The organism is Serratia sp. HMSC15F11 (assembly GCF_001808215.1).
Classification (GTDB): domain Bacteria; phylum Pseudomonadota; class Gammaproteobacteria; order Enterobacterales; family Enterobacteriaceae; genus Serratia; species Serratia nevei.
On record NZ_KV792392.1, the window covers coordinates 57,672 to 115,342 of the forward strand.

Sequence of the window (57,671 nt, forward strand, 5' to 3'; positions counted from 1 at the left end):
ACCGGCACGCTGACCGCCAACGGACGGCCGGCGCGATCGCTGATCATGCCGCGCGCGGTCGGCACTTCCTGCACGCGCAGCGAACGCATGTCGCCTTCTTTCACCAGACGATCGGGATTGATAACCTGCAGGTACGCAACGCGCAGCATCAGGCCGACCATCGCCAGCAAAATGCAGCCGCACAGCAACGCAAAACGCCAGCTGACAAAGCTGGCCTGATCTTCCTGGCGTCTCAACTTACCGGGGCGCGCTGCTTTCATGCGTTTCCTTTCTACTCCGTGTCATTATTCCGGTTAAACCATTCATTGTTTAACGATGATATTTTCCTGCGATGGATCAACGTGTTGCATCTGCAGTTTTTCTGTCGCGATACGTTCAACCCGGCTGTGATCGCCGAGGGCGTTCTCTTCTAAAATCAGGTTGCGCCACTCGATATCCAGCGCATCGCGCTCCAGAACCAGCTGTTCGCGCTCGGCGGTCAGCAGGCGGGTGCGGTGCGCGGTGGTCACCACGAAAATCGCGGAGACCAGTGACGCAATCAGTAAAATCATGGGGATCTTGGCGTTGCGCAGCAGATCGCCGCCAATCACCCCGACCAGGCCGTGACGTTCGTTGCCAATCACGCGGGCATCCTCTCAGCAATGCGCAGCACCGAACTGCGCGCACGCGGGTTGTCCGCCACTTCCGCTTCCGACGGCATCATTTTGCCCAGCGCTTTCAGCGTTCGCCCGCCCATGCCGCGCAGTTGCTCCTCGGTCAACGGAATGCCCGCCGGCACCTGGGCGCCGCGGCTGTGGTGTCGCATAAAGCGTTTGACGATGCGGTCTTCCAGCGAATGGAAGCTGATGATCGACAAACGGCCCTGCGGGGCCAGCACTTCCAGCGCGCCGTCGAGCGCACGCTCGATCTCTTCCAGCTCGCTGTTGATATAAATGCGGATCGCCTGGAAGCTGCGCGTCGCCGGATGCTTGTGCTTTTCACGGAACGGGCTGGCGTCGGCAATCAGATCCGCCAACTCTTTGGTGCGCGTCATCGGCTCCACGCGGTTTCTTTCGACGATGGCGCGTGCGATGCGCTTAGCGAAACGCTCTTCACCAAAGGTTTTCAGCACCCAGGCGATGTCGTCCGCTTCGGCCTTCATCAGCCACTCTGCGGCGGACAGGCCGGTGGACGGATCCATGCGCATGTCCAGCGGACCGTCGCGCATAAAGGAGAACCCGCGCTCTGCGTCGTCAAGCTGCGGCGAAGAAACGCCCAGATCGAGCAGAACGCCGTCGATCTTGCCCACCAATTCACGTTCCCGCACATAGTGCGACAACTCGGAGAATGGGCCGTGTACGATGGTAAAACGAGGATCTTCAATAGATTTGGCGGCTGCAATCGCCTGAGGGTCACGGTCAATCGCCAGCAAGCGCCCTTCCGGCCCCAGCTGGGACAGAATCAGACGAGAATGGCCACCGCGACCAAAAGTACCGTCGATATATATGCCGCTGCTGCGGATGTTGAGGCCGTTGACGGCTTCGTCCAGCAGGACGGTGGTGTGTTTATAGTTTTCCAACATGCTTATAGCGACAAGTCCTGTAGCCGCTCAGACAACGGTTCCTGAGTCGACTGTTCAGCGTCAATATCATCCTTGACTTGTTGATACCAGGTCTGTTCATCCCACAGTTCAAACTTGTTGAACTGACCGACCAGCATCACTTCTTTCGTGAGCCCGGCGTGTTGCCGCAGCGTATTGGCTAACAGCAAACGACCGGCACTATCCATCTGACACTCACTGGCATGCCCCAGCAGCAGGCGCTGAACGCGGCGCTCGGCGGGATTCATGCTCGACAGACGTGATAATTTTTGTTCAATAATTTCCCATTCGGGCAAAGGATAAAGCAGCAGGCAGGGCTGATGGAGGTCAATGGTACAGACCATTTGGCCTTGCGATTCCTCGTTGAGCAATTCCCGATATCGGGTAGGTACGGCAAGCCGCCCTTTGCTGTCGAGGTTGACCATCGTCGCTCCACGGAACATTCCTGAGCTACCCCTTAGTGACCGTTTTCACCACTTTACCCCACAAATTCCCACACAATGGAGTTTACGGAGGGTATGAAAACCTTGTCAAGCCAGAGCGCCAGCGCTTTGGCAATATTTCTCTGGTCATTTTGGGAGCTGACTCGCGAAAGAAACTCTGATTGTTCGACGATTAAAAATTAACACCATGATAAACGGAGAGAATTTTCTAAGCGGAAAGAATCTGATTAAAAACCTGACGAACTGGCGATTAATTAACTCATTACTTCCTTCTGCAAGCCATGTCTCATTTTTCAGCTCGGCAATCTCAGTGCGGTAACCGCTGGCGAGCCGCGCCCGCCAAGGCTCGGCGTTGGGCGAACCGATCGCGGAATAAGGCCATAACTCCTTGAGTTAATAACGCTCAATCGTTATTCACCGTAAAACCGGGCGCTATTTTACTTCAATTTGCACGGCCGTGATGCGGCCGCGATAAAAATAAATGGTTCGGATATTACGAGCAGAAGTAATTTCTATTTAAATCAATTTGGTAAGATTATTCCCAAAATACCTGTTTACAATTATGGTTTCATTTTCTTACACCTTTATTTCCACAATTTTTGCCGAAAAAAATCCCCACTCGAAGCCAAAAATCGCAACACCATGTTTTTAATGAATTTATTTTAAATCGCCGATTTTAATCTCTCTACCCTCTCCTCTCTCCCGGTTCTGCGGGACAAAAACCGAACAAATGTTAAAAATAAAAATATAAATCTAGTTAAAAAACACAATGCAGATTAGTACACTATATAAAAAGCAAAAAAGCAGCTTTAACAACCAATAATTAATAATTTAACAGAATTCCAACCAAAGGGAGATAACACATGCTTTCGCCCGCCGCTCACTGGCGTAGCGCCGCTGCCGATACGTTCGCACTGGTGGTGTACTGCTTTATCGCCGGCATGGCGATAGAAGTGTCGATCTCCGGCATGAGCTTCCAGCAATCCCTCTCTTCGCGCCTGCTGTCGATCCCGGTCAACATCCTGATCGCCTGGCCTTACGGCCGCTATCGCGATCTGTTTATCCGCACGGCGCGCCGCTGTCCGCGCGGCCAGTTCGTGCTGCGCAACCTCGCCGACCTGCTGGCCTACGTCAGCTTCCAATCGCCGGTTTATGCCGCCATTCTGTGGAGCGTAGGCGCCGACGGCCAACAAATGCTGGCGGCGGTCACCAGCAATGCGCTGGTCTCCATGGCGATGGGCGTGGTGTATGGCTATTTCCTGGAATATTGCCGGCGGCTGTTCCGGGTGGCGGGCTACGTCTAAACCAGGAGCCCGGCAAAGCGGGCTCCTGTAGAGCGGACTATTTGCGGCTCAGGCTGCCGCGGCGGAACAGATTGCGGCGGATACGCGTCAAACCCGGTTTGGGTTTACGCGGTTCGTCCAGGCTGGCCAACACCAGCTCCAACACGCGTTCGGCTACGTCACGATGGCGCTGAGCCACCGCGAGCACCGGGCACTCGAGGAAATCCAACAGTTCATGGTCGCCGAAGGTGGCAATCGCCAGATCGGTCGGCAAACGGCCACGTTGCTTCAGCGTCACGTCCATCACGCCCTGCAACAGCGAGAACGAAGTGGTGAACAGCGCTTGCGGCATCGGGTGCGTTTTCAGCCATTCGGCAAACAGCGCGCCGGCGGCTTCACGTTCATAGCTGTTGGCGTACAGATAATCGACGTGGCGGGGATCTTCTTGCCAGGCCTGACGGAAGCCCTGCTCACGCAGGAAGCTCACCGAAAGCTCCGGCAAGGCGCCCAGATACAGCACCGATTCAGCCGGGAAGGTGCGCAGCTCCTGCGCCAGCGCAAAGGCGTCTTCCTGATCGGCCCCGACGACGCTGATGAAATGCTCGCGATCCAGCGCGCGGTCCAGCGCGATGATCGGCAGCGGATCGTTGGCCCAGCGTTGATAGAAAGGATGCTCCGGCGGCAAGGCGGTGGAGACGATGATGGCGTCCACCTGGCGCTGCAGCAGGTGCTCGATACAGCGCATTTCGTTGTCCGGCTGATCTTCGGAACAGGCGATCAGCAATTGGTAACCACGCTGGCGCGCCTGGCGTTCCAGGTAGTTGGCGATGCGGGTATAGCTGGTATTTTCCAGATCCGGGATCACCAGACCGATAGAACGGGTACGCCCGGCGCGCAGCCCCGCCGCGACGGCATTCGGGTGATAGTTATGCTCCCTGACCACGGCCATCACTTTCTCGACGGTTTTATCGCTGACACGATACTGCTTCGCCTTGCCGTTGATGACGTAACTGGCCGTCGTGCGCGAAACGCCCGCGAGACGCGCGATTTCATCCAGTTTCACATTAACCCCTTAATGACGCTGAAAATAGAAGTGAAGGCTGTGCTCGGATTAACCATGACATCCCGTACGGTTATTCAATCCAGCCTCTGCGATCTAACAGCAGAAAACACTGCCTAGCAACCGCTTTTGCCGAAAGGTGCCAGCAATCGGGCAAAAAATACCGAAAAACAAAGGGCGCAGCCACGCCGCGCCCCCGATTATTCACCGCCAGACCGCGCTCAGCGCATGATTTTGTCGCCGCGCGACACGCCAACCACGCCGGAACGGGCCACTTCCACGATCTCCGCCACTTCACGCACCGCACTCAGGAAGGCGTCGAGCTTGTCGCTGGTGCCGGCCAGCTGTACCGTGTACAGCGTCGCCGTCACATCGACGATCTGGCCGCGGAAAATGTCGGCGCAGCGCTTCACCTCTTCACGGCCGTAGCCGCTGGCCTGCAGCTTCACCAGCATGATCTCGCGCTCGACGTGGGCCCCCTGCACCAGCTCGCTGACGCGCAGCACGTCCACCAGCTTGTGCAGCTGTTTCTCAATCTGCTCCAGCACTTTCTCGTCACCGACGGTCTGGATAGTCATGCGCGACAGCGTCGGATCGTCGGTCGGTGCCACCGTCAGGCTCTCGATGTTATAACCGCGCTGGGAGAACAGCCCGACCACGCGCGACAAAGCGCCGGATTCGTTTTCCAGCAAGACAGATAAAATACGGCGCATGATCAGGTCCTCTCCGTTTTGCTAAGCCACATTTCGTCCATGCTTCCGCCACGGATCTGCATCGGGTAAACATGTTCAGTTTCATCGACGGTCACGTCGACGAACACCAGCCGCTCTTTTTCCGCCAGCGCCTGCGCCAGCTTGCTTTCCAGCTCATCCGGCGTGCGGATGGCGATGCCGACATGGCCGTAAGCCTCGGCCAGCTTGACGAAGTCCGGCAGCGAATCCATGTAGGACTGCGAGTGACGGCCGGAATAAATCATGTCCTGCCACTGCTTCACCATACCCAGATAGCGGTTGTTGAGGTTCACCACCACCACCGGCAGGTTATATTGCAGCGCGGTGGACAGCTCCTGAATGTTCATCTGAATGCTGCCGTCGCCGGTCACGCACACCACGGTTTCCTCCGGCAGCGCCAGCTTGACGCCCAATGCCGCCGGCAAACCGAAGCCCATGGTGCCGAGGCCGCCGGAGTTGATCCAGCGGCGCGGTTTGTCGAACGGATAATAGAGCGCGGCGAACATCTGGTGCTGGCCCACGTCCGAGGTGACATAGGCGTCGCCTTTGGTCAGGCGGTGCAGAGTTTCGATCACCGCCTGCGGTTTGATGGTGCCGCTGTGCTTGTCGTAACCCAGACAGTCGCGGGCACGCCACTGCTCGATGGACTGCCACCAGTCGCGCAGCGCGTCGTGATCCTGCGCTTTCTCGTCCTGCACCAGCAGCTCCAGCATCTGAACCAACACCTGCCTGGCATCGCCGACGATCGGAATATCGGCGTCCACCGTTTTGGAGATCGAAGTCGGATCGATATCGATGTGCAGCACGGTGGCGTCCGGGCAGTATTTAGCGAGGTTATTGGTGGTGCGATCGTCGAAGCGCACGCCGACGGCGAAGATCACGTCGGCATGGTGCATGGTTTTATTGGCTTCATAGGTGCCGTGCATGCCGAGCATGCCGACGCTCTGGCGATGGGTGCCGGGGAAAGCGCCCAATCCCATCAGGCTGCTGGTCACCGGCAGGTTCAGCTGCTCCGCCAACGCCAACAGTTCGGCCTCGCAACCGGCGTTGATCGCGCCGCCGCCGACGTACATCACCGGCTTTTTGGCCGCCAGAATGGTTTGCAACGCACGTTTGATCTGCCCGCGGTGGCCCTGCACCGTCGGGTTATAAGAACGCATGCTCACGTCCTGCGGGTAGGCATAAGGCATCCGCACCGCCGGGCCGACGATATCTTTCGGCAGATCGATCACCACCGGGCCGGGGCGGCCGCTGGAAGCCAGGTAGAACGCCTTCTTCAACACCGCCGGGATGTCTTCGGTGCGTTTTACCAGGAAGCTGTGCTTCACCACCGGGCGAGAAATCCCCACCATATCGCACTCCTGGAAGGCGTCGTAGCCGATCAGCGAGCTGGGCACCTGCCCCGACAGCACCACCATCGGGATCGAGTCCATGTAGGCGGTGGCGATGCCGGTAATGGCGTTGGTGGCGCCGGGGCCGGAGGTCACCAGCACCACGCCCACTTCACCGGTGGCGCGCGCGTAGCCGTCGGCCATGTGCACCGCCCCCTGCTCGTGGCGCACCAGAATATGATCGATCCCTCCTACCGTATGCAGGGCGTCGTAGATATCGAGCACCGCCCCGCCGGGGTAGCCGAATACATGCTTAACGCCCTGATCGATCAACGATCGGACGACCATCTCGGCTCCTGACAACATCTCCATGGGTTTGCCTCCAGGCTTGCTTATTCTTCTCTGGCGCCGGAACGTAGCGCCTGCTGCGGGGCAATGCCCCAAAGTTTTTATGGGTTGTCGCTATCGAATTAACATAACGTCAGAATATGGGGCAGGCAAACGGCAAAATGGCTTAACGGTAGCGGGGTTATTGCCAAGCGGCTGGAGATCGCGGCTTTATAAAAACAATGCGCTAGCCTCGGGGTTGTCAGGCTAGGCATTGTTTCGAACAGGGGGGAAATTACAGAACTAAATCAGGTGAAGGATATGCCGTTTTTTTGGCCGGGCACATGGCCCGGCGGCGGCGTCAGGCCTGTTCCTGGTACATCGAGTCGATTTCACGCTGATAGCGCTGCAGGATCACTTTACGGCGCAGCTTCAGCGTTGGCGTCAACTCCCCCAGCTCCATCGAAAAGGCCGCCGGCAGCAGCGTGAACTTCTTCACCTGTTCGAAGCGCGCCAGCTCCTTTTGCATCTCGCACAGGCGCTTTTCGAACATCTCGAGGATTTCGCCGTTGCGCAGCAGTTCCAGGCGATCCTGGTATTTCAGGTTCACTGACTTCGCGTACTCTTCCAGCGACTCAAAGCACGGCACGATCAGCGCGGAAACGAATTTACGCGCATCGGCGATGATCGCCACTTGCTCGATAAAGCGATCCTGCGCCAGCGTGCCTTCCAGCATCTGCGGCGCGATATATTTGCCGCCGGAGGTTTTCATCAAATCCTTCAGGCGTTCGGTGATGAACAGGTTGCCCTCTTCATCGATCGCCCCGGCATCGCCGGTTTTCAGCCAGCCGTCCTCGGTAAAGGTCGCGTCGGTTTCCAACGGTTTGTTGAAATAGCCGCGCATCACGATCGGCCCGCGCACCTGGATTTCATTTTCCTCGCCAATGCGCACCTCGACCTCCGGTAGCGGTTTACCGATAGATCCGAAGCGGAAATGCCCCTCTTCCCAGCAGGAGACGGTCGCACAGGTTTCGGTCATGCCGTAACCGTACTTGATGTTGACGCCCATCGCCTGGAAAAACAGGATCACATTATCGTCCAGCTTGGCGCCCGCCGCCGGCAAAAAGCGCACCCGGCCGCCGAGGATACCGCGCAGCTTGCTCAACACCAGCTTATCGGCCCAGCGGTGGGTGAAGTCGAACACTTTACCCAACGGTTTGCCGGCGCGCTCCTGCAGGAATTTGCGCTCGCCGCAGACGATCGCCCAGTGGAACAACGCACGACGCAGCCAAGGGGCGCGCGCCACTTTTTCCTGCACCGCGCTGAAAATCTTCTCGTAGAAACGCGGCACCGCACACATCAGCGTCGGGCGGACCTGCCCCATCGCTTCCCGCACCCAGTCGGTGTTCGGCAGGAAAACGTTCTGCGCGCCGGAATGCATCACAAAGAAGCTCCAGGCCCGCTCAAAAACATGCGACAGCGGCAGGAAGCTGAGCGACACATCTTCTTCGCCGACCGTCAGCCTTTCATCATGCAGGTAGAGCTGCGCCGCCAGGTTGCGGTAGTCCAGCATCACCCCTTTCGGCTCGCCGGTAGTGCCCGAGGTATAGATCAGGGTGAAGAGATCCTGCAGGTCGCACTCTTCAATACGCTGCTGACGTTGAGCGACAAAAGCCGCCGGATCGGCAGCGCGCTCGAAGGCGCTCAGATGCTGTGCGATCTCGCAGCCGCGCAGATCGGCCCCCTCGTCGAAGACGACAATATGGCGCAGCTGCGGGCAGACGCCGCGCAGCGCGATGGCGGCGTCAAGCTGCGCCTGCTCGCCGACGAACAGTATACGGATATCGGCGTCGTTGGTGACGAACGCCGCCTGTGCCGGCGTATTGGTGGAATAGAGCGGTACGCTGATGCCACGCAGGTGAAGGATAGCGAGATCGGTCAACGCCCAGGCCATTGTGTTATTGGCGAAAATACCGATGCGTTCTTGCACTTCGACGCCCAGCCCCAGCAACCCGGCGGCAATGCGATCAATACGAGTGGCGGCCTCTCCCCAAGTCAGCTGCAACTCGCCGTTGGGCGACCATTGGCGAAAAGCTGTGCGATCGGCTCGGTGGGTGATTTGATGCTGTATACGATGGATCAAATGGTATTGCAGCAGATTAGTGATCATAGTGCTCTAAGCCTGAAATGAATCAAACAGTTAAGCCGGAACGACGCCTTACGGCCCCTCATCTCAGCTTACACGTGTTTACTTTTTTCTGCGCAGTCTACCTAGTCTCAGGCAGGGGGAAAAGCGATTTCAGCGTAGAAGTGTGAGCCAAAACTCAGTCCGACTTCCGCACTTTCATTGGTTGGACAAAATGGGGAGGAAAAGGTTTGCTGATGGCTATAAAACGCGGCCCATCCGGGCCGCCGCATCGAGTTAGTTTAAAATACCAGCCGGAAAGTAAAAATCAGAATATTAATTTATATTAATTATTTTTGCTGAACGAACAAACTCACTCTGAAAATAAGTTATTTTATCGCCGTAAAACCAAGAAACATCTTAATAAAAACACAGATAGTTCTTAGTTTTTATCATGAGAAAAAAACACTCAGTTGAATATTATCTTTATGTGGCTCCCATTCTTTATCACTTTACTTTGGGTTACCCGCCTCAATCAGGACGGATTTCATCCACTGGTGGCCTTTATCCCGCTCGGAGGATTCATGCCAGGAGAGATAGCAGGTGGCTTTATTCTCGTTACCACATAAAGGAACCGCCTTTATTTTCAACGCTTCCGTCTGCTGTCGCACCAACCAAGCGGGCGCAATCGCCACCATTTCCGTTTGCGACACCATATTCAACACGCTGTAGAGATCCGTGCACTGTTGCGTCACGGCGCGCAGCATCGGCTCCTCTAAATAAAAAGGTTTACTGAACGATCCAAAACTCTCCAGGGAAACCACGGCGTGCTGCTCGGCCAGCATGTGATTCGGCGCCACCTCCTCGCCTATTCTCGGATGCACCTGCGCAACCGCCAGCACTAATTCGTCGTCGAACATCGCCAGGCTGCGAAACTCCGCCGATTCGAAACGGCTGTAGCCGATGACAAACTCGACGTCCTGATAACGCAATTGATGCTCAATATTATTGTTGATGTACGACTTTATTTGCAGGTTAAGCTGCGGCGCGATCTGTTTGACGTGATTGATTATCGCGGCGCCCAGACGCAAATCGAGCGGGCTGCACAGCGACAGGGAGAACGCTCGCGTGCTGGTCAGCGGTTCGAACTCGGCGCCCGGCAACTCATTTTGCACCAGCTGCAGCGCTTGCCGCACCGGCCCAAAAAGCTGCCTGGCCCGCATGGTGGGCTGGATCCCGCGCCCGCAACGCACGAACAGCTCATCGTTGAACATCACCTTCAGGCGCGCCACCGCGTTGCTCACCGCCGGCTGCGACATCCCTAACGAATTAGCGGCTCGCGTAATATTTTGCATTTGCATCACGGCGTCAAACACCGTCAGCAAATTAAGATCGACGCTGCGCAAATGAATGTCCGCCGGCTCTTTGACCATGGCGATTTCTGAATCATATTCAGCCATATTTCACTCCACTAAATCCTGTGTAGATAATCTAATCCTTGTGCTCGACAAACAATGAAACGCCGCATTGCCTTATCTTTGCACGACAAATCCTGCCATTACCGCCATCAGCCGATAAAAAACCTCGTGTTATCGTCACGATATAAGTCGTATGTGGAATACATGTCAGCAGCTTCTCCCGTCAGCAGGAAGAATGCCACCTGGGTGGTACTAATAATTAGGTATCAACAATGATTAAGACAATTAAACAACCTAACCGCACAGTATGAGACAAACTATAAAAACACATCATAAGCAATCAAACCATCTAAAAACACCGCTCACTTTGTGTAAAAACGCATTATTTTGTTATATTATGACTAAAACAATCAATTAATCATATGAATTCAATTTAAATCATTTGCATTAAAAATGTTATTTTATTGCCCCCCGTGATTAATTCCTCTTATTTTTTCATCACAAATCTTAACGCAACGAAATCCAGAAGCAATTAGCGCAGTATATATCCGATTCGTTTATGCTAAGCAGCACGCAAACTGGCCCCGTTTTTTCTCTAGGGCGTCGCTTTTTTGCCGCATGATCCTCTGTTCGGCCGATTCGCCGATGCATTGTCCCCGCATTCAATCAGGTGTTGACATCGCCAGGGCAATCACGTATCAAATTAGGCAGACACCCCATTTAAGAGAAGCTGAACCCTTATGATCCGTACTCACCGTCTACTAGGCCTACTACTTAACGCATCTTGTTTGCGCGGTATGCCTGTGGACGAAGTTCGGAGCTGACTCAGCCGATCACCCATAAGAAACCCGCGCTACTGCGCGGGTTTTTTTTGCCCGCTTAGCGTGAAATCAACACGATAAGGAATGCACCGATGAGCCAACAAGTCATTATTTTCGATACCACGCTGCGTGATGGCGAACAGGCATTGCAGGCCAGCCTGAGCGTAAAAGAGAAGATTCAGATTGCGCTGGCGCTGGAGAGAATGGGCGTTGACGTGATGGAGGTCGGCTTCCCGGTCTCTTCGCCGGGCGACTTCGAGTCGGTGCAAACCATCGCGCGCCAGATCAAGAACAGCCGCGTCTGCGGCTTGGCCCGCTGCGTAGACAAAGACATCGACGTGGCCGCAGAAGCGTTGCGCGTCGCCGAAGCGTTCCGCATCCACGTGTTCCTGGCCACCTCGACCCTGCACATTGAATCGAAGCTGAAACGCTCGTTCGACGAAGTGTTGGAGATGGCGGTGCGCTCGGTCAAACGTGCCCGCAACTATACCGACGACGTAGAGTTCTCCTGTGAAGACGCCGGCCGCACACCGATCGACAATCTGTGCCGCGTGGTCGAAGCCGCCATCAATGCCGGCGCCACCACCATCAATATCCCGGACACCGTCGGCTACACCACGCCGAACCAGTTCGGCGGCATCATCACCACCTTGTATGACCGCGTGCCGAACATCGACAAAGCCATCATCTCCGTACACTGCCACGACGATTTGGGCATGGCGGTCGGCAACTCCATCGCCGCGGTACAGGCCGGCGCCCGTCAGGTGGAAGGCACCCTGAACGGCATCGGTGAGCGCGCCGGCAACTGTTCGTTGGAAGAGGTGATCATGGCGATTAAAGTGCGCCAGGACATCATGAACGTGCACACCAACATCAATCATCAGGAAATCTTCCGCACCAGCCAGATCGTCAGCCAGCTGTGCAACATGCCGATCCCGGCCAACAAGGCGATCGTCGGCTCCAACGCCTTCGCCCATTCCTCCGGCATTCACCAGGACGGCGTGCTGAAGAACCGCGAAAACTACGAAATCATGACCCCGCAGTCGATCGGCCTGAAGGACGTGCAGTTGAACCTGACCTCCCGCTCCGGCCGTGCGGCGGTGAAACACCGCATGGAAGAGATGGGCTACCAGGAGCAGGACTACAACCTGGATACCCTGTACGCCGCCTTCCTGAAGCTGGCCGACAAAAAGGGCCAGGTGTTCGACTATGACCTGGAGGCGCTCGCCTTCATCAATAAACAGCAGGAAGAGCCGGAGCACTTCAGCCTGGGCTACTTCAGCGTGCAGTCCGGCAGCAGCATCATGGCCACCGCCTCGGTGAAACTGATCTGCGGCGGCGAAGAGAAAGCCGAGGCCGCCACCGGCAATGGCCCGGTCGATGCGGTTTATCAGGCAATCAATCGCATCACCGACTACCCGATCGAGCTGGTGAAATACCAGCTGACCGCCAAGGGCCATGGCCGCGACGCGCTGGGCCAGGTGGATATCGTGGTCTCATACAACGGCCGCCGCTTCCACGGCGTAGGTCTGGCGACCGACATCGTCGAATCCTCCGCCAAGGCGATGGTGCACGTGTTGAACAATATTTGGCGCTCACAGCAGGTAGAAAAAGAAAAGCAGCGCCTGCAGCAAAACAAACATCAAAATAATCAGGAAACGGTGTGAACATGACGAAGACTTATCACATTGCCGTCTTGCCCGGAGACGGCATCGGCCCGGAAGTAATGGCTCAGGCGCGCAAAGTGTTGGACGCGGTGCGTCAACGCTTTGACATTCGCATCACCACCGCCGAGTACGACGTCGGCGGCATCGCCATCGATCGCCACGGCAGCCCGTTGCCGCCGGCGACCGTCGCCGGCTGCGAGCAGGCCGACGCCATCCTGTTCGGATCGGTAGGCGGCCCGAAATGGGAACACCTGCCGCCGGCCGAGCAGCCGGAACGCGGCGCGCTGTTGCCGCTGCGCAAGCACTTCAAACTGTTCAGCAACTTGCGCCCTGCGCGCCTGTATCAAGGGCTGGAGGCATTCTGCCCGCTGCGCGCCGACATCGCCGCCCGCGGCTTCGACATTCTGTGCGTGCGCGAACTGACCGGCGGCATCTACTTCGGCCAGCCGAAGGGCCGCGAAGGCCAGGGCATGCAGGAGCGCGCTTTCGATACCGAGGTGTATCACCGTTTCGAGATTGAACGCATCGCGCGCATCGCCTTCGAATCCGCCCGCAAGCGCCGCCACAAGGTGACGTCGATCGACAAGGCCAACGTGCTGCAGAGTTCCATCCTGTGGCGTGAGGTGGTCAATCAGGTCGCCAAGGATTACCCGGACGTGTCGCTGTCGCACATGTATATCGACAACGCCACCATGCAGCTGATCAAGGATCCGTCCCAGTTCGACGTGCTGCTGTGCTCCAACCTGTTCGGCGACATCCTGTCCGACGAATGCGCGATGATCACCGGCTCGATGGGCATGTTGCCGTCCGCCAGCCTGAACGAGCAAGGCTTCGGCCTGTACGAACCGGCGGGCGGTTCCGCGCCGGATATCGCCGGCAAAGGCATCGCCAACCCGATTGCGCAGATTCTGTCCGCCACCCTGCTGCTGCGTTACAGCCTGGGCGCCGATGAAGCGGCCGACGCCGTGGAGCGCGCCATCAACCAGGCGTTGGAACAGGGCTACCGCACCGCCGATCTGGCCGGTGACGGCAAAGCCGTCAGCACCGATGAAATGGGCGACATCATCGCTCGCTTTGTAGCTCAGGGGGCATAACATGGCCAAGACCTTATACCAGAAGCTGTACGACGCCCACGTGGTGCACGAAGCGCCGAACGAAACGCCGTTGCTGTATATCGACCGTCACCTGGTGCACGAAGTCACTTCGCCGCAGGCGTTCGACGGCCTGCGCGCCATGGGCCGCAAGGTGCGCCAGCCCGGCAAAACCTTCGCCACCATGGACCACAACGTGTCGACCCAGACCAAAGACATCAACGCCAGCGGCGAAATGGCGCGCATCCAGATGCAGGAGCTGATCAAGAACTGCGCGGAATTCGGCGTTTCGCTGTATGACCTGAATCACCCGTTCCAGGGCATCGTACACGTGATCGGGCCTGAGCAAGGCATGACGCTGCCGGGCATGACCATCGTCTGCGGCGACTCGCACACCGCCACCCACGGCGCTTTCGGCTCGCTGGCGTTCGGCATCGGCACCTCCGAGGTAGAACACGTGCTGGCGACCCAGACCCTGAAGCAGGGCCGCGCCAAGACCATGAAGATTGAAGTCACCGGCGACGCCGCCGAGGGCATTACCGCCAAAGATATCGTGCTGGCGGTGATCGGCAAAACCGGCAGCGCCGGCGGCACCGGCCACGTGGTGGAGTTCTGCGGCAAGGCAATCGAAGCGTTGAGCATGGAAGGCCGCATGACCCTGTGCAACATGGCGATCGAAATGGGCGCCAAGGCCGGGTTGGTCGCACCGGACGACACCACCTTCACCTACCTGAAAGGGCGCCAGTTCTCACCAACCGGCGAAAACTGGGAGCAGGCGGTCGCCTATTGGCGCACGCTGAAGTCCGATGCCAACGCCCAATTCGATACCGTAGTGACGCTGCACGCCGAAGAGATCGCGCCGCAGGTCACCTGGGGCACCAACCCCGGCCAGGTGATCGCCGTCAATCAGGCGATCCCGGCGCCGGAATCGTTCAGCGATCCGGTCGAGCGCGCCTCTGCGGAAAAAGCCTTGGCCTACATGGATTTGAAACCGGGCATCAAATTGACCGACGTGCCGATCGATAAAGTGTTCATCGGCTCTTGCACCAACTCACGCATCGAAGATCTGCGCGCGGCGGCGGCGATCGCCAAGGGGCGCAAGGTCGCCAGCGGCGTGCAGGCCATCGTGGTGCCGGGATCCGGCCCGGTGAAGGCCCAGGCGGAAGCCGAAGGGTTGGACAAAATCTTTATCGAAGCCGGTTTCGAATGGCGTTTGCCGGGTTGTTCGATGTGCCTGGCGATGAACAACGACCGCCTGAATCCGGGCGAGCGCTGCGCATCCACCAGCAACCGTAACTTCGAAGGGCGTCAGGGCCGCGGTGGGCGCACCCACCTGGTCAGCCCGGCGATGGCCGCCGCGGCCGCCGTCGCCGGTCACTTCGCCGACATCCGTGATATTCACTAAGGGGCTAACGTGGCTAAATTTACTCAACATACCGGCTTAGTGGTGCCTTTGGATGCGGCCAACGTCGACACCGACGCCATTATTCCCAAGCAGTTTTTGCAGAAGGTAACCCGTACCGGCTTCGGCCAGCACCTGTTCAACGATTGGCGCTTCCTCGACGACGCCGGCCAACAGCCGAACCCGGAGTTCGTGCTGAATAAACCGCGCTATAAAGGCGCGAGTATCCTGTTGGCGCGCGAGAACTTCGGCTGCGGTTCCTCGCGCGAACACGCGCCCTGGGCGCTGACCGATTACGGGTTCAAAGTGGTGATCGCGCCAAGCTTCGCCGATATCTTCTACGGCAACTCGTTCAATAACCAGCTGTTGCCGGTGACGCTGAGCGAGCAGCAGGTGGATGAACTGTTCAACCAGGTCGGCGCCAACGAGGGGGCGGAGTTCGTGGTGGATCTGGAGAACCAGACGGTCAACGCCGGCGGAAAAAGCTATCCGTTCGAAATCGACAGCTTCCGCCGCCACTGCATGATCAACGGGCTGGACAGTATCGGCCTGACGCTGCAGCATGAAGCGGACATCTCCCGCTACGAAGCGCAGCAGCTGGCGTTTCTGAATTAATCCCCTTCACCCGCCGCCCGGCGGGTGAATTTTTTCCTCACCAGTAGCCCAGCAGCTTCCACCATGCGCCGCCGATCACTATCCAGATCAGCAAGTTAACCACGCTCATCACCAGCCCGGCTTTCCACCATTCCCCCAGCGTCACGTAGCCGGAGCCGAAGATGATCGGCGCGGTGCCAGTGCCGTAATGCGTCAGCGACATCATCAACGAGGAAGAGAACGCCAGGATCAGGCCCAGCAGCGCCGGTGGCGCGCCGAGCGCGATGCCGGCGGCGAAGAAGGCGGCGAACATCGCCGTCACGTGCGCGGTGGTGCTGGCGAAGAAATAGTGAGAATACAAATAGATGAGGGTCAGCAAGATCGTGCCGCCCACCCAGCTCATGCCCATATGGTCGATGCCGTTGCCCACGGTTTGCGACAGCCAGCCGATCAGCCCCAGCTTGCCGAGGAAGCTGGCCATCATCACCAGCGCCGAGAACCACACCACGGTGTCCCAGGCACCTTTATGCTTGAGCACATCCTCCCAGCTCAGCACGCCGGTGGCCAACAGCACCGCCAGGCCGATCAGCGCCGCGGTGGTGGGATTGACCGCCAGCGCCGGGCCGAAGATCATCGCCGGGATGCCGGCCCACAGCACCAGCAGTAGCGCGAACACCCCGAGGGTGATTTTCTCCGGCAGCGTCACCGGCCCCAGCGCCTGCAGTTTTTCGCGCGCGAAGCGCGGCGCGTCCGGGGTACTTTTCACCTCCGGCGGATACAGCAGATAAATGACCAACGGCATCACGATCAGCGAGCACAGCCCCGGCACCAGCGCGGCGACTGCCCACATCGACCAGGACAGTTCGAAGCTGCCGTGGGTGCCTTTGGCAATCAGGCTGACGATCAGCGGGTTAGGCGCGGTGGCGGTGATAAACATCGCCGAAGTGACCGGGTTGATGTTGTAGTTCACCAGCGACAGATAGCGACCGATCTTACCGGAGGTATTGAGCTCGGGTTTGGAACCGAAGCTGTCGGCGATCGACTTCATGATCGGGTGAATGATCCCCCCGCCGCGTGCGGTGTTGCTCGGCGTCACCGGCGCCAGCGTGGTTTCCGCCAGCGTCAGCGCATAGGCGATGCCCAGCGTTTTTTTGCCGAACAGCGAAATGAAGTAGTAGCCGATGCGCGCGCCCAGCCCGGTTTTGTTCAGGCTGAGGGAGATCATGATCGAAAAACCGATCAGCCAGATCAGCTGGTTGGAAAAGCCGCTGAGCGCGTCGTCCAGCGCGGCGCCCGGCTTGCCGGGGTTAGTGACGCCGGTCACCGCCACCAGGGCGATGGCGATCACCGAGACCGCGCCGATCGGCATCGCCTTGCCGATGATGGCGATGATGGTGCCGATAAACAGCGCCAGCAACTGCCAGGCGTTGGGCGCAACGCCCTCCGGCACGGGAATGAGGAACCAGATAATCAGCGTGGCGCCGAGGGCGCACAGGGAAGGAAGCGGTTTGAGCGGTGTGAGTTTATCCATAACGTTCCCACTGTTCTAAACAACAAGGCGGCATCTCAATAGCGAGACGGGCGTAGGCGCAACGATCGCGCTCCATATGCCTTCAGCTTGGGCGTCCGTTTCAGCCTTCTCAATGACTTGCATCAAGAATGCCGCCGTTTGACCTCACACTTCACGCACTTTGGCGCTCATCCAGAGCGCCGCCAGCGCCAACAGCGCCGCCATCCAATACACCGAGCCATGACCGAGGTTCTCCACCAGCGCACCCTGCAGCACCCCGGCCAGGATCACCCCGGTCGAGATACTGTTGGTGAACAGCGTGGTGGCGGCGCCCGGTCGGCCCGGCATCAAATCTTGAAAATAGAGCATGCCGATACCGGCGACGATGCCGATAAACACCGCGTTGAGCAGCTGCAGCGCGATCAGGGCCGGCTTGGCCGCCAGCACTATCAGCCCGAGATAAAACAGCACGCCCGCCGCCACCGCCAGCAGCATCATGTTGCGCTTGCCGAAGCGTTTGACGTAATAACCGGCCAGCAGCATTGCCGGTATCTCCAGCCCGGCGGCGGTGCCCATCAGCACCCCGGCCAGCCCTTCCGGCAGGCCGAGATCGGCGGTGATATACAGCGGCATGTCGATGATGTACAGGGTGTTGCAGGTCCACATCAGCATTGAGGCGATGAATAGCCAGCGCACGTCGCGATTTCGCCAGACACTGGCGGGCGCAATCGGCGCGGAAGCGCCTTCCCGCAACCCTTCGTCATCCACCGCACGCGGCACCGAAGGCAGCATGAATCCTACCAGCAGCACGCAGACCGCGAAGGTGGCGGCGGCGATCAGGAACATCACGGTAAAGCCGTAGTTCAGCGCCAACGCAAACGACAGCGGCGGGCCGATCACCCAGGCCAGCGAAAGCTGGGCGCGCATCACCGAGCTGAACATCACGACTTCACGCGCCTCGCTGTCGGCGTATTCCCGCGCCAGCGCGAAGATCTGCGGCATGGCGGTGTTGGCGATCGCCGCCATCAACACTCCGGCGGTGATCAGCGTCAGGTAGTCGCGGTTAAAAGCGAACAGCAGGCAGTTGCCGACCGCCATCAGGCAGCACAGCAGGATCAGCCTGCGCCGGTCGCCGCGGGTGTCAGAACGTTTGGCGAGCAGAAAACTGACCACGATGCCGGCCACGGCGTTGGCGGTGTAAAACAACCCGACCCACAGCGGCCGCACCTTGACCTCGGTGGTCAAAAACAGGCTGAGCGTCGGCGTCAGCAACGCGCCGGCAATGCCGGAGAGAAAAGCGATCAGCAGGAATGCGGCAAAGATGGGGTTGATGCGCAGTGACAACCGGCTCAGGCGTTGCATATCGTCTTCCCTGACCTCAAAGCAGAAGAATGAACCTTAGGCCACGGCGAGAAAAATGCAAGCATATCGCCATGACCACGCATAAAAAAACCAGTGGGTCGCCCCACTGGCTGGTGAAACAGCACCATTACTCAGAAACTTGTTGCCGCCGCCCTTACAGGTGCTCGCGATACTGCTTATCGGTCATCTCTTTGATATCCCACTGGGTCAGGTGCGCCAGCATCGCCAGCCGCGCCTGTTCGGGCACCACGCTCAGCCAGTCGGCGCGCTGGCGGCGCACCGCGCTGAAGTAGCGTTGATAGAACTGTCTGGATAAGAAAGCTTTCATGATTACGCCCTCCCCTTTCATTGATGAAAATTATCGGCGTAATATAGGGAAAGAAAAATTGACGAGTTGAGGCAGGAGCGTTCCTCTTTTATGTCCACGTCCCGATTGCAGCAGCAGTTCATCCGTCTGTGGCAACGTTGCCACGGTGAAACGACCGACACCACGCTGCAGGCGCTGGCGGAGGTGCTGAGCTGCTCGCGGCGCCACGTGCGCTCCCTGCTGAGCGCCATGCAGCGGGAGGGTTGGCTCACCTGGCAGGCGGAGTCGGGGCGCGGCAAGCGTTCGCGGTTAACCTTCCACTACACCGGCCTGGCGCTGCAGCAACAGCGGGCCGAGGAGCTGCTGGAACAGGACCGCATCGATCAGTTGGTGCAGCTGGTGGGCGACAAAAACGTGGTGCGCCAGATGCTGCTGTCGCAGCTGGGGCGCAGCTTCCGCCAGGGGAAACACATCCTGCGGGTGCTCTACTACCGGCAGCTGTACAACCTGCTGCCCGGCTCGGCGCTGCGGCGTTCGGAGACCCATTTGGCGCGCCAGATCTTCAACGGCCTGACGCGCATAAATGAGGAAAACGGGGAACTCGAGTCCGATCTGTCTCACCATTGGCAGGCGCTGACGCCGCTGCACTGGCGGTTTTACCTGCGCCCGGCGATCCATTTTCATCATGGCCGTGAGCTGGAGATGGCGGACGTCATCACTTCCCTTTCGCGACTGACCTCGCAACCGCTGTTCTCGCATATCGAGAGCATCACCTCGCCGACGCCGTTCGTTATCGACGTGCAGCTGCGCAGCCCCGATCACTGGCTGCCCTGGCTGCTGGGCAGCGTGCAGGCCATGATCCTGCCGCGCGAATGGCGTGAACTGCCGGATTTCGCCCGCCATCCGGTCGGCACCGGCCCCTACCGCATGGTGCGCAACCATCCCAGCCAGATGAAGATCCACGCCTTCGACGACTATTTTGGCTACCGGGCGCTGATCGACGAGGTGAACATCTGGGTGCTGCCGGAGTTTTCCGAAGAGCTGGTGCACTCCGGCGTGCAGCTGCAGGGCGATGAAACCGGCAACAGCGAGCTGGAAAGCCGGCTGGAAGAGGGTTGCTATTTCCTGCTGTTCGATCAGCGTTCTCCGCTGGCCGCCGACCCCGTCATTCGCAGTTGGCTGTGCGAATTGATCAACCCCATTTCGCTGCTGAGCCACGCCGGGCCGCTCTACCAGCGCTATTGGTCGCCGGCGTACGGCCTGCTGCCGCGCTGGCACCACAACCGCACGCTGGCGCAACAGCCCAAGCCCGCGGGCCTGACCGAACTGACGATGACCCACTTCAATGAACATTCGGAGTTTCACGCCATTCGCCAGGCGATCGAACCGCTGCTGGCGCAGCACGGCATCCGCCTGATCGTGCAAAGCGTGGATTACGCCACCTGGCACCAGGGCGCCGCGCGCAGCGATCTGTGGCTCGGCAGCGCCAACTTCTATCTGCCGCTGGAGTTTTCGCTGTTCGCCACGCTGTACGAACTGCCGCTGATGCAGCATTGCATGAACGAAGATCTGGCGCAGGACGCGGCGCTGTGGCGCGCCAACCGTTTGCCGCTGGCCGAGTTCTGCCAGCGTCTGGTCAGCAACCACCAGCTGCACCCGCTGTTCCACCACTGGCTGCAGCTGCACGGCCAGCGCAGCATGCGCGGCGTGCGGATGAACACCCTCGGCTGGTTCGACTTCAAGTCCGCCTGGTTTGCCCCGCCGGAGGCATAAGCGCCTTTCGCCCGGGTCGGTTAATCTTTACAATAGCGCCGTCTCAACGGGGTGCGGTAAGTCGGGCCGCGTGATAAGCCCGATTTTCCGCTGAGAGCACACCCGTCGAACCTGATCCGGTCAATACCGGCGGAGGGATTTGAGCCCAGCGAACCGGCGACGCCGCCTCGCCCCCTCAGATGCCCTTGCCCCCTTATTTTTCAGGAGTGCAACGTGGTCAAAACATATCTGCCCTGCTTATTGCTGCTGTGTGCCGCGCCGGTGTTCGCCAAGCCGACGCTGACGGTTTACACCTACGATTCCTTCGCCGCCGACTGGGGCCCAGGCCCGGCGGTGAAAAAAGCCTTCGAAGCCGAGTGCGACTGTGAACTGAAGTTCGTCGCGCTGGAGGACGGCGTCTCGCTGCTGAACCGCCTGCGCATGGAAGGCAAAAACAGCGCCGCCGACGTGGTGCTGGGGTTGGACAACAACCTGTTGCAGGCGGCGCGGCAAACCGGCCTGTTCGCGCCGAGCGGCGTCGACACCGCCAAACTGACGGTGCCGGGCGGCTGGCAGGACGCGACCTTCGTGCCTTACGACTACGGGTACTTCGCCTTCGTCTACAACAAAGAAAAACTGAAGAACCCGCCAAAAAGCCTGCAGGAGCTGGTCAGCAGCGATCGCAACTGGAAAGTGATCTACGAAGATCCGCGCACCAGCACGCCGGGCCTCGGCCTGCTGCTGTGGATGCAAAAAGTGTATGGCGACAAGGCGCCGGCCGCCTGGCAGCAGCTGGCGAAGAAGACCGTCACCGTCACCAAAGGCTGGAGCGAAGCCTACGGCCTGTTCCTGAAAGGCGAAGGCGATCTGGTGCTCAGCTACACCACCTCTCCCGCCTATCACCTGATCGAAGAGAAAAAAGATCTCTACGCCGCCGCCACGTTCAGCGAAGGGCACTACCTGCAGGTGGAAGTGGCGGGCAAGCTGAAGGCCGCCAAACAGCCTGAGCTGGCGGAGCGCTTCATGCAGTTCATGGTGACGCCGGCCTTCCAGAACACCATCCCGACCGGCAACTGGATGTACCCGGTGATCAACACCCCACTACCCATCGGCTTTGAGCAGATGAACGTGCCGCATACCGCGTTGCAATACAGCGCCGAAGAGGTGGCCAAACAACGCGGCGGTTGGATCCGGGCATGGCAAACCGCCGTCAGCCGCTGATCCCCCGCTGGCTCTGGCCGGGGCTGCTGGCCGCCGGCGTGATCCTGCTGGTCGCCGCGCTGGCGATGGGCTCGCTGTGGCGTCACGCGCCGGACAGCGACTGGCGCGGCCTGTGGCAGGACAGCTACCTATGGCACGTGGTGCGCTTCACCTTTTGGCAGGCGCTGCTGTCGGCGCTGATTTCAGTGCTGCCCGCCGTTCTGCTGGCGCGCGCGCTCTATCGCCGCCGTTTCCCCGGCCGGCAGCTGCTGCTGCGGCTGTGCGCCATGACGCTGGTGCTGCCGGTGCTGGTGGCGGTGTTCGGCCTGCTCAGCGTCTATGGGCGCCAGGGCTGGCTGGCGACGCTGTGCGGCTGGCTGGGCGTCGAGTATGGCTTCTCGCCCTACGGCCTGCAGGGCATTCTGCTGGCGCACCTGTTCTTTAACCTGCCGCTGGCCACCCGCCTGTTGCTGCAGGCGCTGGAGAATATCCCGGTGGAGCAGCGCCAGCTGGCCGCCCAGCTGGGCATGAATGGCTGGCAGCAGTTCCGCTTCGTCGAATGGCCGGCGCTGCGCCGCCAGATCTTGCCGAGCGGCGCGTTGATCTTCATGCTGTGCTTCGCCAGCTTCGCCACCGTGCTGTCGCTGGGCGGCGGGCCGCAGGCCACCACCATCGAACTGGCGATCTACCAGGCGCTGAGTTACGACTACGATCTGGGCCGTGCCGCCATGCTGGCGCTGATCCAGTTAAGCTGTTGTCTGGGGCTGGTGTTGATCAGCCAGCGGCTGAGCCAGGCGCTGCCGGTGGGCCATACCCACGCCCAGCGCTGGCGCAACCCGGAAGACAGCCTGTGGCGGCGCGTCGGCGATTTTCTGCTGATCGCCGCCGCGCTGCTGCTGCTGCTGCCGCCTCTGCTGGCGGTGATCGCCGACGGCGCCAATCAGGCCGTCGTCAGCGTGCTGCGCCAGCCGGTGCTGTGGCAGGCGCTGTTCACGTCGCTGCGCATCGCCCTCGGCGCCGGGCTGTTGTGCGTGGCGCTTACGATGATGCTGCTGTGGAGCAGCCGCGAGCTGAAGCTGCGGCAGCATCTGCGCGGCGGCCAGGCGCTGGAGCTGAGCGGCATGGTGATCCTGGCGATGCCGGGCATCGTGCTGGCCACCGGCTTCTTCCTGCTGCTGAGCGATACGATCGGGCTGCCGCAGTCGCCCTATGCGCTGGTGATCCTCACCAATGCGCTGATGGCGGTGCCCTATGCGCTGAAGGTGTTGGAGAACCCGATGCGCGACCTCGCCGAACGTTACAACCCGCTGTGCCTGTCGCTGGATATCCACGGCTGGCAACGGCTGCGGCTGATCGAACTGCGTGCGCTGCGTCGCCCGCTGGCACAGGCACTGGCCTTCGCCTGCGTGCTGTCGATCGGCGATTTCGGCGTGGTCGCCTTGTTTGGCAACGAGCATTTCCGTACCCTGCCTTTTTACCTGTATCAGCAGATTGGCGCCTACCGCAGCAACGACGGGGCGGTGACCGCGCTGCTGTTGCTGCTGTTGTGTTTCCTGCTGTTTACCCTGATCGAACGCTTACCGGGGCGCCATGCTGACGCTTGAAAAACTGACCTATCTGTACGAACACCTGCCGATGCGCTTTGATCTGCGCATCCAGCCGGGCGAGCGCGTCGCGGTGCTCGGCCCCAGCGGCGCCGGTAAAAGCACCCTGCTGAGTTTGATCGCCGGTTTTCTGCCAGCGGCCAGCGGCCGGCTGCTGCTGAACGACGAAGACCACACCGCCACCCCGCCGGCCAAACGGCCGGTGTCGATGCTGTTTCAGGAGAACAACCTGTTCGCGCACCTGACGGTGGCGCAGAACATCGGGCTGGGGTTGGATCCCGGTCTGCGCTTGACTGAACAGCAGCGCCAACAGCGGGCGCATATCGCCCGTCAGGTCGGCCTGGAGGAACACCTGGAGCGCCTGCCGTCGCAGCTTTCCGGCGGTCAGCGTCAGCGCGCCGCGCTGGCGCGCTGTTTGATTCGCCAACGGCCGATCCTGTTGCTCGACGAGCCCTTCTCGGCGCTCGATCCGGCGCTGCGCAACGAGATGCTGCAGCTGCTGCAGACGGTGTGCGAACAGCGCAACCTGACGCTGCTGATGGTGTCGCACAACCTCGACGACGCCGCGCGCATCGCGCCGCGCACGCTGCTGGTGGTCGACGGGCGCATCTACTACGACGGCCCGACGCAGGCCCTGCTGGACGGCAGCGCGCCCGAAGCGCGCGTGCTGGGCATTTCAGGTAAAGCGTGATCTGACGCGCGTTTTTTATGCTGCGGCAATAAACCTGTTGTGCGAATTTTGCGCCTGTGTTTTTATAAAAACCTGACTTTTTTTACTGATGATAAGGTTCCCTGTGATCGCATCCTCGCTGACTTCGACCCTACTAGTTACCGCGCTACCAGCCGCGGTGGTCGTCGTGCGTGTGGTGGTGGTCGTCGGCAATGCGCCGTAGGGTCCGAATCAACGCATCGATTCCCAAACCCCGCCGGCGCAAACCGGGCGGGGTTTCTTGTTTTAGCACCCTGCCCAGAAAAGCTCACCGGCCTTGAGAAAGGACAGGAACATGGCAACTTCGGGCACGCCTCAGCCGGGCACCAGCTTCACCGGCGCACAATTGATCGTTCATCTGCTGGAGCGGCAGGGCATCACCACTGTCGCCGGCATTCCCGGCGGCGCGGCGCTGCCGCTGTATGACGCGCTGAGCCAAAGCACCCGCATACACCACGTGCTGGCGCGCCACGAACAGGGCGCGGGCTTTATGGCGCAGGGCATGGCGCGCGCCAACGGCAAAGCGGCGGTGTGCATCGCCTCCAGCGGGCCGGGCGCCACCAACCTGGTCACCGCCATCGCCGACGCCAAGCTCGACTCCATTCCGCTGGTGTGCATCACCGGTCAGGTGCCCTCCTCAATGATCGGCACCGACGCCTTCCAGGAGGTGGACACCTATGGCATTTCCATTCCGATCACCAAGCACAACCATCTGGTACGCGATATCCGCGAACTGCCACAGGTGATCGGCGACGCGTTCCGCATCGCCGAGTCCGGCCGCCCCGGCCCGGTCTGGATCGATGTGCCGAAAGACGTGCAGACCGCCACCATCACCCTGGAGGAGCTGCCGCCGATCGCCGTGCCGGACGCCGCACCGAGCTTCGATCCGGCGCTGGTTTCGCAGGCCGCCGCGATGATCAACCAGGCGAAACGCCCGATCCTCTACCTGGGCGGCGGCATCATCTGCGCCGACGCTCACCGGCAGGCGCTGGAACTGGCCGAACGCGCCGGTCTGCCTACCACCATGACGCTGATGGCGCTGGGGGCGATGCCGGTGGAACACCCGCTGTCGCTGGGCATGCTGGGCATGCACGCGGCGCGCAGCACCAACTTCATTCTGCAGGAGGCCGATCTGCTGATCGTGCTGGGCGCGCGCTTCGACGATCGGGCAATCGGCAAAACCGAACAGTTCTGCCCTAACGCCGCCATCATTCACGTGGATATCGACCGCGCCGAGCTGGGCAAGGTCAAGCAGGCCAACGTGGCGATCCATGCCGACGTCGGCCAAGTACTGCAACAGCTGCTGCCGCAGATCGACACGCAGCCGCGCAGCGCGTGGCTGAGCACCGTCAACGACCTGAAACGCGAGTTCCCGTTCAACATGCCGAACGCCGACGATCCGCTGAGCCATTACGGCCTGGTGCTGGCCGCCGCGCGCTGCGTGGACGACAGCGCCATCATCACCACCGACGTGGGTCAGCATCAGATGTGGGTGGCGCAGGCCTATCCGCTGAGCCGGCCGCGCCAGTGGCTGACTTCGGGCGGTTTGGGCACCATGGGCTTCGGTCTGCCAGCGGCGATCGGCGCGGCGCTGGCGGAGCCCGAGCGTAAAGTGCTGTGCTTCTCCGGCGACGGCAGCCTGATGATGAACATTCAGGAAATGGCCACCGCAGTCGAACACGATCTGGACGTGAAAATCATTTTGATGAACAACCAGGCGCTGGGGCTGGTGCACCAGCAGCAAACCCTGTTCTACCAGCAGCGCATCTTCGCCGCCGCCTATCCGAAGCGCACCGATTTCCTGAAGATCGCCGCCGGATTCGGGCTGGATACCTGCGATTTAAACGCCGCGGAAGATCCGCAGGCCGCGCTGGCCGAGGCGATCCAACGCCCGGGCCCCTGCCTGATCCACGCGCTGATCGACATCAACGAAAAAGTGTTCCCGATGGTGCCGCCGGGCGCCGCCAACATCGACATGATTGGAGAATAAGCCATGCTGCAACCACAAGATAAACCCCAGGTGATTCTGGAGCTGGCCGTGCGCAACCATCCCGGCGTCATGTCGCACGTTTGCGGGCTGTTCGCTCGCCGCGCGTTCAACGTCGAAGGCATTCTGTGTCTGCCGCTGAAGGACGGCCAGCAGAGCCGCATTTGGCTACTGGTCGCCGACGACCAACGGCTGGAGCAGATGATAAGCCAGGTGGAAAAGCTGGAAGACGTGCTTCAGGTGAAGCGCCACAGCGAAGACGTGCGGGTATTTGAACAGCTGGAAGCGTTCTTCCAGTAAGGCGAACGGGGGCTGACGCCCCCTATCCATTATGATGATTGCCCGGACAGCACCTGCCACAACAGGTGCCGATACACCGGCATCAGCGGCTGCTGGCTCAGCAGATAACCGACCGCCAGCGCCGCCAGCCAACTCACGGCGCACACCACGCGCAGCCGCAGCGGCGTCAGCCAACGGCTCAGCCGATCGGCATTGCGCTTGCCCTCACGCCACCAGCGCCAGCTCAGCCACACCGCCAGCCAGAGGGTGAGCGCCGCGGCGAGCAGCAGCCACTTGAACATCGCGCTGTTGGCGCCGGCGGGAATGTCGATCGCCACGCCCGCCAGGATGCCGGGGAAAAAATAGACCGGCGGCCAGGTCAGGCAGCCGATGATGTTCGGCAAAGCAAACTTGTACGGCGGCAGATCGAGCATGCCGGCCACCATCGGCACCAGCGGGCGCGTCGGGCCAACGAAGCGGCCGATCAGAACGGTCGCCATGCTGTGCTGGTGCAAGGCGTGTTCGGTTTTGTCGAGCAGCGCTTTGTTCTTCTTCAGGAACGACCAGCGGTGCAAGGGCCCTTTGAAGGCGCGGCCGACGAAATAGGAGATCCAGTCGCCGAGCAGGCAGCCGACGATCCCCGCCGCCCAGGCGTAGTAGAAGTCCACCTTGCCGCTGCCGATCAGGGCGCCGATGCTGGCCATCATCACCGTGCCGGGCAGCAGCAGCCCCACCAGCGCCAGCGACTCGAGAAAAGCGACCAGCAGGACGACCATCAGGGTGAAAGCCAGTGACTGGGTGATCAAATCTTGTAAATAGGCTTCCATTACACCTCTGCGGATTATTCGGCCAAACGGGGCGAAGGATTTTCCAGTGCCGCCGCAGACGAGTCAATCGATGAATTGTATGCGTATTTGGCAACGCCGCACGGCAATGGACAATTACTGTATAAAAACCCATACTATAATTTATCTATATTAGCGCTAAAACCGACATCTCGCTGAATGTCGCGCACGCCGCCCGGCGGAAGACGAAGGGGTTATGACAGCACTGCAACAGGGTTTCCTGCTCACTCGCCACTGGCGCGACACGCCCGCCGGCACCGAGGTCGAATTTTGGCTGGCGACCGACGCAGGCCCGCGTCAACTGCGCTTGCCGCCGCAAACCTCGGTGGCGTTTATCCCCGCCGAACAAAAGCCGCGCGCGGAACTGCTGCTGCGCGAAGAACGGCAAGTCGAACTGAAACCGCTGGCGCTGACGGATTTTCATCACCGCCCGATGCTGGGGCTGTACTGCCGCCAGCACCGTCAGCTCATCAAGCTGGAAAAGCTGCTGCGGGAAGGCGGCGTTACGCTCTACGAGGCCGACATTCGCCCGCCCGAGCGCTACCTGATGGAACGCTTCATCACCGCGCCGGTGTGGTTCAACGGCCAGGGCAACGGCGATGGGCCGTTGCTCAATGGCCAGATGAAGCCGGCGCCGGACTACCGCCCGACGCTCAGGCTGGTGTCGCTGGATATCGAAACCACCGCCCACGGCGAACTTTACTCCATCGCGCTGGAAGGCTGCGGCCAGCGGCAGGTCTACATGCTGGGGCCGGCCAACGGCGGCGATGCGCCGCTGGATTTCGATCTGGAATACTGCGTCAGCCGCCCCCAGCTGCTGGAACGGTTGAACGCGTGGCTGGAGCGCCACGATCCTGACGCCATCATCGGCTGGAACCTGGTGCAGTTCGATCTGCGGGTGCTGCAAAAGCACGCCGAACGCTACCAGATCCCGCTGCGGCTGGGGCGCGGCGGCAACCTGCTGGAGTGGCGCGAGCACGGCTTCAAACAGAACCACTTTTTCGCCGCCGCCGCCGGCCGCCTGATTATCGACGGCATCGAAGCGCTGAAATCCGCCACCTGGAATTTTCCTTCCTTCAGCCTGGAATACGTTTCGCAGGCGCTGTTGGGCGAAGGCAAGGCGATCGACAACCCTTATCAGCGCATGGCGGAGATCGACCGACGCTTCGCCGAAGACAAGCCGGCGCTGGCCCGCTACAACCTGAAGGACTGCGAGCTGGTGACGCGCATCTTCGCCAAGGCCGACCTGCTCAACTTCCTGCTGGAACGTGCCACCGTCACCGGGCTGGCGGCCGATCGCAGCGGCGGATCGGTGGCGGCCTTCAGCCACCTCTATATGCCGCGCATGCACCGCCTGGGCTTTGTCGCCCCCAACCTCGGCGAACAGCCGGAAGAGCACAGCCCCGGCGGCTTCGTGATGGACTCCCGGCCCGGTCTGTACGACTCGGTGCTGGTACTGGACTATAAAAGCCTGTACCCGTCGATCATCCGCACCTTCCTGATCGATCCGGTCGGGTTGGTGGAAGGCATGCGCCACCCAAGCGACGCCGACTCGGTGCCCGGCTTTCGCAACGCCCGCTTCTCGCGCAGCAAACACTGCCTGCCGGCGATCGTCGAACAGATCTGGCAGGGGCGCGAGGCCGCCAAGCGCCAACACAACAAACCCCTGTCGCAGGCGTTGAAGATCATCATGAACGCGCTGTACGGCGTGCTGGGATCGAGTGGCTGCCGCTTCTTCGATCCGCGGCTGGCGTCGTCGATCACCCTGCGCGGCCACGAGATCATGCGCCAAACCCGCGAGCTGATCGAAGCCGAAGGCTATCAGGTGATTTACGGCGATACCGACTCCACCTTCGTGTGGCTGAAACAGCCGCATGACGAGCAGCAGGCGGCGCAGATCGGCCGGGCGCTGGTGCAGCGGGTCAACGCCTGGTGGCAGCAGCATCTGCAGCAGCAGTTCGGGCTGGAGAACGCGCTGGAGCTGGAGTTCGAAACCCACTATTCCCGCTTCCTGATGCCGACCATTCGCGGCGCCGAACAGGGCAGCAAGAAGCGCTACGCCGGCCTGATCGCACGCGCCGGCGGCGAGGAAGAGATGGTGTACAAAGGCCTGGAAACGGTGCGCACCGACTGGACGCCGCTGGCGCAGCAGTTCCAGCAGCAGCTCTATCAGCGCATCTTCAAACGGCAGCCCTACCAGGATTATGTGCGCGACTACGTCGGCAAAACCCTGAACGGCGACTTCGACGATCAGCTGGTCTACCGCAAGCGCCTGCGCAGAAAGCTCGACGACTATCAGCGCAACGTACCGCCGCACGCCCGCGCCGCGCGCATCGCCGACGACTACAACCGCAGCCAGGGGCGGCCGCTGCAGTATCAGAACGGCGGCTGGATCAGCTACGTGATGACCGTCGCCGGGCCGGAACCGCTGGAAACGCGCCATTCGCCCATCGACTATCAGCATTACCTCGAACGCCAGCTGCAACCGGTGGCAGACGCTATACTCCCTTTCTTGCACGACGATTTCACCACGCTGGTCACCGGGCAGATGGGGCTGTTTTGAGATTGCGCCAGGTTAAGAAAAATCATCCGGTTTTGCAGGTGACGAACGCGCCGCCTTCCATTACCATAGCGCCCTTCCCAAAACTGAACCACGCTTAGCCCTGCCGTCTCGCGACGTCTGCATGGCGTGAACGGCTATTGCCCGTCAAATTTAAAACAAACCGGGATTAGCAGACGTTCAGTACAGGTGCCGCGGCCCTTCCCGCCCGGTAACAAGACTTACTTACAAAGAATCGAGCCGACAATATATGCCTTTTACTCTTGGTCAACGCTGGATCAGCGACACGGAAAGCGAATTAGGACTGGGCACCGTCGTGGCGCTGGACGCGCGCATGATTACCCTGCTTTTCCCCGCCACCGGTGAAAACCGCCTCTATGCCAGAAACGATTCGCCGATCACCCGCGTGATGTTCAACCCGGGCGATACCGTCAGCAGCCACGAGGGATGGCAGCTGCAGGTGGAAGAGGTGAAAGAGGAAAACGGTCTGTTGACCTATATCGGCACCCGCCAGGACACCCAGGAAAGCGGCGTGGCGATGCGCGAAGTCCTGCTGGACAGCAAGCTGACCTTCAGCAAACCGCAGGATCGCCTGTTCGCCGGCCAGATCGACCGCATGGACCGTTTCGCGCTGCGTTTCCGCGCACGCAAATACCAGAGCGAGCAGTATCGCCTGCCGTTCGCCGGCCTGCGCGGCATGCGCGCCAGCCTGATCCCGCACCAGTTGCACATCGCCCATGAAGTCGGCCAGCGCCATGCGCCGCGCGTTCTGCTGGCGGACGAAGTCGGCCTCGGCAAAACCATCGAAGCCGGCATGATCATCCACCAGCAGCTGCTGGCGGGCCGCGCCGAGCGCGTGCTGATCGTGGTGCCGGAAACGCTGCAGCACCAGTGGCTGGTGGAGATGATGCGCCGCTTCAACCTCTACTTCTCGCTGTTCGACGACAGCCGCTACGCCGAAGCCAAGCTCGACAGCAGCAACCCGTTCGAAACCGAGCAGCTGGTGATCTGCTCGCTGGACTTCGTGCGCCGCAACAAGCAGCGCCTGGAAGAGCTGGCGGACGCCCAGTGGGATCTGCTGGTGGTCGACGAAGCGCACCACCTGGCCTGGAGCGAAGAAGCGCCGAGCCGCGAATATCAGGTGATCGAACAGCTGGCCGAGCACATCCCCGGCGTGCTGCTGCTGACCGCCACCCCGGAGCAGCTGGGCCAACAGAGCCACTTCGCGCGCCTGCGCCTGCTCGATCCGAACCGTTTCCACGACTACGGCGAGTTCGTTGCCGAGCAGCAGAAATACCGCCCGGTGGCCGACGCCGTCACCCTGCTGCTGAGCGGTGAACGCCTGGCCGACGACAAGCTGAACCTGCTGGGCGAGCTGATCGACGAGCAGGACATCGAACCGCTGCTCAAAGCGGCCAACAGCGAAGGCGACAACGCCGAGCAGGCGCGCCAGGAGCTGGTGGCCATGCTGATGGATCGCCACGGCACCAGCCGCGTGCTGTTCCGCAACACCCGCAACGGCGTGAAGGGCTTCCCACACCGCAACCTGCACCAGATCAAGCTGCCGTTGCCGACCCAGTATCAGACCGCGATCAAAGTCTCCGGCATCATGGGCGCCAAGAAGTCCGTCGAAGCGCGCGCGCGCGACATGCTGTATCCGGAGCAGATCTACCAGGAATTCGAAGGCGAAAACGCCACCTGGTGGAACTTCGACCCGCGCGTCGAGTGGCTGCTGGACTACCTGCTGGCCAACCGCAACGAAAAAGTGCTGGTGATCTGCGCCAAGGCCGACACCGCGCTGCAGCTGGAGCAGGTGCTGCGCGAGCGTGAAGCGATCCGCGCCGCGGTGTTCCACGAAGGGCTGTCGATCATCGAGCGCGACCGCGCCGCCGCCTACTTCGCCTCCGAAGAGGAAGGCGCGCAGGTGCTGCTGTGTTCCGAGATCGGCTCCGAAGGCCGCAACTTCCAGTTCGCCAGTCAGCTGGTGATGTTCGATCTGCCGTTCAACCCGGATCTGCTGGAGCAGCGTATCGGCCGTTTGGACCGTATCGGCCAGATGCACGATATCCAAATCATGGTGCCTTACCTGGAGCACACCGCGCAGGCGGTGCTGGGCCGCTGGTTCCACGAGGGGCTGGATGCCTTCGAACACACCTGCCCGACCGGCCGCACCATCTACGACAGCTGCTACGAGCAGTTGATCGGCTATCTGGCCGCGCCGACCGAACAGGAAGGCTTCGACGAATTCATCCACGGCTGCCGCCAGCAGCACGATCAGTTGAAAGCGCAGCTGGAACAGGGCCGCGACCGCCTGCTGGAGATGCACTCCAACGGCGGCGACAAAGCCCAGGCGCTGGCTGCCGCCATCGCCGAGCAGGATAACGACGTCAATCTGGTGGGCTTCGCGCTCAACCTGTTCGACATCGTCGGCATCAATCAGGAAGACCGCAGCGACAACCTGATCGTGCTGACGCCGTCCGATCACATGCTGGTGCCGGACTTCCCGGGCCTGCCGCAGGACGGCTGCACCGTCACCTTCGACCGCGATCGGGCGCTGTCGCGCGAAGACGCGCAGTTCGTCAGCTGGGAGCACCCGATCATCCGCAACGGCCTGGATCTGATCCTGTCCGGCGACACCGGCAGCTGCGCAGTGTCCCTGTTGAAAAACAAAGCGTTGCCGGTCGGCACCCTGCTGGTTGAGCTGGTCTACGTGGTGGAAGCCCAGGCACCGAAGCACCTGCAGCTGACCCGCTTCCTGCCGCCGACGCCGATCCGCATGCTGATGGATCGCAAGGGCACCAACCTGGCGGCGCAGGTCGAGTTCGAAAGCTTCAACCGCCAGCTGAACGCGGTCAATCGCCACACCTCCAGCAAGCTGGTCAACGCCGTGCAGCAAGACGTGCACGCCATGCTGCAGCAGGCGGAAAGCCTGGTGGAAGCGCAGGCGCGCACGCTTATCGAACAGGCGAAGCAAGAGGCGGACGACAAGCTGAGCGCCGAGCTGGCGCGTCTGGAAGCGCTGAAGGCGGTCAACCCGAACATCCGCGACGACGAAGTCGAAGCGCTGGAGTTCAACCGCCGTCAGGTGCTGGCCAACCTCAATGAAGCCGGCTGGCGTCTGGACGCCATTCGTCTGGTGGTGGTCACCCACCAGTAACCGGCGCGACGCGGGGAGGCAAGCGCCTCCCCGTTCGGCCCTTATCGCGGAGCCAAGATGGAACCCTACAATCCCCCGCAGGACCCGCTGCACATCCTGTATCAGGATGAACACATCATGGTGGTCAACAAGCCCAGCGGCTTGCTGTCGGTGCCCGGCCGCGCGCCGGAAAACAAAGACAGCCTGATGACCCGCATTCAGGCCGATCATCCGGCCGCCGAATCAGTGCACCGGCTGGACATGGCCACCAGCGGGGTGATCGTGGTGGCGCTCAACAAGGCCGCCGAGCGTGAGCTGAAGCGCCAGTTTCGCGAACGCGAACCGAAGAAATCCTATATCGCCCGCGTTTGGGGGCATATGGAGCATGACGAAGGACTGGTGGATTTGCCGCTGATCTGCGACTGGCCGAACCGGCCGCTGCAGAAGGTGTGTTTTGACACCGGCAAAGCGGCGCAAACGGAATATCTGGTGCTGTCGCGCGACGCCGACGGCAGCACCCGCGTGAAGCTGACGCCGATCACCGGCCGCTCGCACCAGCTGCGGGTGCACATGCTGGCGCTGGGGCATCCGATCCTCGGCGACGGTTTCTATGCCCCGCCGGAGGCCAAGGCGATGGCGCCGCGGCTGCAGCTGCATGCGCAAGAGCTGCGCATCACCCACCCCGCCTTCCAGACGCCGATGCACTTTCGCGCCGAGCCGGATTTCTGAGCTCATCACCCAGGGATACCCTAAATAATTCGAGTTGCAGGAAGGCGGCAACTAAGCGCAGCCCCGGGAGCGTACAAAAAGTACGTGACCGGGGTAAGCGCGGGCAGCCAACACACCTGCAGCTCGAAGTATAACGGGTATCGTTATTTAAAGCCTTTCTCGCGTTTGATCAGGTCGTACGCCGCCTGAATCTCCTGTGCTTTCTGCTTGGCCATTTCCATCATCTGCGGCGGCAAGCCTTTCGCCACCAGCTTATCCGGATGGTGTTCGCTCATCAGTTTGCGGTAGGCGCGTTTGATGGTGGCGGCATCGTCGCTGCTGCGCACGCCGAGCACCTTGCACGCGTCGTCGAGCGTCGGGCCGCGCTGAGCCTGCTGATAGCCGCCCTGCGAATATCCGCCCTGCTGACCGCCGCCGAACTGGCGCCCACCTTCCATCATGCTGAGGAACTGGTCGAACTGCGCGCGCGAAATGCCCAGCTCCTCAGCGATGACGTACAGCACCTGGCGTTCGTTCGGGTGCAGCGAGCCGTCGGCAAACGCCGCCTGAATCTGAATTTCCAGAAACATCCGAATCAGATCGAAGCGGCCAAAACAGATGCTGCGGAACTGCTGCAGCGTCTCACGCAGCGGGAACTGGCTCTGTTTGCCCTCGCGGAACGCCTGTTGCGCCGCAGTGCGCGCTTCGCCGTGCAGCTGCAGGCGATCCATGAACAGGCTGGCGATCTGGATATCCGCCTCGGTGACGCGTCCTTTGGATTTGGTCAGGTGGCCCATCACCTGAAAAGTGGTGCGGAAAAACAGCGTTTGCCGCGTTTGCTGGTCGGTGAAAAACCCCCGGCTGCGCTTGTTGCTGCGCGCCGTATCGATCATATGACCGATAATCAGCCCCAGAACTACACCCCAGAATCCCGCGCCAGACCAGATGGCGACGATGACGCCGAGCAGTTTTCCCCAATACTGCATATACTCCTCAATTATCATGCCGAAAGCCGCCCACTCCCCTTCGCTTCAGGAAAGGGTGCAGGCGATTTTTCCTAGAATTTGGATTATCATACCTGTCATTTATCTTTGCGCCTAACGACGACGCAAGTAAACGGCTGGATTTAGCACTAGCGCAACGCAGATGAGTAATATAGTCTCTGACCGTTTGCCGGACACGACGCCTCTGATGACGGAACACCAAAACCGCGTATGAAAAAAAGTTTCCCAACACTGCTGGCCACGATGATTTGGACGGCACTCTACAGTCAGCATGCGCTGGCTGATCTGGCCGAGCAATGCATGCTTGGCGTTCCCGTTTACGACAAGCCTTTGGTCAGCGGCGATCCGAACAGCCAACCGGTGACCATCAATGCCGATGACTCGCGCGCCGACTACCCGAAAAGCGCCCTGTTCAGCGGCAATGTGCATATCGAGCAGGGCAACAGCACCCTGACCGCCAAAGAAGTTGAGCTGAACCAGACGCAAAAACCCGGCCAGACGGAGCCGGTGCGCACCGTCACCGCCACCGGCGACGTGCACTACAGCGACAATCAGATCAAACTGAAAGGCCCGAAGGCCTGGTCGAACCTGAACACCAAAGATACCGACGTCTATGAAGGCGACTACCAGATGGTCGGCCGTCAGGGGCGCGGCGACGCCGACAAGATGAAGATGCGCGGCGCCAACCGTTACACCATTCTGGAAAACGGCACCTTTACCTCCTGTCTGCCGGGCGACGACAGCTGGAGCGTGGTCGGTTCCGAAGTGATCCACGATCGCGAAGAGCAGGTGGCGGAAGTGTGGAACGCCCGCTTCCGCATCGGCGGCGTGCCGGTGTTCTACAGCCCGTACCTGCAGCTGCCGGTCGGCGACAAACGCCGTTCCGGCTTCCTGATCCCGAACGCCAAGTACGGCAGCAACAACGGCTTCGAGTTCATGTTGCCGTACTACTGGAACATCGCGCCGAACTACGACGCCACCATCACCCCGCACTATATGTCCAAGCGCGGCCTGCAATGGCAGACCGAGTTCCGTTATCTGGTGCAGCCGGGTCTCGGCCTGATGGAGTTCGACTGGCTGCCGGACGACAAGGAATACGGCAAAGATAATGACGACAGCAAACGCTGGCTGTTCTACTGGAACCACAACGGCGTCATGGATCAGGTGTGGCGCTTCAACGTCGACTACACCAAGGTCAGCGATTACAAATACTTCACCGATCTGGACTCCAAGTACGGTTCCACCACCGACGGCTACGCCACGCAAAAATTCAGCCTCGGCTACGCCAACGAGAACTGGAACGCCACGCTGAGCTCCAAGCAGTTCCAGATCTTCGACACCACCGACCGTACCCGGTCTGACACCTATAAGGTGCAGCCGCAGCTGGATCTGAACTACTACAAAAACGACCTCGGCCCGTTCGATTTCCATATTTACGGCCAGGCGGCCAAGTTCACCAGCGTCAACCCGTACAGCCCGGACGCCACCCGTCTGCATATGGAACCGACGCTCAACCTGCCGCTGACCAACGGCTGGGCCAGCCTGAACACCGAAGCCAAGCTGATGGCGACCCACTACCAGCAGGATATTCCTGACGGTTTCGCCGCCAACTATGAAAGTCGTAAGAGTACGCAGAACAATCCGGTTACGGCGCCGAACCTCGACAACTCGGTCAACCGCGTATTGCCGCAGTTCAAGGTCGACGGCAAGCTGGTATTCGAACGCCCGATGATCTGGGCCGAAGGGGCCACCCAGACGCTGGAGCCGCGCGTGCAGTACCTGTACGTGCCGTACCGTGACCAGAGCAACATCTACACCTACGACACTACGCTGCTGCAGACCGATTACTCCGGCCTGTTCCGCGACCGCACCTACAGCGGCCTGGATCGCATCGCTTCGCAGAACCGCGTCTCCACCGGTTTGACCACCCGCATTTATGATGACGCGCTGGTGGAACGTTTTAACGCTTCCGTGGGTCAAATCTACTACTTCAGCCGTTCGCGCACCGGCGACCAGGTAACCGGGTACGACAACAACGACGATACCGGCAGCGTGGCCTGGGCCGGCGATACCTATTGGAAAATCGACGATCGTTGGGGCCTGCGCGGCGGCCTGCAGTACGACACCCGCCTGAACAGCGTCTCGCTGGGCAACGGCGTGGTGGAATACCGCCAGGACGCCGAGCGCGTGGTGCAGCTGAACTACCGTTACGCCACGCCGGAATATATCCAGACGGCGTTGAACACCAAAACGGTTCCGGCCTTCCAGGACGGCATCTCGCAGGTGGGCATCACCGGCAGCTGGCCGATCGCCGATCGTTGGGCGGTGGTCGGGGCGTATTATTACGACACCCGCGCCAAACAATCCGCCGATCAGCTGGTGGGGCTGAAGTACAACACCTGCTGCTGGGCAGTGACCCTGGGCTATGAGCGCAAGATCACCGACTGGAACAACAGCAACAATACCAGCGTTTACGACAACAGAGTTTCGTTCAACGTCGAACTGCGCGGCCTGAGCAGCGATCATAGTCTCGGCTCCGCAGAAATGCTGCGCTCCGGCATTCTGCCGTATCAGCGCGCATTCTGACGCTTTGCAACACTTTGAAAACGAGAACTTTCACCCGCATTTGCGGATTACATAATGGGAAATGTATGAAGAACTGGAGAACGCTTATTCTCGGATTGGTGGTTTGCGCCAATGCCGCGTTCGCAGCACCCCAAGAAGTGGATAAAGTCGCCGCCGTCGTGGATAACGGCGTGGTACTCGAAAGCGACGTCAACGGTCTGTTGCAGTCAGTGAAGCTCAACGCCCAGCAGGCCGGCCAACAGCTGCCGGACGACAAGACGCTGCGCCATCAGATCATCGAACGCCTGATCATGGATAACATCCAGCTGCAGATGGCCAAGAAAATGGGCATCACCGTGTCCGACGCCGATCTGGATAAAGCGATCGCCAATATCGCCGCGCAAAACAAGATGAGCGTCGATCAGCTGCGCAGCCGCCTGTCGTATGAAGGGTTGAACTACAACACCTACCGTTCGCAGATCCGCAAAGAGATGCTGATCTCCGAAGTGCGTAACAACGAAGTGCGCCGCCGCGTCACCATCCTGCCGCAGGAAGTGGACTCGCTGGCCAAACAGGTGGGCGCGCAGAACGGCAGCGACACCGAAATGAACATCAGCCACATTCTGATCCCGCTGCCGGAGAACCCGTCTCAGCAGCAGGTCGACAAAGCCGAAGAGCTGGCCAAACGCCTGGTGGGTGAGCTCAACAGCGGCGCCGACTTCGGCAAGCTGGCGATCACCTACTCCGCCGACTCTCAGGCGCTGAAAGGCGGCAACATGGGCTGGGGCAAGCTGCAAGAGGTCCCGACCCTGTTCGCGGAACGTCTGGTGAGCGCCAAGAAAGGCGACGTCGTCGGCCCAATCCGCTCCGGCGTCGGCTTCCACATCCTGAAAGTGAACGACATCCGCGGTGCGAGCCAGTCGGTGTCGGTTACCGAAGTGCACGCCCGTCACATCCTGCTGAAACCTTCGGTGGTGCTGACCGACGATCAGGCGCGCGCCAAGCTGCAATCCGTTGCGGAAGCGATCAAGAGCGGCCGCGCCAAGTTTGCCGACGAAGCCAAACAGCTGTCGCAGGATCCGGGTTCCGCCATGCAGGGCGGCGATCTGGGCTGGGCTTCTCCGGACATCTACGATCCGGCCTTCCGCGATGCGTTGCTGAAGCTGAGCAAGGGTGAAATCAGCGCCCCGGTCCACTCTTCCTTCGGTTGGCACCTGATCCAGCTGCTGGATACCCGCCAAGTGGATAAGACCGACGCCGCGCAAAAAGATCGCGCTTACCGCATGCTGTTCAACCGTAAGTTCGCCGAAGAAGCACAGACCTGGATGCAGGAACAGCGCGCCCAGGCTTACGTGAAGATCCTCGATGGCAGCGATGCACAGCAATAAACGCGTCGTCATTACCCCCGGTGAACCCGCCGGGGTAGGGCCGGATTTGGTGGCAGCGCTGGCGCAACAGGATTGGCCTGTTGAGCTGGTGGTGTGCGCCGATCCGGCCCTGCTGCTTGAGCGCGCCAAGCGTTTGGGTCTGCCGCTGACGCTGCGCGACTACCAGCCGCAGCAACCGGCCGAGGCGCAACGCGCCGGCACGCTGACCGTGCTGCCGGTCCCGCTCGCTCACCCGGTCACCGCCGGGGAGCTGAACGTCGGCAACAGCGCCTACGTGGTGGAAACCCTGGCGCGCGCCTGCGACGGCTGTCTGAACGGCGAATTCGCTGCGCTGATCACCGGCCCGGTGAACAAGGGCGTGATCAACGACGCCGGCGTGCCGTTTATCGGCCATACCGAATTCTTTGCCGATCGCAGCCGCTGCGATCGCGTGGTGATGATGCTCGCGACCGAAGAGCTGCGCGTGGCGCTGGCGACCACCCACCTGCCGCTGCTGGCGGTGCCGGGCGCCATCACGCAACAGAGCCTGTTCGAAGTCATCCGCATCCTCGACCACGATCTGAAAACCAAATTTGGCATCGCCCGGCCGCACATTTACGTTTGCGGTCTGAACCCCCACGCCGGGGAAGGCGGCCATATGGGGCACGAAGAGATAGACACCATCATCCCGGCGCTCGACGCGCTGCGCGCTGAGGGCATCCATCTTGTCGGCCCGCTGCCGGCGGACACCCTGTTCCAGCCCAAATATCTGCAAGATGCCGATGCGGTGCTGGCGATGTATCACGATCAGGGGCTGCCGGTGCTAAAATACCAAGGGTTCGGCCGCGCGGTGAATATCACCCTCGGTTTGCCTTTCATACGCACCTCGGTCGACCACGGTACCGCTCTGGAACTGGCCGGCACCGGCACCGCCGATGTCGGCAGTTTCCAAACGGCCCTGAATCTCGCCATTAAAATGATAATTAATTGTAATGAATAACAGAGTCCACCAAGGGCACTTTGCCCGCAAACGCTTTGGACAAAACTTTTTAACCGATCAGTTTGTCATCGATAGCATTGTCTCCGCCATTCACCCGCAGCCGGGCGAAGCGGTGGTCGAGATCGGCCCCGGCCTCGGCGCCCTGACCGAGCCGGTCGGCGCACGCATGGATCGCATGACGGTGATCGAACTGGACCGCGATCTGGCCACCCGGCTGGAGAACCATCCGCGGCTGAAAGACAAACTGACCATCCACCAGCAGGACGCCATGACGGTGAATTTCGCCGAACTGGCCGAGGAAGCTGGCCAACCGCTGCGCGTATTTGGTAACCTGCCGTACAATATTTCGACGCCGCTGATGTTCCACCTTTTCAGCTATACTCAGGCAATCCGCGACATGCACTTTATGTTGCAAAAAGAGGTGGTCAACCGTCTGGTGGCCGGCCCGAACAGCAAGGCCTACGGGCGTTTGACCGTGATGGCGCAGTACTACTGCAACGTCATTCCGGTGCTGGAAGTGCCGCCGACCGCGTTCGCGCCGCCGCCGAAGGTCGATTCCGCCGTGGTGCGCCTGGTGCCGCACAGCGTGCTGCCGAACCCGGTGGGCGACGTGCGCATGCTGAGCCGCATCACCACGCAAGCGTTCAACCAGCGGCGGAAAACCATCCGCAATAGCCTGGGCGACCTGTTCACGCCGGAACAGCTGACGGAGCTGGGCGTCGATCCTTCGCTCAGAGCAGAAAATATTTCTGTGGCGCAGTACTGCAAGCTGGCGAACTGGCTGTCAGCCAATACGACGCCGCAGCAATAAGGAGTTGTTGTCATGATTGATTCGCCCCGCGTGTGTATTCAGGTTCAGAGCATCTATGTGGAATCACAGTCGATCCCTGAAGAAGAGCGTTATGTCTTCGCTTATACCATCACTATCCGTAATCTGGGGCGGAACGACGTGCAACTGCTGGGCCGTTACTGGCTGATCACCAACAGCAACGGCCGCCAAACCGAAGTTCAGGGCGAAGGCGTGATCGGCGAACAGCCTGTCATTCCGCCCGGCGGAGAGTTTCAGTATACCAGCGGCGCGATTCTGGAAACGCCGCTGGGCACCATGGAAGGCCATTACGAAATGGTGGACCATCAGGGTCAACCGTTCCGCACCGCTATTCCCGTGTTTCGCTTAGCCATTCCAACGCTGATCCATTAATTATGTCGACATACCTTATCGGCGACGTTCACGGCTGTTACGATGAACTGAAGTCGCTGCTGGCTCAGGCTGCTTTCGATCCCGAGCACGATCGGCTGTGGCTGACCGGCGATCTGGTGGCGCGCGGCCCCGCCTCGCTGGACGTGCTGCGCTTCGTGCGCTCGCTCGGCCCGGCGGTGCGCATGGTGCTGGGCAACCACGATCTGCACCTGCTGGCGGTCTACGCCGGCATCAGCCGCAACAAGCCCAAAGATCGCATCACCCCGCTGCTGGAAGCGCCGGACGCCGACGAGCTGATCAACTGGCTGCGCCGCCAACCGGTGCTGCAGGTGGACGATGAGCAAAAGCTGGTGATGGCGCACGCCGGCATCACCCCGCAGTGGGATATCGACACCGCGAAAATGTGCGCGCGCGAAGTGGAAGCGGTATTGAGCAGCGACAGCTACCCGCTGTTTCTCGACGCCATGTACGGCGACATGCCGAACAACTGGACACCGGAACTGAGCGGCCTGGCGCGCCTGCGTTTCAGCACCAATGCGCTCACGCGCATGCGCTACTGCTTCCCCAACGGCCAGCTCGACATGATCTGCAAAGATGCGCCGGGCACCGCACCGGCACCGCTGAAGCCGTGGTTCGAGCTGCCGCGCCTGGTGGATCCGGAATACACCATCGTCTTCGGTCACTGGGCCTCGCTGGAAGGCAAGGGCACGCCGGAAGGCGTGATCGGGCTGGACACCGGCTGTTGCTGGGGCGGCGATCTGACGATGCTACGCTGGGAAGACCGCCGTTACTTCACGCAGCCCGCCAACCGTGGCGAGGCGCCTGACCACGCCGGCAGACTGGCCGCGTCCTGAAAATATAAAGGCGGCCCAGGGCCGCCTTGGTTCTCTTTACCGCTTTACGCCCCAATCACCCCGCCATCTTCACGCGTGATCATCAACACCGATGAACGCGGGCGCGGGCTGTTGTTCGGGAAGTGCGAGTTGCCCTCTTCTCCCGGATGCTGCACGTTGACGAACATCGTCTTGTAGTCCGGAGTGAAGGTGATGCCGGTCAGTTCGCAGGACTTCGGCCCCACCATGAAACGGCGAATTTCGCCGCTGACCGGATCGCCCACCAGCATCTGGTTGTTGCCCTGCCCGACGTAATCTCCCTTGTTGCTGTACTTGCCGTCGGTGAGGATCCACAGGCGGCCGGCGCGATCGAAGCCCAGCCCGTCCGGGCTGTTGAACGTGTTGTCCGCCGTGATGTTCGGCGTGCCGCGGTTGACGCCTTCCGGGTGAGCAATCGGGTTACCACACAGCGCATACATGTCCCAGGCAAAGGTGCCGGCGGTGGCGTCACCGCCTTCATCCCAGCGAATGATCTGGCCATAGATATTGTTCGGCCGCGGGTTGGCGGCGTTCAGCGGCATCCCTTCCTCACCGCGCTTGCTGTTGTTGGTCAGCGTGCAGTACGCGCGGCCGTCATGCGGGTTCACCGCGATCCACTCCGGACGATCCATTTTGGTGGCCCCGACCTGCTGTGCCGCCTTGCGGGCGAAGATCAGCACTTCGGCCTCATCGCGGAAGCCGTTCTCCGGCGTCAGGCCGTTCTTGCCGAACTCGAGCGCAATCCAGCGCCCTTTGCCCTTCAGCGGCGTGCCGGCTTCGTCGCCGTCGAACTGCGCCACGTACAGCGTTCCCTCGTCCAGCAGCGTGCGATTGTTGGCCGGATTGGCGGCGTCGACCACACCTTTGGAAACGTACTTATAGATATGCTCGCCGCGCTCGTCGTCCCCCATGTACACCACCAGACGGCCATCTTTGGCCACGGTCACCGCCGCATTTTCATGCTTGAAGCGGCCCAGCGCGGTGTGCTTGATGGGCGTCGAGGTCGGATTCAGCGGATCGATCTCCACGATCCAGCCGTGGCGGTTGAATTCGTTGGGGTTCTTCGCCACGTCAAAGCGCTCGTCATAGTCCGGCCAGTTACGCTCCGGCTCGCTGACCTTCAGCGTGTAACGCTTCTGTTCCGGCGTGGTTGGGTAATCGGCCTGACGGGTGCCGAAGTAGGTATCGAAGTTTTCTTCGCAGGTCAGGTAAGTGCCCCACGGCGTCTTGCCGTTGGCGCAGTTGCCGAAGGTGCCCAGCACCTTGCGCCCGCTTGGATCGGCGGCGGTCTGCAGCAGCGGATGCCCGGCGGCCGGGCCGCTGAACTGCATGTTGGTGTTGGCGGTGATGCGGCGGTTATAGCGCGACGGGCGCTCCACTTCCCAACGCTGGCCGTCGCCGACGCGCTTTACCGCCACGATGGAAACACCGTGCGCCGCCTGCGATTTACGCACCTCTTCCAGGCTGGTGGCCTTAGTGCCGCCGTGGGCGAACAGGTATTGCTCATTGACGTATTCGTTATTGATGGCCATCACGCCGTGGCGATCGTCGATCGGGAAGAAGCTCATGCCGTCGTTATTGTCGCCGAACTGTTTTTCCTGATCGGCGGCGCTGTTGTTGCCCTGCGGATCGAAGGCCGGTGCGCCATCCACCAGCGGTTCTCCCCAGGAGATCAGCACCTCCGCACGGTAGCCCGGTGCGATGGTCACCTCGTCGGCGGTAGAGGCGGCGATGCCCTGAAAGCCCAGCAGTTTGTTAGGCGGCAGATCCTCGGCCAACGCCTCGGCGGAGACCGACCAGATGCCGCCGCCGAGAAAGCCGGCCAGGCCTACGGCGCCGGCGCTGCCGAGCAGCAGTATGCGGCGAGTGGGATCGATCAGGCGGTCGGCGTCTAATTGCTCAATTTGCTTGGTCATAGCATGGTTACCTTTTTAGTTATGGCGCCGCGATCAAGATTCACCAGAGTTGCCGGGGCGCTCGGAGTTGGGCTTCATACTAATCAGGTAATGTGACGGAAAGGTTACGGACGACGGGCGCAAAAAGGCCGGGGGCGCAATTGCTTGCGCCCCCGGGGGGAGTTGGCTAACGCGCTGAAATCAGCGGCGCTGCAGGATCTCGAAGCAGTAGCTGTGCGAGTTCAGATCGTCGGCGTCGTGGAACTCGCTGAACGTGGTTTCCCACTCGTCCGGCTCGTAATCCGGGAAGTGGGTATCGCCGCCGACCTCGGCGTCGATGTGCGTCAGGTACAGGCGATCGGCGCGCGGCAGCAGCTGGGTATAGATGCGCCCACCGCCGATCACCATTACTTCTTCCACGTCGCCGGCGGCGGCCAGCGCTTCATCCATCGAGGTCACCCAGGTCACCCCGGCTTCGCTGCCCGGACGGCTGCTCAAAACGATATTGTGGCGGCCCGGCAGCGGGCGGCCGATGGACTCGAAGGTCTTGCGGCCCATAATAACCGGCTTATTCAACGTGTTGCGTTTAAACCACGCAAGGTCCGCCGGCAGGTGCCACGGCATGGCGTTTTCCATGCCAATAACGCGATCCGCCGCCAAGGCAGCGATCAGGCTGATAATCATTGTTTAACCCTGTGTAGGCAGCAAAATTGGTGACACTATACGTAAAGGCCTGAGTGCCGTCGATAGGCTAATCAAGCAAGATGAATATATAAGATAGCTCTTATCAGCATATCTAATAACCAACGATCTCCCGCCGGGAAATTTCACACGCCGGGGCGTTTGCGGTACAGCCACAGGCCCGGCAGCGACAGGCCGATCGACAACGCACCGACAATGAAACTGGCCTTGAGGAAGTTGGTGATCATGGTCTCCATCAAGGCTTCGCTGTAGCCCAAATGCGAGATTTCTACCACAGTTATCATCGCGGTATAGGCGGAAATGCCGGGGAACATCGGGATCACCGCCGCCACGGTGAACACCTTCGGGTGCGCCAGCAGCCAGCGCGACCAGTAGATACCGATGATACCGATCAGGATCGCCGCCAGCAGCGAAGCCCACTCGATGTTCATGCCGCCGTGCATCATCAGCATGCGCGAACCGCGCCCGATGGCCCCAAGCAACGCGCAATAACGCAGCGCGCGCAGCGGCACGTTGAACACCATGGCGAAGCCCAGCGCCGGCACCGCCGCCAACAACATCTCCTGCAACAAGGCCCACAGCAGACTCATGACCATCCCCGCAGATCCCACAGCGACATCGCCATCACCACCCCGATGCAGGTCGCCAGCGTCAGCAGGCTGGCCATCGCCCAGCGCGCCAGCCCGGTGTTGACGTGCCCCTTGAACATATCGGCCACCGCGTTGATCAGCGGGAAGCCCGGCACCAGCAACAGCACGCTGGCGGCCATCGCCACGCTCGAGGTGTCCTTAAACGCCGGCAGGCGCAGCAGCAGCCCGGAGATCGACGTAGCAACAAACGCCGTCAGGCAAAAATTGATCAGCGGATTCATATGGCGGGCGGTGAGAATTTGGCGCACCAGCATCGCCGTGCCGCTGGCGATAAAGGTCACCAGGAAGGCGTCAGCGCCGCCACCGTTGAGCATGCTGAAGCACCCGCAGGACAACCCCACCATCAGCACCACCAGCCAGCGCGGGTAGCGCAACGGCCGGATCCTGTCAAAACGGCGCGCCACGTCGTGCGCATCCGCCAGGTGGTGCTCGGCGAGGATCACGATATGCTGCACTTCGGTCACCACCTGCATATTGATGCCGCGATCGACGTTCTTGCGGGTGGTGGTCAGACAGGCGCCGTGGCTGAGGGTGGTCAACACCACCGCATTGGCGGAGATCGAGCTTTCCACGCTGTCCATCCCCAGCGCCAGCCCCAGGCGGGTCGACAGCTGTTCCACCACCGTGCTCTCGGCGCCGTGCTGCAACAGCAGCAGCGCGCATTGAATGCACAGGCGGGTAATTTCACGCTGTTGCCGGTGCGGCTCCGGCCTCTCTGTGGCGGTAGTCTGCTGCATGGTGCTCCATCGCTGGCGGTAGATGAATAATTATCATAGAGCCTAACAATACCTCATTGGGTTGATGCGCATCAGAGGAAGCGGCGTTATTATCGCCAGAACTCTGTCTTTTGCGCGAGACGTCCCCATGCTTGAAACTTCGCTGTTCGTCGCCGGCATTGCCGCCCTCGGCATGCTCTCCCCCGGCCCGGATTTTTTCCTGGTGATCAAAAACGCCGCCCGCTATCCGCGGCTGGCCGCCATGATGACCGCCTTCGGCGTGATCTGCGGCGTCGCCACTCACATGTCCTACTGCGTCGCCGGGCTGGCGGTGGTGATCACCACCACGCCGTGGCTGTTTAACCTGCTGAAATACGCCGGGGCGGTCTATCTGGTGTGGATCGGCATCCAGGCGCTGCTGTCGCGCGGCGGCGGCAAGATGAACATCAGCAATCTGCCGCAGCAGCAGGTCAGTCTGAAGAGCGCCTTTGCGCAAGGCTACCTGTGCAACCTGCTGAACCCGAAGGCCACCCTGTTCTTCCTGGCGGTATTCACCCAGGTGCTGCAGATCGATTCCGGTCTGGGCGACAAGCTGTGGTACGCGGGGATTATTCTCGGCCTGTCGGTCATCTGGTGGCCACTGCTGGTGTTCCTGATCCAGAGCGGGCCGGTGCGCCGCGGGTTGGAAAAGACCCAGAAGATCGTCGACAAGCTGCTGGGCGGTATGCTGATCGCCTTGGGCATCAAGGTCGCACTGAGCTAAGCAAAAAAAGGGGCGCCGATCTGGCGCCCCTACTCTTATCCTTTGGCTTCCACCACTTCATCCTCCGGCGCCTTGCCGTCGATACTGCCGCGCCAGCCGGTCTGCTGCACCCGCGCCAGCCGATTCTGATCCTGCTCGATGGCCGCGCTGAGCATCTCCTTGGCCCGCTGCAGGCTGGCGATGCGGAACTCGGTGTCCTGATAATTCTCCAGCGTGTCTTCCAGCATCTTCAGGTTATAGCGGCGGAACGTATCCGCCTTCTCGCGCGCCTCATAGGCGTCCAGCCCCAGCAGCTCAAGCGTTTCACGGCCGATACGCAGCGAGCTTTCAAAGGTTTCGCGCTCCGGTTTTTCCACCCCCAGCTGCCGTAGCTGATACCAGTGATCGACGTCGCGCGCTCGCGCCACCACCTTCAGATGCGGGAAGTGCTGCCTGGCCAGCTCGGTTAACGCCAGGCTGTCTTCCACGTCGTCGATGGCGTTAATCAGCACCTTGGCGTGGGCGGCGCCGGCGGCCTCCAGCAAATCGGCGCGCGTGGCGTCGCCGTAGAACACCTTGGTGTCGAATTTGCGCAGCGTCTCGATATGGTCCGGATCGTGATCCAGTACCACGGTGTGTACGCCGTTGGCCAACAGCAAGCGGCCGGCGATCTGACCGAAACGGCCGAAGCCGGCGATGATCACGCTGGCATTCTCGTCGTCGATAACGTCAGCCGGGCGCTCCTCTTTCGGCGCATTTTTCTCCAGCTGCGCGGCAATCACCAGCAGCAGCGGCGTGGCCGCCATCGACAGCGCCACCGCCAGCGTCAGCGACTTGGCCCATTCGACCGGCAGGACGCCGGCCAGCTGCGCGGCGCTGAAGATCACGAAGGCGAATTCACTGCCCTGCCCCAGCAGAATGGCGAACAGGCCGCGCTGGCGCTTCGGCACGCCGAGCAGCGGCCCAATCAGCCACAGCAGCGCCGCCTTGATCAGCATAAAGCCCAGCAGCAGCGAGGCGATCAGCAGCGGGTGATGGAACAGCGTGCCGAAATCGATCGACATGCCGACGCCGATAAAGAACAGCCCCAGCAGCAGCCCCTTGAACGGCTGAATATCGCTCTCCAGCGCGTGGCGGTATTCCGAGCTCGCCAGCAGCACCCCGGCGAGGAACGCCCCCATCGCCATCGACAGCCCGGCCATCTCCAGCAGGATGCCGAAACCGAACACCAGGAACAGCGCCACGGCGCTGAACACCTCGCGCATGCCCGAACGGGCGACGAAGTGCAGCAGCGGGCGGGTGACGTAGCGGCCGAGCAGCACCACTATCGTTAACGCGCCCACCACCTTGGCCGCCGACAGCACGAAAGCGCCCAGCGTGGTGGTGGCGCCGCTGCTGGCCAGCAGCGGGATCATCGCCACCAGCGGGATCGCCGCGATATCCTGGAACAGCAGCACCGCAAATGCGCTGCGGCCGATCGGCGACGGCGTCAGGTTGCGTTCGCTCATCGCCTGCATGGCGATGGCGGTGGATGAGAGCGCCAGCGTCAGGCCAATCAACAGCGCCACCTTCCAGTTGAGGCCGAGGAAGTAACAGAAGGCGCTCAGCGCCAGGCCGCAGCCCACCATCTGAATGCTGCCGCCGCCGAACACCGAGGCGCGCAGCGTCCACAGCCGCTTGGGATCCAGCTCCAGGCCGATGATAAACAGCATCAGCACCACGCCGATCTCGGCGAAGGTCAGGATCGACTCGGCGTCCGACACCAGCTTCAGCCCCCAAGGGCCAATGATGCAGCCGGCAATCAGGTAGCCGAGCACCGAGCCCAGCCCCAGCCGCACCGCGATCGGCACAAACAGCGCGGCGGAGCCGAGGTAGATCAGCCCCTCGATCATCATGTGGTGGTTATCCATGGCTGGCCTCCCGTGTTTCCGCTTCGGCATGTTCCATCAGGTAGTCGACCAACCGCTGCCGGTAGGCTTCGCCGGCGGCGAGCAGCGCCGGTTCGTTGCAGGTAAAAGTGTTATGCAGGGCGAAATAAGGCTGCCAGTTCATGCCGCAGTAAATCGCCGTGGCCTGCAGCGGCTGCGCCAGCGCGGCGAAGTTGGGAAAGTCGCCCAGCTCGAAGTGGTGCTCGTCGCCGCCGCTGGTCACCGCCCACAGGCAGTCTTTACCCACCAGCGCGTTGCCGTCGTGGCCGTAGGCCCAGCCGTGCTCCAGCACTTTGTCGATCCACAGCTTCAACAGCGGCGGGAAGCTGTACCACTGCATCGGATGCTGCAGCACCACCAGGTCGGCGCGCTCCAGCGCCCGCTGCTCCGCGTTGATGTCGATATTGAAATCGGGGTACAGCTCATACAGCGAGCGCACCTCTACCTCAGGGAGATCCCTCACCGCCTGCAGCAGGCGCTGATTGGCATGCGAATGCCGGGGATACGGGTGAGCATAAATTATCAGAATCATTGTTATCGTCGTTCCTTCGTTCCTTGCCAATACACCAAGCATATACCAATCACACAGGGTGACAGTTTGCCCACTGATTGATAGCGGAAATTTTTAACGCCAGCCGACAAATTCGCTGAATAAAAAAGGCGCTGCATCTGCAGCGCCCCTGGCGTAGCGTTATCGCGCGGTTATTTGCCGATGCGCGCGTGCATTTCCTGCACCGACGTGACCTGCTCGGTCGGATCCGCTTTCAGCGCCATCGCGGTGGCGAAGCCGCCGTTCAGCGTGGTGTCGTAGTGCACCTTGTACTGCAGGGCGCTGCGGCGAATCAGCTTGGAGTCTTCAATCGCCTGACGGCCGGCCGTGGTGTTGACGATGTAGGTGTACTCGCCGTTCTTGATACGGTCCTGAATGTGCGGACGCCCTTCGTGCACCTTGTTGACCAGGCGCGGGTTGATGCCCGCTTCGCCCAGCACCACCGCGGTACCGTGGGTGGCGTCCAGCTCGAAGCCCTGCTTCAGCAGGCTGGCGGCCAAATCGACCACGCGAGCCTTGTCGCCTTCACGCACCGACAGCAGCGCGCGGCCCTGCTTTTTCATGCCCGAGTTACTGCCCAGCATCGCTTTGGAGAAGGCTTCCGCGAAGGTGCGGCCCACGCCCATCACTTCCCCGGTAGAGCGCATTTCCGGCCCCAGAATCGGGTCGACGCCCGGGAATTTGTTGAACGGCAGCACCACTTCTTTCACCGAGTAGTACGGCGGGATAATTTCTTCGGTCACGCCCTGCTCAACCAGCGTTTTGCCCGCCATCACGCGCGCGGCCACTTTAGCCAGCGGCACGCCGGTCGCTTTGGACACGAACGGCACGGTACGCGCGGCGCGCGGGTTCACTTCAATCAGGTAGACTTCGTTGTCTTTCACCGCGAACTGCACGTTCATCAGGCCGCGTACCTGCAGCTCGAACGCCAGTTTTTCCACCTGGCGACGCATCACGTCCTGAATTTCCTGGCTCAGGGTGTACGCCGGCAGCGAACACGCGGAGTCGCCGGAGTGCACGCCCGCCTGCTCGATATGCTCCATGATGCCGCCAATCAGCACGCGTTCGCCGTCGCAGATGGCGTCGACGTCCACTTCCACCGCGTCGTCCAGGAAGCGGTCCAGCAATACCGGCGCATCGTTGGACACGCTGACCGCGGTCTGGAAGTAACGGCGCAGGTCGGTTTCGTCATAGACGATCTCCATCGCCCGGCCGCCCAGCACGTAGGAAGGGCGCACCACCAGCGGATAGCCGATGCCCGCCGCCTTCTCCACTGCCTGCTCGATGGCGGTGACGGTGGCGTTGGCCGGCTGCTTCAGGCCCAAACGGTTAACCGCCTGCTGGAAGCGCTCCCGGTCTTCGGCACGGTCGATGGCGTCCGGGCTGGTGCCGATGATCGGCACGCCCGCGGCTTCCAGCTCGCGCGCCAGCTTCAGCGGGGTCTGGCCGCCGTACTGCACGATCACGCCCTTCGGCTTCTCGATGCGCACGATTTCCAGCACGTCTTCCAGCGTCACCGGCTCGAAGTACAGGCGGTCGGAGGTGTCGTAGTCGGTAGAGACGGTTTCCGGGTTGCAGTTGACCATGATGGTCTCGTAGCCGTCTTCGCGCAGCGCCAGCGAGGCGTGCACGCAGCAGTAGTCGAACTCGATGCCCTGGCCGATACGGTTCGGCCCGCCGCCCAGCACCATCACTTTCGGCCGGTCGTTGGTCGGGTTGGACTCGCACTCTTCTTCATAGGTGGAGTACATGTAGGCGGTGTCGGTGGCGAATTCCGCCGCGCAGGTATCCACGCGCTTGTACACCGGATGCAGGCCGTGGCTGTGGCGCAGCTTGCGAATTTCGCTCTCGGCGACGCCGGCCAGCTTGGCCAGACGGGCATCGGCGAAGCCCTTGCGTTTCAGTGTGCGCAGGAACGCTTTGTTCAGGCCGTTGATGCCCGCTTCGGCCACCTGTTCTTCCAGGCGCACCAGCTCTTCAATCTGCACCAGGAACCAGCGGTCGACGTTGGTCAGGTTGAAGACGCCGTCAACCGACAGACCGGCGCGGAAGGCGTCGGCGATGTACCAGATGCGGTCAGAGCCGGCGTCTTTCAGCTCGCGGCGGATCTTGGTCAGCGCTTCCGGATCGTCCAGGCTTACTTTCGGGTCGAAGCCGGTGGCACCCACTTCCAGACCGCGCAGCGCTTTTTGCAGCGACTCCTGCTGGGTGCGGCCGATGGCCATCACTTCGCCGACCGACTTCATCTGGGTGGTCAGGCGGTCGTTGGCGCCGGCGAACTTCTCGAAGTTGAAGCGCGGGATCTTGGTCACGACGTAGTCGATGGACGGTTCGAACGATGCCGGGGTGCGGCCGCCGGTGATGTCGTTCATCAGCTCATCGAGGGTGTAGCCCACCGCCAGCTTGGCGGCGATCTTGGCGATAGGGAAGCCGGTGGCTTTCGACGCCAGCGCCGAAGAGCGCGACACGCGCGGGTTCATTTCGATAACGATCAGGCGGCCGGTTTTCGGGTTGACCGAGAACTGCACGTTGGAGCCGCCGGTTTCGACGCCGATCTCACGCAGCACCGCCATCGAGGCGTTGCGCATGATTTGGTATTCCTTGTCGGTCAGGGTCTGGGCCGGTGCGACGGTGATCGAATCGCCGGTGTGGATGCCCATGGCGTCGAAGTTTTCGATGGAGCAGACGATGATGCAGTTGTCGTTCTTATCGCGCACCACCTCCATCTCGTACTCTTTCCAACCGATCAACGATTCATCGATCAGCAGCTCGTTGGTCGGCGACAGATCCAGACCGCGTTCACAGATCTCTTCGAACTCTTCGCGGTTGTAGGCTATGCCGCCGCCGGTGCCGCCCATGGTAAAGGAAGGGCGGATGATGCACGGGAAACCGACGTCAGCGGCTACCGCCAGCGCTTCTTCCATGGTGTGCGCAATGCCGGAACGCGCGGTGTCCAGACCGATTTTCTTCATCGCCACGTCGAAACGGCGACGGTCTTCGGCCTTGTCGATCGCATCGGCGGTCGCGCCGATCATGGTAACGCCGAACTCGGCCAGCACGCCCTGACGCTCCAGCTCCAGCGCGCAGTTCAGCGCCGTCTGGCCGCCCATGGTCGGCAGCACCGCATCCGGGCGCTCTTTTTCGATGATCTTGCGCACCACTTCCCAGTGGATCGGCTCGATATAGGTCGCATCGGCCATTTCCGGGTCGGTCATGATGGTCGCCGGGTTGGAGTTGACCAGAATGACGCGGTAACCCTCTTCGCGCAGCGCTTTACACGCCTGGGCACCCGAGTAGTCGAACTCACACGCCTGGCCGATAACGATCGGGCCAGCGCCGAGGATCAGGATGCTTTTTATGTCTGTACGTTTTGGCATTTTTTACTGCTCCTGATTATTTGGCGTTAGAACGGTAAGTCTCAATCAGTTCGATAAAGTGATCGAACAACGGCGCGGCATCGTGCGGGCCAGGGCTGGCTTCCGGGTGACCCTGGAAGCTGAACGCCGCTTTGTCGGTGCGGTGAATGCCCTGCACCGTATGGTCGAACAGCGATTTGTGCGTGACGCGCAGGTTCGCCGGCAGGTTGTTTTCATCGACGGCGAAGCCATGGTTCTGCGCGGTGATCATCACGGTGTTGTTGTCCAGATCCTTCACCGGGTGGTTGCCGCCGTGGTGGCCGAGCTTCATTTTCATGGTTTTCGCCCCGCTGGCCAGCGCCAGCAGCTGGTGGCCCAGGCAGATGCCGAACACCGGAATGTCGGTTTCCAGGAACTGTTTGATGGCAGCGATGGCGTAGTCGCACGGCTCCGGGTCGCCCGGGCCGTTGGACAGGAAGATGCCGTCCGGATTCATTTTCAGCACCTCGTCGGCCGGGGTCTGCGCCGGCACCACGGTCAGACGGCAGCCGCGATCCACCAGCATGCGCAGGATGTTGCGCTTGGCGCCGTAGTCGTAAGCCACCACGTGGAACGGCAGTTCCGCGGCGGTTTTGGCTTCAGGCAGGTCGCCTTCAAGCGTCCAGCTGCCTTGCTGCCAGCTGTAGGCCTCTTGGGTGGTGACCTCTTTCGCCAGATCCATGCCCTTCAACCCCGGGAAACCTTGCGCCTTGGCCAGGGCCAGCGCGGCGTCCGGCGAGTCGGCGGCGATGATGCAGCCGTTCTGGGCGCCCTTCTCGCGCAGCAGGCGGGTTAATTTACGGGTATCGATATCGGCGATTGCCACGATGTTGTGACGCTTGAGGTAGTCGGACAGGCTTTCTTCGTTGCGGTAGTTGCTGGCGATCAGCGGGAGGTCACGAATGACGAGGCCTTGGGCGTGTACTGCGGAGGATTCTTCGTCGGAAGCATTGGTGCCGACATTGCCGATATGAGGATAAGTAAGAGTAACGATCTGGCGGGAATAGGAAGGATCAGTGAGGATTTCTTGATAACCGGTCATCGACGTATTGAAGACCACTTCCCCCACTGCCGTTCCCTCTGCCCCGATGGCCCGACCGTGGAATTGGGTTCCGTCTTCCAGAACCAATAGCGCTGACTTTATCAAAACACCCTCCAAGGAATAATCAATCACAATATTTGCATATTAATTCAGATATCGCGATCTAAATCAATGCAAAAACCGTCCGCGAGGCCAATTTTTGGCAAATTGGGCGCATTTTAATGATGAGTGCCCGGCTTGTCTACCCAAACTGCCATTTTTTGTTTTATTTTTGCAGTTCTCACCGCTCATGCGGCTTGAGCGGCGATAAAAACACAGAAAACCGGGGCTGGAAAACGGTTGCGAGGCTGAATGACGAAAAATGGCGCCAGAATGGGCTCCAAAGGACGCTAAAATGGGATCTGGTGGATAAAAACGGGATGATTAGCAAGGTAAACATCAACAAATAACAATCAATAAAATAAAATCACACCAACGCTTCATTTTTCATGTTAAAAAAAAGGACAATAAAATTATTGTCCAATTATCATAGTATTATGACCAACACAACCACATCACGATGGTATGCAAATCAATTATAACTGGTCCAAATTCAACACGTCACGCATATCAAACAGACCTTTATCCCGGTTATGCAACCAGGCGGCTGCGCGCACCGCGCCGCTGGCAAAAGTCATCCGGCTGGAGGCCTTATGGGTGATTTCCACCCGTTCACCGATGTCGGCGAACATCGCGGTGTGCTCGCCGACGATGTCGCCGGCGCGAATAGTGGCAAAGCCGATGCTTTTCGGATCGCGTTCGCCGGTATGGCCTTCGCGCGCATAGACCGCGCAGCTTTTCAGGTCGCGCCCCAGCGCGCCGGCGATCGCTTCGCCCATGGCCAGCGCCGTGCCCGACGGCGCATCCACTTTGTGGCGGTGGTGCGCCTCAACGATTTCGATATCGGTATAGTTGCCCATCACCTGCGCGGCCTTCTCCAGCAGTTTCAACACCAGGTTGACGCCGACACTGAAGTTGGCGGCGAACACGATGCCGATATGCTGCGCCGCATCGCGGATCGCCTGTTTGCCGGCGTCATCGAAGCCGGTAGTGCCAATCACCATCGCCTTGTGGTGCGCCACGCAAAAATCCAGGTAACCCCGGGTGCTTTCCGGGCGGGTGAAGTCGATCAAAATATCGAACTCGTTCGCCACCTTCTCCAGACTGTCGCTCACCTTGACGCCCAGCGCGCCGATGCCCGCCAGTTCGCCGGCGTCGACGCCGACCAGGCTGGAGCCCGGGCGCGACAGTGCCGCCCCCAACACCACGCCTTCCGCCTGCTGCACCGCCTGGATCAATTGACGGCCCATCCGGCCGCCGGCGCCCGCAATCGCAATGCGGATTTGTGAATCACTCATGCTTGCTCTCTTCTTGATTTGACGCCTATCCCATTAGGCTATCGATTCAGGGTAACCGCCCCGCTTCAGCGTCGCCAGAGGATTCATTTCATAATTAGAAAATTATGATATTCCTCCGTTCTCATCAGCGATGCTGTCGTGAGATTAACATTCAACCGATTTGGCGGCCTGCGACGATTGTACATAATCATGCAGTTTCCATGGCAAAAAAATGCAGAAAAAAGGCGCCGAAAACGGCGCCTGAGGAAGGAAGAACGGCGAGGTCAGGCAGTAATGGCGGCCACTTCGTTGGCGATCGCCGTTAGCGCGTCGTGGCGGGCATAATCCTCACGCACCAGCGCCGCGCGTTGCCGATAGATCGGCTGTTGCAGAATGCGCATCGTCGCCGCCAGGATCTGTTCGGCGGTCGGCGTACTGGTGTGCAGGCTGATGCCGCAGCCGGCGGCCACCACGCGCGCGGCCGCCTCCAGCTTGTCCTCGCCGGTGCCGGCGACGATCAGCGGCACGCCGCAGTCCAGCGCATAGTTGATCGAGCCGTAACCGCCGTTGGTGATCAGCAGCGCCGTCTCCGGCAGCCAGCGTCCGAAGGAGATAAACTCCCGCACTCTGGCATTGCCCGGCAGTGCCTCCATCAGCGCTTCCGTCGCCCGTCCGCCGGTCGTGGCCAGCACTCGCACCGGCAAATGCGCCAGCGCTTGCAGTGTCGGCACGATCAGCTGATGCAAATCGACATTGGCCAACGTGCCCTGAGACACGATCACCAGCGGCCGGCGGTCGTCCGCCTCCCACAGCGTCTCTTCCGCCGCCGGCAGGCAGCCGCTGCGCAGCGGGCCGACGAAGCGCACGCCGCTCGGCAGGTCGTCACGCTCATATTCCAGCGCCGTGGTAGCCAGCTGCAGGAAACGCTCGCAGCCGCCGATCAGCGCGTCGGTGAACGGGCGATCCAGCGCCCGCCCGCCCGCCTGCACCAGCGCGGTATCGAAGCTCTGCTGTACTTCATCGAGCAGCACGCGCGTTTCTTCATCTACCAGCTGCTCACGGGTCAACGCCTTCGGCAGCAGCGCCGGCGGGATACGCGGGCCATAAAAAATAGCATCGCGCGAAGAATACGACAGCGGCGTAACGCCGATACCGAAGACCGGCGGCCGCTCGGCGGACTGCAGCAGCGGCAGCACGCCGTAGAAGCAGTTCTCCACCATCAGCAGATCGGTCTTTTCGGCGGCGATGGCCGCACGCAGCTGCCGATCCAGCAGCGGGATCGGTGCGGCGAAGAAATCCTTCAGCGCCAGCGCCATCTGCGCATTACCCGGCGGCAGCGCGGCGCGCGCCGGGAAGTGCTCTTCCAGGTGGCGATAGTCGAAATCCACCTGCGCGTCGAACGGCACGAAGTTCGCGCCCGCCGCCTCGGCGCGTTCGCGAAACAGCGCGCCGGTCATCACCCGCACCTGATGCCCCTGGGCAATCAGGTGGCGAGCGATGGCTAACATCGGGTAGACGTGCCCCGGAGTGGCGACCGCCGCCATCAGTATCCTTGCCATAATGCTCCTTTACGCTTCTGCGTTGGCCGGCTTCAGCGCCAGATTGGCGCACACCGGGTTGCTCTGAATATGCACGCGCTGCAAATGACGCGCGGAACGGGCGGTAAAACCCTCACGGCCGTGCAACAGCGAGAAGTTGTCCGCCACCACCACGTCGCCCTGCTGCCACTGATGGGCATAATAGTGACGCGGATCGTACAGGTGCTGCTGCAAAGTGTGATGGAACTGTTCCTGCTGCTGTTCCGACACACCGTGATATTCCAGCGCATGCTGGTTGAGGAATTTTTTCCCCTCCGTCGGCGGTTCATTGTAGCGCATGATTAACCCCCTGCCGTTCGGGTGCTGCACCACCAGCGGCGAACAGACTTCACCGCCGTAATGCACCACCTGCTTGATGCGGTAGGTGATCGAGACCGACAGCCACTGATCCAGCAGCGCTTCGTCCGCATTGGCCAACAGCCGCGTGGTGTCGACGAAGGTGGTGCATCCGCCTTCGTCCTGAGAGGGTGCCGCCACGCAGTGGAACAGCTGGAACTCGGGGATGGTCGGCTTATACATGCCATCCCAATGCAGCGGGACGTAGCTGCTGTCGAAGATATGATCCTTGGCGTCCGGATGTTCCTTCACGTCCAGCACCGCACCGAACGGCCACATCATGATTTCGCCCCACTGTTCGGCATAGCGAGTCAGGACTTCCGCCTCGTTGAAACCGGAGTCGAATCCGCGCAGCACCAGCAAGTGGTGTTCCTGCGCCAGCGTTCGCAGCGCCGCCACCGGCAGATCGCCGATCTTTTGCCCCGGATGCTGCGGCGTCAGGATCGCGCCGAACGGGGTATTCGGTTGGATATGGCAATTAAGCGGTTGGTTGTTCATCGGTGATTCTCCTTGCATCGAATGTGCTGCTCACACGGCAACGTGCCGTTAAAAACGCGCCCGCCAGGATTTCGGGCGCAAAAGCCTGCGACGGCCTCAGGCCATCTGTGGCTGCTCGATCAGGTAATGGCTCGGCGTGCCGCGGATCTCCACCAGTTCGCCGTCCAGGCTCTGCGCATCTTTACGCTTCATCAGCACGAACTGGCCGTTCACGTTGGCCGCCACGCCGTGCCACGGCGTCAGCCAGTCGTCTTTGGTCGGCATCATGTGGATGCCCATTTTCAGGCTGTCGACCGGCTGCGGGTGAATCGACAGGCGGATCGCCGCCGGGAAATGTTGCGCCAGCAGGTTGCCCCAGGCCCAGCTGCGTTGGATCACGCCGCAGGCGCGCTGCTTGGCGTCC

The 57,671-nt window shown here is 60.8% G+C and carries 48 protein-coding genes and 1 riboswitch (2 of these 49 cut by a window edge); of the genes, 22 read left to right on the forward strand and 26 right to left on the reverse strand.

Features of this window, described 5'->3' with window-relative positions; genetic code table 11:
- The 4 genes in view from HMPREF3138_RS01880 to mraZ are tightly spaced (at most 42 nt apart) and all read right to left on the reverse strand, a layout consistent with a single transcriptional unit that may run on beyond the window.
- Positions 1-260, reverse strand: partial view of a peptidoglycan glycosyltransferase FtsI gene (locus HMPREF3138_RS01880; RefSeq protein WP_004932790.1) — the beginning only. Its footprint begins 1,504 nt before the window's first position; 260 of the gene's 1,764 nt are visible here — the first part of the coding sequence; it begins with the start codon at positions 258-260; its stop codon lies off the left edge, out of view.
- A 42-nt stretch (positions 261-302) separates the two neighbouring features.
- A complete protein-coding gene (gene ftsL, locus HMPREF3138_RS01885) occupies positions 303-623 on the reverse strand; it encodes a cell division protein FtsL (RefSeq protein ID WP_033651674.1) in 321 nt (106 codons plus the stop codon).
- Positions 620-1,561, reverse strand: coding sequence for a 16S rRNA (cytosine(1402)-N(4))-methyltransferase RsmH (gene rsmH, locus HMPREF3138_RS01890; protein ID WP_038873464.1), 942 nt, complete (start codon positions 1,559-1,561; stop codon positions 620-622). The genes ftsL and rsmH overlap by 4 nt, the downstream gene beginning before the upstream one ends.
- A 2-nt stretch (positions 1,562-1,563) precedes the next feature.
- Positions 1,564-2,022 (reverse strand): division/cell wall cluster transcriptional repressor MraZ, encoded by a 459-nt coding sequence (mraZ, locus tag HMPREF3138_RS01895; protein ID WP_025159638.1) that lies wholly within the window; start codon positions 2,020-2,022, stop codon positions 1,564-1,566.
- A gap of 863 nt (positions 2,023-2,885) precedes the next feature.
- Here mraZ and HMPREF3138_RS01900 point away from each other — a divergent pair.
- Positions 2,886-3,326, forward strand: a complete 441-nt coding sequence (locus tag HMPREF3138_RS01900; protein ID WP_038873461.1) for an L-alanine exporter AlaE — start codon at positions 2,886-2,888, stop codon at positions 3,324-3,326.
- 37 nt (positions 3,327-3,363) lie between these two features.
- Here the strand turns inward: HMPREF3138_RS01900 and cra are convergent, their stop codons facing one another.
- The 5 genes from cra to leuO form a co-directional block, all read right to left on the reverse strand.
- Positions 3,364-4,368, reverse strand: coding sequence for a catabolite repressor/activator (gene cra / locus HMPREF3138_RS01905; RefSeq protein ID WP_004932801.1), 1,005 nt, complete (start codon positions 4,366-4,368; stop codon positions 3,364-3,366).
- 218 nt (positions 4,369-4,586) lie between these two features.
- Positions 4,587-5,078 (reverse strand): acetolactate synthase small subunit, encoded by a 492-nt coding sequence (ilvN, locus tag HMPREF3138_RS01910; protein ID WP_004932806.1) that lies wholly within the window; start codon positions 5,076-5,078, stop codon positions 4,587-4,589.
- Between the two features lie 2 nt (positions 5,079-5,080).
- Complete coding sequence (gene ilvI, locus HMPREF3138_RS01915; protein ID WP_038873458.1) at positions 5,081-6,799, reverse strand: acetolactate synthase 3 large subunit; 1,719 nt, start codon at positions 6,797-6,799, stop codon at positions 5,081-5,083.
- A gap of 316 nt (positions 6,800-7,115) precedes the next feature.
- Complete coding sequence (locus tag HMPREF3138_RS01920; protein WP_038873455.1) at positions 7,116-8,924, reverse strand: AMP-dependent synthetase/ligase; 1,809 nt, start codon at positions 8,922-8,924, stop codon at positions 7,116-7,118.
- Between the two features lie 467 nt (positions 8,925-9,391).
- Positions 9,392-10,339 (reverse strand): transcriptional regulator LeuO, encoded by a 948-nt coding sequence (leuO, locus tag HMPREF3138_RS01925; RefSeq protein ID WP_038873453.1) that lies wholly within the window; start codon positions 10,337-10,339, stop codon positions 9,392-9,394.
- Between the two features lie 871 nt (positions 10,340-11,210).
- On the opposite strand from leuO, the gene leuA reads away from it, so the two are divergent.
- From leuA to leuD, 4 genes are read left to right on the forward strand one after another with little or no spacing between them, the layout of a single operon-like run.
- Positions 11,211-12,785: a 2-isopropylmalate synthase gene (gene leuA / locus HMPREF3138_RS01930; protein WP_004932820.1), complete on the forward strand. Its 1,575-nt coding sequence runs from the start codon at positions 11,211-11,213 to the stop codon at positions 12,783-12,785.
- A 2-nt stretch (positions 12,786-12,787) separates the two neighbouring features.
- Positions 12,788-13,879 (forward strand): 3-isopropylmalate dehydrogenase, encoded by a 1,092-nt coding sequence (gene leuB, locus HMPREF3138_RS01935; RefSeq protein ID WP_033649192.1) that lies wholly within the window; start codon positions 12,788-12,790, stop codon positions 13,877-13,879.
- Position 13,880: 1 nt separating this feature from the next.
- Complete coding sequence (gene leuC, locus HMPREF3138_RS01940) at positions 13,881-15,281, forward strand: 3-isopropylmalate dehydratase large subunit (RefSeq protein WP_038873448.1); 1,401 nt, start codon at positions 13,881-13,883, stop codon at positions 15,279-15,281.
- Between the two features lie 9 nt (positions 15,282-15,290).
- Positions 15,291-15,893, forward strand: a complete 603-nt coding sequence (leuD, locus tag HMPREF3138_RS01945; protein ID WP_038873445.1) for a 3-isopropylmalate dehydratase small subunit — start codon at positions 15,291-15,293, stop codon at positions 15,891-15,893.
- A 37-nt stretch (positions 15,894-15,930) separates the two neighbouring features.
- On the opposite strand, the gene HMPREF3138_RS01950 is transcribed toward leuD, so the two are convergent.
- The 3 genes from HMPREF3138_RS01950 to sgrT all read right to left on the reverse strand — a co-directional run bounded on the left by HMPREF3138_RS01950 (position 15,931) and on the right by sgrT (position 19,072).
- Positions 15,931-17,403, reverse strand: a complete 1,473-nt coding sequence (locus tag HMPREF3138_RS01950; RefSeq protein ID WP_038873442.1) for a DASS family sodium-coupled anion symporter — start codon at positions 17,401-17,403, stop codon at positions 15,931-15,933.
- 144 nt (positions 17,404-17,547) lie between these two features.
- Positions 17,548-18,744 (reverse strand): MFS transporter, encoded by a 1,197-nt coding sequence (locus HMPREF3138_RS01955; RefSeq protein WP_038873440.1) that lies wholly within the window; start codon positions 18,742-18,744, stop codon positions 17,548-17,550.
- Between the two features lie 154 nt (positions 18,745-18,898).
- The gene (gene sgrT / locus HMPREF3138_RS24980) at positions 18,899-19,072 is read right to left on the reverse strand and encodes a glucose uptake inhibitor SgrT (protein WP_004932838.1); all 174 of its coding nucleotides are present in this window, start codon (positions 19,070-19,072) and stop codon (positions 18,899-18,901) included.
- A gap of 90 nt (positions 19,073-19,162) precedes the next feature.
- On the opposite strand from sgrT, the gene sgrR reads away from it, so the two are divergent.
- The 7 genes from sgrR to ilvN (HMPREF3138_RS01985) all read left to right on the forward strand — a co-directional run bounded on the left by sgrR (position 19,163) and on the right by ilvN (HMPREF3138_RS01985) (position 26,603).
- On the forward strand, positions 19,163-20,824 hold the full coding sequence (gene sgrR, locus HMPREF3138_RS01960; protein ID WP_038873437.1) for an HTH-type transcriptional regulator SgrR: 1,662 nt from the start codon (positions 19,163-19,165) through the stop codon (positions 20,822-20,824).
- Between the two features lie 37 nt (positions 20,825-20,861).
- Positions 20,862-20,980, forward strand: a riboswitch (TPP riboswitch).
- Between the two features lie 57 nt (positions 20,981-21,037).
- Positions 21,038-22,024 carry a thiamine ABC transporter substrate binding subunit gene (thiB, locus tag HMPREF3138_RS01965; protein WP_038873434.1) on the forward strand — a complete coding sequence of 329 codons (987 nt, stop codon included), beginning with the start codon at positions 21,038-21,040 and terminating at the stop codon, positions 22,022-22,024.
- Positions 22,000-23,607, forward strand: coding sequence for a thiamine/thiamine pyrophosphate ABC transporter permease ThiP (gene thiP / locus HMPREF3138_RS01970; protein ID WP_038873432.1), 1,608 nt, complete (start codon positions 22,000-22,002; stop codon positions 23,605-23,607). The genes thiB and thiP overlap by 25 nt, the downstream gene beginning before the upstream one ends.
- Positions 23,594-24,298: a thiamine ABC transporter ATP-binding protein ThiQ gene (thiQ, locus tag HMPREF3138_RS01975; RefSeq protein ID WP_038873430.1), complete on the forward strand. Its 705-nt coding sequence runs from the start codon at positions 23,594-23,596 to the stop codon at positions 24,296-24,298. The genes thiP and thiQ overlap by 14 nt, the downstream gene beginning before the upstream one ends.
- Positions 24,299-24,386: 88 nt before the next feature.
- On the forward strand, positions 24,387-24,500 hold the full coding sequence (ivbL, locus tag HMPREF3138_RS26070; RefSeq protein WP_154747116.1) for an ilvB operon leader peptide IvbL: 114 nt from the start codon (positions 24,387-24,389) through the stop codon (positions 24,498-24,500).
- Positions 24,501-24,611: 111 nt separating this feature from the next.
- Positions 24,612-26,306, forward strand: coding sequence for an acetolactate synthase large subunit (gene ilvB, locus HMPREF3138_RS01980; RefSeq protein ID WP_038873428.1), 1,695 nt, complete (start codon positions 24,612-24,614; stop codon positions 26,304-26,306).
- Between the two features lie 3 nt (positions 26,307-26,309).
- Positions 26,310-26,603 (forward strand): acetolactate synthase small subunit, encoded by a 294-nt coding sequence (ilvN, locus tag HMPREF3138_RS01985; protein WP_016929110.1) that lies wholly within the window; start codon positions 26,310-26,312, stop codon positions 26,601-26,603.
- Between the two features lie 29 nt (positions 26,604-26,632).
- On the opposite strand, the gene HMPREF3138_RS01990 is transcribed toward ilvN (HMPREF3138_RS01985), so the two are convergent.
- The gene (locus HMPREF3138_RS01990) at positions 26,633-27,409 is read right to left on the reverse strand and encodes a DedA family protein (protein WP_038873425.1); all 777 of its coding nucleotides are present in this window, start codon (positions 27,407-27,409) and stop codon (positions 26,633-26,635) included.
- A gap of 214 nt (positions 27,410-27,623) precedes the next feature.
- Here HMPREF3138_RS01990 and HMPREF3138_RS01995 point away from each other — a divergent pair, with 214 nt between their 5' ends.
- The 3 genes from HMPREF3138_RS01995 (at position 27,624) to rluA (ending at position 33,852) form a co-directional block, all read left to right on the forward strand.
- Positions 27,624-29,990, forward strand: coding sequence for a DNA polymerase II (locus HMPREF3138_RS01995; protein ID WP_038873423.1), 2,367 nt, complete (start codon positions 27,624-27,626; stop codon positions 29,988-29,990).
- A gap of 247 nt (positions 29,991-30,237) precedes the next feature.
- Positions 30,238-33,144 (forward strand): RNA polymerase-associated protein RapA, encoded by a 2,907-nt coding sequence (gene rapA, locus HMPREF3138_RS02000; protein WP_038873420.1) that lies wholly within the window; start codon positions 30,238-30,240, stop codon positions 33,142-33,144.
- A 57-nt stretch (positions 33,145-33,201) separates the two neighbouring features.
- Positions 33,202-33,852 carry a bifunctional tRNA pseudouridine(32) synthase/23S rRNA pseudouridine(746) synthase RluA gene (rluA, locus tag HMPREF3138_RS02005; RefSeq protein ID WP_004932866.1) on the forward strand — a complete coding sequence of 217 codons (651 nt, stop codon included), beginning with the start codon at positions 33,202-33,204 and terminating at the stop codon, positions 33,850-33,852.
- A 143-nt stretch (positions 33,853-33,995) separates the two neighbouring features.
- Here the strand turns inward: rluA and djlA are convergent, their stop codons facing one another.
- A complete protein-coding gene (gene djlA / locus HMPREF3138_RS02010; RefSeq protein WP_015376627.1) occupies positions 33,996-34,817 on the reverse strand; it encodes a co-chaperone DjlA in 822 nt (273 codons plus the stop codon).
- A gap of 228 nt (positions 34,818-35,045) precedes the next feature.
- Here djlA and lptD point away from each other — a divergent pair, with 228 nt between their 5' ends.
- From lptD to apaH, 6 genes are all read left to right on the forward strand, one after another.
- A complete protein-coding gene (gene lptD / locus HMPREF3138_RS02015) occupies positions 35,046-37,421 on the forward strand; it encodes an LPS assembly protein LptD (RefSeq protein ID WP_038873416.1) in 2,376 nt (791 codons plus the stop codon).
- A gap of 65 nt (positions 37,422-37,486) precedes the next feature.
- On the forward strand, positions 37,487-38,788 hold the full coding sequence (surA, locus tag HMPREF3138_RS02020; RefSeq protein ID WP_038873415.1) for a peptidylprolyl isomerase SurA: 1,302 nt from the start codon (positions 37,487-37,489) through the stop codon (positions 38,786-38,788).
- The gene (gene pdxA / locus HMPREF3138_RS02025; protein WP_033649277.1) at positions 38,775-39,767 is read left to right on the forward strand and encodes a 4-hydroxythreonine-4-phosphate dehydrogenase PdxA; all 993 of its coding nucleotides are present in this window, start codon (positions 38,775-38,777) and stop codon (positions 39,765-39,767) included. The genes surA and pdxA overlap by 14 nt, the downstream gene beginning before the upstream one ends.
- Positions 39,760-40,578: a 16S rRNA (adenine(1518)-N(6)/adenine(1519)-N(6))-dimethyltransferase RsmA gene (rsmA, locus tag HMPREF3138_RS02030; protein WP_038873412.1), complete on the forward strand. Its 819-nt coding sequence runs from the start codon at positions 39,760-39,762 to the stop codon at positions 40,576-40,578. Before pdxA ends, rsmA begins: the two co-directional genes overlap by 8 nt.
- 12 nt (positions 40,579-40,590) lie before the next feature.
- Positions 40,591-40,968: a Co2+/Mg2+ efflux protein ApaG gene (apaG, locus tag HMPREF3138_RS02035; protein ID WP_038873410.1), complete on the forward strand. Its 378-nt coding sequence runs from the start codon at positions 40,591-40,593 to the stop codon at positions 40,966-40,968.
- 2 nt (positions 40,969-40,970) lie between these two features.
- Positions 40,971-41,822 (forward strand): bis(5'-nucleosyl)-tetraphosphatase (symmetrical) ApaH, encoded by an 852-nt coding sequence (apaH, locus tag HMPREF3138_RS02040; protein ID WP_038873407.1) that lies wholly within the window; start codon positions 40,971-40,973, stop codon positions 41,820-41,822.
- Between the two features lie 44 nt (positions 41,823-41,866).
- Here the strand turns inward: apaH and HMPREF3138_RS02045 are convergent, their stop codons facing one another.
- The 4 genes from HMPREF3138_RS02045 to HMPREF3138_RS02060 form a co-directional block, all read right to left on the reverse strand.
- Positions 41,867-43,756 carry a PhoX family protein gene (locus tag HMPREF3138_RS02045; protein ID WP_038873404.1) on the reverse strand — a complete coding sequence of 630 codons (1,890 nt, stop codon included), beginning with the start codon at positions 43,754-43,756 and terminating at the stop codon, positions 41,867-41,869.
- A gap of 180 nt (positions 43,757-43,936) precedes the next feature.
- Entirely contained in the window at positions 43,937-44,419 is a 483-nt protein-coding gene (folA, locus tag HMPREF3138_RS02050; protein ID WP_038873402.1) for a type 3 dihydrofolate reductase, read from the reverse strand.
- A gap of 143 nt (positions 44,420-44,562) precedes the next feature.
- Entirely contained in the window at positions 44,563-45,027 is a 465-nt protein-coding gene (locus tag HMPREF3138_RS02055) for a threonine/serine exporter (protein WP_033637072.1), read from the reverse strand.
- The gene (locus HMPREF3138_RS02060) at positions 45,024-45,824 is read right to left on the reverse strand and encodes a threonine/serine exporter family protein (RefSeq protein ID WP_038873396.1); all 801 of its coding nucleotides are present in this window, start codon (positions 45,822-45,824) and stop codon (positions 45,024-45,026) included. The genes HMPREF3138_RS02055 and HMPREF3138_RS02060 overlap by 4 nt, the downstream gene beginning before the upstream one ends.
- A gap of 127 nt (positions 45,825-45,951) precedes the next feature.
- On the opposite strand from HMPREF3138_RS02060, the gene HMPREF3138_RS02065 reads away from it, so the two are divergent.
- Positions 45,952-46,566 (forward strand): LysE family translocator, encoded by a 615-nt coding sequence (locus tag HMPREF3138_RS02065; RefSeq protein ID WP_038873393.1) that lies wholly within the window; start codon positions 45,952-45,954, stop codon positions 46,564-46,566.
- Positions 46,567-46,601: 35 nt separating this feature from the next.
- On the opposite strand, the gene kefC is transcribed toward HMPREF3138_RS02065, so the two are convergent.
- The 8 genes from kefC to pvcA form a co-directional block, all read right to left on the reverse strand.
- On the reverse strand, positions 46,602-48,455 hold the full coding sequence (kefC, locus tag HMPREF3138_RS02070) for a glutathione-regulated potassium-efflux system protein KefC (RefSeq protein WP_038873391.1): 1,854 nt from the start codon (positions 48,453-48,455) through the stop codon (positions 46,602-46,604).
- Positions 48,448-49,005 (reverse strand): glutathione-regulated potassium-efflux system oxidoreductase KefF, encoded by a 558-nt coding sequence (gene kefF, locus HMPREF3138_RS02075; RefSeq protein ID WP_038873389.1) that lies wholly within the window; start codon positions 49,003-49,005, stop codon positions 48,448-48,450. Before kefF ends, kefC begins: the two co-directional genes overlap by 8 nt.
- A gap of 170 nt (positions 49,006-49,175) precedes the next feature.
- A complete protein-coding gene (gene carB / locus HMPREF3138_RS02080; RefSeq protein WP_038873387.1) occupies positions 49,176-52,400 on the reverse strand; it encodes a carbamoyl-phosphate synthase large subunit in 3,225 nt (1,074 codons plus the stop codon).
- 16 nt (positions 52,401-52,416) lie between these two features.
- On the reverse strand, positions 52,417-53,565 hold the full coding sequence (gene carA, locus HMPREF3138_RS02085; RefSeq protein WP_048232622.1) for a glutamine-hydrolyzing carbamoyl-phosphate synthase small subunit: 1,149 nt from the start codon (positions 53,563-53,565) through the stop codon (positions 52,417-52,419).
- Positions 53,566-54,035: 470 nt separating this feature from the next.
- Positions 54,036-54,857, reverse strand: a complete 822-nt coding sequence (dapB, locus tag HMPREF3138_RS02090) for a 4-hydroxy-tetrahydrodipicolinate reductase (RefSeq protein WP_038873380.1) — start codon at positions 54,855-54,857, stop codon at positions 54,036-54,038.
- A gap of 263 nt (positions 54,858-55,120) precedes the next feature.
- Positions 55,121-56,380: a glycosyltransferase gene (locus tag HMPREF3138_RS02095; RefSeq protein WP_038873378.1), complete on the reverse strand. Its 1,260-nt coding sequence runs from the start codon at positions 56,378-56,380 to the stop codon at positions 55,121-55,123.
- 24 nt (positions 56,381-56,404) lie between these two features.
- On the reverse strand, positions 56,405-57,268 hold the full coding sequence (locus HMPREF3138_RS02100; protein WP_038873375.1) for a TauD/TfdA dioxygenase family protein: 864 nt from the start codon (positions 57,266-57,268) through the stop codon (positions 56,405-56,407).
- Between the two features lie 96 nt (positions 57,269-57,364).
- Positions 57,365-57,671 carry the final stretch of an L-tyrosine isonitrile synthase gene (gene pvcA, locus HMPREF3138_RS02105; protein WP_038873373.1) on the reverse strand. 659 nt of this gene lie beyond the right edge of the window, so only the last 307 of its 966 coding nucleotides appear in the window; its start codon lies beyond the right edge, outside the window; its stop codon occupies positions 57,365-57,367.

Coding starts and splice junctions, on each gene's coding strand:
- rsmA (WP_038873412.1), top strand. CDS start 39,760: ATGAATAACAGAGTCCACCAAGGGCACTTTGCCCGCAAACGCTTTGGA.
- kefC (WP_038873391.1), bottom strand. CDS start 48,455: ATGGATAACCACCACATGATGATCGAGGGGCTGATCTACCTCGGCTCC.
- thiQ (WP_038873430.1), top strand. CDS start 23,594: ATGCTGACGCTTGAAAAACTGACCTATCTGTACGAACACCTGCCGATG.
- HMPREF3138_RS02095 (WP_038873378.1), bottom strand. CDS start 56,380: ATGGCGGCGGTCGCCACTCCGGGGCACGTCTACCCGATGTTAGCCATC.
- HMPREF3138_RS01920 (WP_038873455.1), bottom strand. CDS start 8,924: ATGATCACTAATCTGCTGCAATACCATTTGATCCATCGTATACAGCAT.
- HMPREF3138_RS01950 (WP_038873442.1), bottom strand. CDS start 17,403: ATGGATAAACTCACACCGCTCAAACCGCTTCCTTCCCTGTGCGCCCTC.
- rapA (WP_038873420.1), top strand. CDS start 30,238: ATGCCTTTTACTCTTGGTCAACGCTGGATCAGCGACACGGAAAGCGAA.
- apaG (WP_038873410.1), top strand. CDS start 40,591: ATGATTGATTCGCCCCGCGTGTGTATTCAGGTTCAGAGCATCTATGTG.
- carB (WP_038873387.1), bottom strand. CDS start 52,400: ATGCCAAAACGTACAGACATAAAAAGCATCCTGATCCTCGGCGCTGGC.
- leuB (WP_033649192.1), top strand. CDS start 12,788: ATGACGAAGACTTATCACATTGCCGTCTTGCCCGGAGACGGCATCGGC.
- dapB (WP_038873380.1), bottom strand. CDS start 54,857: ATGAGTGATTCACAAATCCGCATTGCGATTGCGGGCGCCGGCGGCCGG.
- thiP (WP_038873432.1), top strand. CDS start 22,000: ATGGCAAACCGCCGTCAGCCGCTGATCCCCCGCTGGCTCTGGCCGGGG.
- HMPREF3138_RS02100 (WP_038873375.1), bottom strand. CDS start 57,268: ATGAACAACCAACCGCTTAATTGCCATATCCAACCGAATACCCCGTTC.
- ilvN (WP_004932806.1), bottom strand. CDS start 5,078: ATGCGCCGTATTTTATCTGTCTTGCTGGAAAACGAATCCGGCGCTTTG.
- HMPREF3138_RS01900 (WP_038873461.1), top strand. CDS start 2,886: ATGCTTTCGCCCGCCGCTCACTGGCGTAGCGCCGCTGCCGATACGTTC.
- leuO (WP_038873453.1), bottom strand. CDS start 10,339: ATGGCTGAATATGATTCAGAAATCGCCATGGTCAAAGAGCCGGCGGAC.
- HMPREF3138_RS02060 (WP_038873396.1), bottom strand. CDS start 45,824: ATGCAGCAGACTACCGCCACAGAGAGGCCGGAGCCGCACCGGCAACAG.
- sgrT (WP_004932838.1), bottom strand. CDS start 19,072: ATGAAAGCTTTCTTATCCAGACAGTTCTATCAACGCTACTTCAGCGCG.
- ivbL (WP_154747116.1), top strand. CDS start 24,387: ATGATAAGGTTCCCTGTGATCGCATCCTCGCTGACTTCGACCCTACTA.
- leuA (WP_004932820.1), top strand. CDS start 11,211: ATGAGCCAACAAGTCATTATTTTCGATACCACGCTGCGTGATGGCGAA.
- HMPREF3138_RS02065 (WP_038873393.1), top strand. CDS start 45,952: ATGCTTGAAACTTCGCTGTTCGTCGCCGGCATTGCCGCCCTCGGCATG.
- pdxA (WP_033649277.1), top strand. CDS start 38,775: ATGCACAGCAATAAACGCGTCGTCATTACCCCCGGTGAACCCGCCGGG.
- HMPREF3138_RS02045 (WP_038873404.1), bottom strand. CDS start 43,756: ATGACCAAGCAAATTGAGCAATTAGACGCCGACCGCCTGATCGATCCC.
- mraZ (WP_025159638.1), bottom strand. CDS start 2,022: ATGTTCCGTGGAGCGACGATGGTCAACCTCGACAGCAAAGGGCGGCTT.
- surA (WP_038873415.1), top strand. CDS start 37,487: ATGAAGAACTGGAGAACGCTTATTCTCGGATTGGTGGTTTGCGCCAAT.
- HMPREF3138_RS01955 (WP_038873440.1), bottom strand. CDS start 18,744: ATGCAACGCCTGAGCCGGTTGTCACTGCGCATCAACCCCATCTTTGCC.
- rsmH (WP_038873464.1), bottom strand. CDS start 1,561: ATGTTGGAAAACTATAAACACACCACCGTCCTGCTGGACGAAGCCGTC.
- leuC (WP_038873448.1), top strand. CDS start 13,881: ATGGCCAAGACCTTATACCAGAAGCTGTACGACGCCCACGTGGTGCAC.
- HMPREF3138_RS02055 (WP_033637072.1), bottom strand. CDS start 45,027: ATGAGTCTGCTGTGGGCCTTGTTGCAGGAGATGTTGTTGGCGGCGGTG.
- kefF (WP_038873389.1), bottom strand. CDS start 49,005: ATGATTCTGATAATTTATGCTCACCCGTATCCCCGGCATTCGCATGCC.
- ilvI (WP_038873458.1), bottom strand. CDS start 6,799: ATGGAGATGTTGTCAGGAGCCGAGATGGTCGTCCGATCGTTGATCGAT.
- HMPREF3138_RS01995 (WP_038873423.1), top strand. CDS start 27,624: ATGACAGCACTGCAACAGGGTTTCCTGCTCACTCGCCACTGGCGCGAC.
- ilvN (WP_016929110.1), top strand. CDS start 26,310: ATGCTGCAACCACAAGATAAACCCCAGGTGATTCTGGAGCTGGCCGTG.
- lptD (WP_038873416.1), top strand. CDS start 35,046: ATGAAAAAAAGTTTCCCAACACTGCTGGCCACGATGATTTGGACGGCA.
- folA (WP_038873402.1), bottom strand. CDS start 44,419: ATGATTATCAGCCTGATCGCTGCCTTGGCGGCGGATCGCGTTATTGGC.
- rluA (WP_004932866.1), top strand. CDS start 33,202: ATGGAACCCTACAATCCCCCGCAGGACCCGCTGCACATCCTGTATCAG.
- apaH (WP_038873407.1), top strand. CDS start 40,971: ATGTCGACATACCTTATCGGCGACGTTCACGGCTGTTACGATGAACTG.
- ilvB (WP_038873428.1), top strand. CDS start 24,612: ATGGCAACTTCGGGCACGCCTCAGCCGGGCACCAGCTTCACCGGCGCA.
- HMPREF3138_RS01990 (WP_038873425.1), bottom strand. CDS start 27,409: ATGGAAGCCTATTTACAAGATTTGATCACCCAGTCACTGGCTTTCACC.
- sgrR (WP_038873437.1), top strand. CDS start 19,163: ATGTCCACGTCCCGATTGCAGCAGCAGTTCATCCGTCTGTGGCAACGT.
- djlA (WP_015376627.1), bottom strand. CDS start 34,817: ATGCAGTATTGGGGAAAACTGCTCGGCGTCATCGTCGCCATCTGGTCT.